Annotated in this window: 49 protein-coding genes (1 of these 49 running past the window's edge); 18 read left to right on the forward strand and 31 right to left on the reverse strand. The window is 72.8% G+C overall.

Annotated features, from left to right (window positions below; genetic code table 11):
- Positions 1-450 precede the first annotated feature (450 nt).
- Entirely contained in the window at positions 451-1,344 is an 894-nt protein-coding gene (locus ACFWZH_RS14225) for a LysR substrate-binding domain-containing protein (protein ID WP_384429352.1), read from the forward strand.
- A 238-nt stretch (positions 1,345-1,582) separates the two neighbouring features.
- Here the strand turns inward: ACFWZH_RS14225 and ACFWZH_RS14230 are convergent, their stop codons facing one another.
- Genes ACFWZH_RS14230 through ACFWZH_RS14250 form a run of 5 tightly spaced genes read right to left on the reverse strand, consistent with a single transcriptional unit; the run spans position 1,583 to position 7,689 of the window.
- Complete coding sequence (locus ACFWZH_RS14230) at positions 1,583-2,626, reverse strand: 2-hydroxyacid dehydrogenase (RefSeq protein ID WP_384429354.1); 1,044 nt, start codon at positions 2,624-2,626, stop codon at positions 1,583-1,585.
- A gap of 52 nt (positions 2,627-2,678) precedes the next feature.
- A complete protein-coding gene (locus tag ACFWZH_RS14235) occupies positions 2,679-3,305 on the reverse strand; it encodes a histidine phosphatase family protein (RefSeq protein WP_384429356.1) in 627 nt (208 codons plus the stop codon).
- Positions 3,302-4,813 carry an FGGY-family carbohydrate kinase gene (locus tag ACFWZH_RS14240; protein WP_384429359.1) on the reverse strand — a complete coding sequence of 504 codons (1,512 nt, stop codon included), beginning with the start codon at positions 4,811-4,813 and terminating at the stop codon, positions 3,302-3,304. Before ACFWZH_RS14240 ends, ACFWZH_RS14235 begins: the two co-directional genes overlap by 4 nt.
- The gene (locus ACFWZH_RS14245; RefSeq protein WP_384429362.1) at positions 4,806-6,377 is read right to left on the reverse strand and encodes an FGGY family carbohydrate kinase; all 1,572 of its coding nucleotides are present in this window, start codon (positions 6,375-6,377) and stop codon (positions 4,806-4,808) included. Before ACFWZH_RS14245 ends, ACFWZH_RS14240 begins: the two co-directional genes overlap by 8 nt.
- Before the next feature lie 13 nt (positions 6,378-6,390).
- Positions 6,391-7,689 (reverse strand): MFS transporter, encoded by a 1,299-nt coding sequence (locus ACFWZH_RS14250; protein ID WP_384429365.1) that lies wholly within the window; start codon positions 7,687-7,689, stop codon positions 6,391-6,393.
- A 236-nt stretch (positions 7,690-7,925) separates the two neighbouring features.
- Here ACFWZH_RS14250 and ACFWZH_RS14255 point away from each other — a divergent pair, with 236 nt between their 5' ends.
- Complete coding sequence (locus ACFWZH_RS14255; RefSeq protein ID WP_384429368.1) at positions 7,926-8,708, forward strand: DeoR/GlpR family DNA-binding transcription regulator; 783 nt, start codon at positions 7,926-7,928, stop codon at positions 8,706-8,708.
- A 114-nt stretch (positions 8,709-8,822) separates the two neighbouring features.
- Here the strand turns inward: ACFWZH_RS14255 and ACFWZH_RS14260 are convergent, their stop codons facing one another.
- From ACFWZH_RS14260 to ACFWZH_RS14325, 14 genes are all read right to left on the reverse strand, one after another.
- Positions 8,823-9,359 (reverse strand): phospholipase, encoded by a 537-nt coding sequence (locus tag ACFWZH_RS14260; protein ID WP_384429371.1) that lies wholly within the window; start codon positions 9,357-9,359, stop codon positions 8,823-8,825.
- A gap of 329 nt (positions 9,360-9,688) precedes the next feature.
- Entirely contained in the window at positions 9,689-10,870 is a 1,182-nt protein-coding gene (locus ACFWZH_RS14265) for an acyl-CoA dehydrogenase family protein (RefSeq protein ID WP_384429374.1), read from the reverse strand.
- Positions 10,867-11,829: a 3-hydroxyacyl-CoA dehydrogenase NAD-binding domain-containing protein gene (locus ACFWZH_RS14270; protein ID WP_384429377.1), complete on the reverse strand. Its 963-nt coding sequence runs from the start codon at positions 11,827-11,829 to the stop codon at positions 10,867-10,869. The genes ACFWZH_RS14265 and ACFWZH_RS14270 overlap by 4 nt, the downstream gene beginning before the upstream one ends.
- A gap of 120 nt (positions 11,830-11,949) precedes the next feature.
- Complete coding sequence (locus tag ACFWZH_RS14275) at positions 11,950-12,687, reverse strand: acetoacetate decarboxylase (protein WP_384429380.1); 738 nt, start codon at positions 12,685-12,687, stop codon at positions 11,950-11,952.
- 40 nt (positions 12,688-12,727) lie between these two features.
- Positions 12,728-13,525 (reverse strand): crotonase/enoyl-CoA hydratase family protein, encoded by a 798-nt coding sequence (locus tag ACFWZH_RS14280; protein ID WP_384429383.1) that lies wholly within the window; start codon positions 13,523-13,525, stop codon positions 12,728-12,730.
- Between the two features lie 92 nt (positions 13,526-13,617).
- Entirely contained in the window at positions 13,618-14,793 is a 1,176-nt protein-coding gene (locus ACFWZH_RS14285; RefSeq protein ID WP_384429386.1) for a CaiB/BaiF CoA transferase family protein, read from the reverse strand.
- Positions 14,794-15,020: 227 nt separating this feature from the next.
- On the reverse strand, positions 15,021-15,926 hold the full coding sequence (locus tag ACFWZH_RS14290; RefSeq protein WP_384429686.1) for a LysR family transcriptional regulator: 906 nt from the start codon (positions 15,924-15,926) through the stop codon (positions 15,021-15,023).
- 22 nt (positions 15,927-15,948) lie between these two features.
- On the reverse strand, positions 15,949-16,404 hold the full coding sequence (locus ACFWZH_RS14295) for an acyl-CoA thioesterase (RefSeq protein ID WP_384429689.1): 456 nt from the start codon (positions 16,402-16,404) through the stop codon (positions 15,949-15,951).
- Between the two features lie 110 nt (positions 16,405-16,514).
- On the reverse strand, positions 16,515-17,192 hold the full coding sequence (locus ACFWZH_RS14300; RefSeq protein WP_384429389.1) for an ABC transporter ATP-binding protein: 678 nt from the start codon (positions 17,190-17,192) through the stop codon (positions 16,515-16,517).
- Positions 17,176-18,096: an ABC transporter ATP-binding protein gene (locus tag ACFWZH_RS14305; RefSeq protein WP_384429692.1), complete on the reverse strand. Its 921-nt coding sequence runs from the start codon at positions 18,094-18,096 to the stop codon at positions 17,176-17,178. Before ACFWZH_RS14305 ends, ACFWZH_RS14300 begins: the two co-directional genes overlap by 17 nt.
- Positions 18,097-18,158: 62 nt before the next feature.
- Positions 18,159-19,061, reverse strand: coding sequence for an ABC transporter permease (locus ACFWZH_RS14310; RefSeq protein WP_384429392.1), 903 nt, complete (start codon positions 19,059-19,061; stop codon positions 18,159-18,161).
- Entirely contained in the window at positions 19,054-20,010 is a 957-nt protein-coding gene (locus tag ACFWZH_RS14315) for an ABC transporter permease (RefSeq protein ID WP_384429395.1), read from the reverse strand. Before ACFWZH_RS14315 ends, ACFWZH_RS14310 begins: the two co-directional genes overlap by 8 nt.
- Before the next feature lie 47 nt (positions 20,011-20,057).
- Positions 20,058-21,659: an ABC transporter substrate-binding protein gene (locus ACFWZH_RS14320; RefSeq protein WP_384429398.1), complete on the reverse strand. Its 1,602-nt coding sequence runs from the start codon at positions 21,657-21,659 to the stop codon at positions 20,058-20,060.
- A 126-nt stretch (positions 21,660-21,785) separates the two neighbouring features.
- Positions 21,786-23,003 carry a S1 family peptidase gene (locus ACFWZH_RS14325; RefSeq protein WP_384429401.1) on the reverse strand — a complete coding sequence of 406 codons (1,218 nt, stop codon included), beginning with the start codon at positions 23,001-23,003 and terminating at the stop codon, positions 21,786-21,788.
- Between the two features lie 103 nt (positions 23,004-23,106).
- Here ACFWZH_RS14325 and ACFWZH_RS14330 point away from each other — a divergent pair, with 103 nt between their 5' ends.
- Complete coding sequence (locus ACFWZH_RS14330; RefSeq protein ID WP_384429404.1) at positions 23,107-23,649, forward strand: cell wall hydrolase; 543 nt, start codon at positions 23,107-23,109, stop codon at positions 23,647-23,649.
- A 73-nt stretch (positions 23,650-23,722) separates the two neighbouring features.
- Here the strand turns inward: ACFWZH_RS14330 and ACFWZH_RS14335 are convergent, their stop codons facing one another.
- Positions 23,723-25,072, reverse strand: coding sequence for a hypothetical protein (locus ACFWZH_RS14335; RefSeq protein ID WP_384429407.1), 1,350 nt, complete (start codon positions 25,070-25,072; stop codon positions 23,723-23,725).
- Positions 25,073-25,274: 202 nt separating this feature from the next.
- Here ACFWZH_RS14335 and ACFWZH_RS14340 point away from each other — a divergent pair, with 202 nt between their 5' ends.
- On the forward strand, positions 25,275-25,811 hold the full coding sequence (locus tag ACFWZH_RS14340; RefSeq protein WP_384429410.1) for a Ser-Thr-rich GPI-anchored membrane family protein: 537 nt from the start codon (positions 25,275-25,277) through the stop codon (positions 25,809-25,811).
- A 12-nt stretch (positions 25,812-25,823) separates the two neighbouring features.
- Here the strand turns inward: ACFWZH_RS14340 and ACFWZH_RS14345 are convergent, their stop codons facing one another.
- Genes ACFWZH_RS14345 through ACFWZH_RS14355 form a run of 3 tightly spaced genes read right to left on the reverse strand, consistent with a single transcriptional unit; the run spans position 25,824 to position 29,157 of the window.
- Positions 25,824-26,981: an acyl-CoA dehydrogenase family protein gene (locus ACFWZH_RS14345; protein ID WP_384429413.1), complete on the reverse strand. Its 1,158-nt coding sequence runs from the start codon at positions 26,979-26,981 to the stop codon at positions 25,824-25,826.
- Positions 26,978-28,162 (reverse strand): acyl-CoA dehydrogenase family protein, encoded by a 1,185-nt coding sequence (locus ACFWZH_RS14350; RefSeq protein WP_384429415.1) that lies wholly within the window; start codon positions 28,160-28,162, stop codon positions 26,978-26,980. The genes ACFWZH_RS14345 and ACFWZH_RS14350 overlap by 4 nt, the downstream gene beginning before the upstream one ends.
- Positions 28,159-29,157: an NADPH:quinone oxidoreductase family protein gene (locus ACFWZH_RS14355; protein WP_384429418.1), complete on the reverse strand. Its 999-nt coding sequence runs from the start codon at positions 29,155-29,157 to the stop codon at positions 28,159-28,161. The genes ACFWZH_RS14350 and ACFWZH_RS14355 overlap by 4 nt, the downstream gene beginning before the upstream one ends.
- 219 nt (positions 29,158-29,376) lie before the next feature.
- On the opposite strand from ACFWZH_RS14355, the gene ACFWZH_RS14360 reads away from it, so the two are divergent.
- Positions 29,377-30,273, forward strand: a complete 897-nt coding sequence (locus ACFWZH_RS14360) for a helix-turn-helix transcriptional regulator (RefSeq protein WP_384429421.1) — start codon at positions 29,377-29,379, stop codon at positions 30,271-30,273.
- On the opposite strand, the gene ACFWZH_RS14365 is transcribed toward ACFWZH_RS14360, so the two are convergent.
- Together ACFWZH_RS14365 and ACFWZH_RS14370 are read right to left on the reverse strand one after the other, a co-directional pair.
- Positions 30,217-31,296 carry a glycosyl hydrolase family 18 protein gene (locus ACFWZH_RS14365; protein ID WP_384429424.1) on the reverse strand — a complete coding sequence of 360 codons (1,080 nt, stop codon included), beginning with the start codon at positions 31,294-31,296 and terminating at the stop codon, positions 30,217-30,219. The two genes, ACFWZH_RS14360 and ACFWZH_RS14365, sit on opposite strands and share 57 nt — an antisense overlap.
- A 111-nt stretch (positions 31,297-31,407) precedes the next feature.
- Positions 31,408-32,031, reverse strand: coding sequence for a winged helix-turn-helix transcriptional regulator (locus ACFWZH_RS14370; RefSeq protein ID WP_384429427.1), 624 nt, complete (start codon positions 32,029-32,031; stop codon positions 31,408-31,410).
- A gap of 113 nt (positions 32,032-32,144) precedes the next feature.
- Here ACFWZH_RS14370 and ACFWZH_RS14375 point away from each other — a divergent pair, with 113 nt between their 5' ends.
- From ACFWZH_RS14375 to ACFWZH_RS14405, 7 genes are all read left to right on the forward strand, one after another.
- On the forward strand, positions 32,145-33,356 hold the full coding sequence (locus tag ACFWZH_RS14375; RefSeq protein WP_384429430.1) for a pyridoxal phosphate-dependent aminotransferase: 1,212 nt from the start codon (positions 32,145-32,147) through the stop codon (positions 33,354-33,356).
- A gap of 345 nt (positions 33,357-33,701) precedes the next feature.
- Entirely contained in the window at positions 33,702-34,979 is a 1,278-nt protein-coding gene (egtA, locus tag ACFWZH_RS14380; protein WP_384429433.1) for an ergothioneine biosynthesis glutamate--cysteine ligase EgtA, read from the forward strand.
- The gene (egtB, locus tag ACFWZH_RS14385; protein WP_384429436.1) at positions 34,976-36,298 is read left to right on the forward strand and encodes an ergothioneine biosynthesis protein EgtB; all 1,323 of its coding nucleotides are present in this window, start codon (positions 34,976-34,978) and stop codon (positions 36,296-36,298) included. Before egtA ends, egtB begins: the two co-directional genes overlap by 4 nt.
- A gap of 28 nt (positions 36,299-36,326) precedes the next feature.
- Positions 36,327-37,082, forward strand: a complete 756-nt coding sequence (gene egtC, locus ACFWZH_RS14390; protein ID WP_384429439.1) for an ergothioneine biosynthesis protein EgtC — start codon at positions 36,327-36,329, stop codon at positions 37,080-37,082.
- Positions 37,079-38,041: an L-histidine N(alpha)-methyltransferase gene (egtD, locus tag ACFWZH_RS14395; RefSeq protein ID WP_384429442.1), complete on the forward strand. Its 963-nt coding sequence runs from the start codon at positions 37,079-37,081 to the stop codon at positions 38,039-38,041. The genes egtC and egtD overlap by 4 nt, the downstream gene beginning before the upstream one ends.
- 141 nt (positions 38,042-38,182) lie before the next feature.
- The gene (locus tag ACFWZH_RS14400; RefSeq protein ID WP_384429445.1) at positions 38,183-39,121 is read left to right on the forward strand and encodes a phosphatidylinositol-specific phospholipase C domain-containing protein; all 939 of its coding nucleotides are present in this window, start codon (positions 38,183-38,185) and stop codon (positions 39,119-39,121) included.
- Positions 39,122-39,423: 302 nt separating this feature from the next.
- Positions 39,424-40,497: a trypsin-like serine peptidase gene (locus ACFWZH_RS14405; RefSeq protein WP_384429448.1), complete on the forward strand. Its 1,074-nt coding sequence runs from the start codon at positions 39,424-39,426 to the stop codon at positions 40,495-40,497.
- On the opposite strand, the gene ACFWZH_RS14410 is transcribed toward ACFWZH_RS14405, so the two are convergent.
- Entirely contained in the window at positions 40,469-41,506 is a 1,038-nt protein-coding gene (locus ACFWZH_RS14410; RefSeq protein WP_384429451.1) for a phosphatidylinositol-specific phospholipase C domain-containing protein, read from the reverse strand. The genes ACFWZH_RS14405 and ACFWZH_RS14410 overlap by 29 nt on opposite strands.
- 143 nt (positions 41,507-41,649) lie before the next feature.
- Here ACFWZH_RS14410 and ACFWZH_RS14415 point away from each other — a divergent pair, with 143 nt between their 5' ends.
- On the forward strand, positions 41,650-42,309 hold the full coding sequence (locus ACFWZH_RS14415; protein ID WP_384429454.1) for a DUF2165 domain-containing protein: 660 nt from the start codon (positions 41,650-41,652) through the stop codon (positions 42,307-42,309).
- Positions 42,310-42,330: 21 nt separating this feature from the next.
- Here the strand turns inward: ACFWZH_RS14415 and ACFWZH_RS14420 are convergent, their stop codons facing one another.
- A complete protein-coding gene (locus tag ACFWZH_RS14420) occupies positions 42,331-43,506 on the reverse strand; it encodes an FAD-dependent monooxygenase (protein ID WP_384429457.1) in 1,176 nt (391 codons plus the stop codon).
- A 157-nt stretch (positions 43,507-43,663) separates the two neighbouring features.
- Positions 43,664-46,861, reverse strand: coding sequence for a cytochrome P450 (locus ACFWZH_RS14425; RefSeq protein WP_384429460.1), 3,198 nt, complete (start codon positions 46,859-46,861; stop codon positions 43,664-43,666).
- A gap of 105 nt (positions 46,862-46,966) precedes the next feature.
- Here ACFWZH_RS14425 and ACFWZH_RS14430 point away from each other — a divergent pair, with 105 nt between their 5' ends.
- The 4 genes from ACFWZH_RS14430 (at position 46,967) to ACFWZH_RS14445 (ending at position 50,255) form a co-directional block, all read left to right on the forward strand.
- Entirely contained in the window at positions 46,967-47,680 is a 714-nt protein-coding gene (locus ACFWZH_RS14430; protein WP_384429463.1) for a PAS domain-containing protein, read from the forward strand.
- Between the two features lie 111 nt (positions 47,681-47,791).
- Positions 47,792-48,253 carry a universal stress protein gene (locus tag ACFWZH_RS14435; RefSeq protein ID WP_384429466.1) on the forward strand — a complete coding sequence of 154 codons (462 nt, stop codon included), beginning with the start codon at positions 47,792-47,794 and terminating at the stop codon, positions 48,251-48,253.
- 97 nt (positions 48,254-48,350) lie between these two features.
- Entirely contained in the window at positions 48,351-48,566 is a 216-nt protein-coding gene (locus ACFWZH_RS14440; RefSeq protein ID WP_384429469.1) for a dodecin, read from the forward strand.
- Between the two features lie 237 nt (positions 48,567-48,803).
- Positions 48,804-50,255 carry an amino acid permease gene (locus ACFWZH_RS14445; RefSeq protein ID WP_384429472.1) on the forward strand — a complete coding sequence of 484 codons (1,452 nt, stop codon included), beginning with the start codon at positions 48,804-48,806 and terminating at the stop codon, positions 50,253-50,255.
- A gap of 117 nt (positions 50,256-50,372) precedes the next feature.
- Here ACFWZH_RS14445 and ACFWZH_RS14450 read toward each other — a convergent pair whose 3' ends face one another.
- Positions 50,373-50,849: a hypothetical protein gene (locus ACFWZH_RS14450; protein WP_384429475.1), complete on the reverse strand. Its 477-nt coding sequence runs from the start codon at positions 50,847-50,849 to the stop codon at positions 50,373-50,375.
- Positions 50,850-51,201: 352 nt separating this feature from the next.
- Here ACFWZH_RS14450 and ACFWZH_RS14455 point away from each other — a divergent pair, with 352 nt between their 5' ends.
- A complete protein-coding gene (locus tag ACFWZH_RS14455; protein WP_384429478.1) occupies positions 51,202-53,580 on the forward strand; it encodes a GH92 family glycosyl hydrolase in 2,379 nt (792 codons plus the stop codon).
- A gap of 82 nt (positions 53,581-53,662) precedes the next feature.
- On the opposite strand, the gene ACFWZH_RS14460 is transcribed toward ACFWZH_RS14455, so the two are convergent.
- Together ACFWZH_RS14460 and uvrA are read right to left on the reverse strand one after the other, a co-directional pair.
- Complete coding sequence (locus tag ACFWZH_RS14460; protein WP_384429482.1) at positions 53,663-53,875, reverse strand: EF-hand domain-containing protein; 213 nt, start codon at positions 53,873-53,875, stop codon at positions 53,663-53,665.
- Positions 53,876-53,957: 82 nt separating this feature from the next.
- A protein-coding gene (gene uvrA / locus ACFWZH_RS14465; RefSeq protein ID WP_384429484.1) for an excinuclease ABC subunit UvrA crosses the window boundary here: on the reverse strand, positions 53,958-55,751 show its 3' portion. The gene runs 669 nt beyond the window's last position; 1,794 of the gene's 2,463 nt are visible here — the last part of the coding sequence; its start codon lies beyond the right edge, outside the window — the gene reads right to left on this strand; its stop codon occupies positions 53,958-53,960.

A 55,751-nucleotide genomic window follows, 5' to 3' on the forward strand; every position in this document is an offset into this window, starting at 1 on the left:
CCCCCCCCCCCCCCCCCCGCGCCCCGCCCCCCCAGTGAGGGGGGCGGGAGACCACGGGCGCTCCTTGTGCTGCGTGGGGGACGGACACGCTGACCACTGCCACCTGCGGTAACCAGCGGTATCCCGCTGATGCCGATGCATCGTGGGGCCACCCCCTTGCACTGTCAACGACCTTGCGTCAGGCGGTGGTTGATTCCGCCAAGGTCACCACCGCGCCGGCCGCGCGCACCGCTCCGCCCCGATTGACCGGCGCCGACCTGCGCCTTTGCACCGTGCGCCGTCCCGTATCCGCACGCCGGCGCACCGGTCCGCGCCGCCCCGTCCCATGCCCGCCCGGCATGGTTCGGTGCCGAGCGGGTCTTGCCCCGTCCCCCGGCGGACATCGCCGCGCCATCGCTCCGTCGCCCGCTTCGTCTTACGGGTTCACCCCGACCCGGCTACGGTCCGCGCATGGCCCTCACCCTCCAGCAACTGCGTTATCTGGTCGCGGTCGCGGACTGCCGGTCCATCACCGCCGCGGCCGCCGCCGTCTATGTGGCCCAGCCCGCGCTCTCCCGCGCCGTCCAGGCCCTGGAACGCGATCTGGACGTGGCGTTGGTGACCCGTAAGGGCCGTGGCGTGGAGTTGACGTGCGAGGGGGCCCGGGTGGTGCGCCTGGCCCGTACGGTGCTGGACGCGGTGGACGCGATCGAGGACATCGGCGCGGCGCACGGCGGGGGCGCCCGGGAGAAGCTGTGCGTCGTCGCCACCCCGACCCTGGCGATCGATCTCGCGGCCGAGCTGCTGCCGGCCTTCACCGCGCGCCACCCGGCGGTGGACGTCCAGCTGGTCCAGCGCAGCAGCCGCGAGGCGCTGGTGGAGTGCGTGACCGGTGGCGCGGCGGAACTGGGGCTGGTGGACCTTCCGGTGGACCAGCAGCTGTCCTCGCACCATCTCCAGGAGCGCGAGGTGGTGCTGGTCTCGCCGTCCGGCTCCGGGCTGCCGGACCCGCTTCCGCTGCGGCGGCTGGACGGGCTGCCGATGGTGCTGCCGACCCGGGGCACCGGCAGGCGGACCGAGTTGGAGTCGATGTTCAGCCGGCTGGGTGTGCGTCCGGTGGCGGCGCTGGAGGTGGACGAGCGGCTGGCGTGGGTGGCGAGTGTGCTCGGCGGGCACGGCTCGCTGGTCTGGTACCGCGATATGGCGTCACGCACCTTCGGCTCGCGGGCCGAGGTGCGTTCGTTCCGCCCGGCGCTGCTGCGTCCGGTCGGCATCGTGCACGCCCGCAGCCCGTTGAGCCGGCCGGCCCGCTCCTTCCTCGCGCAGGCCCGGCGCACCGCCCCGGTCCGCGAACCGTCGCGCTGACGGACCGGCCGCCGCAGGCCATACCGGCCCGTTATCGCTCCCCTGCCCAACGGGTGGCGGGGCGGCCTTGGCGTCATGACCGGCCACCGCCACCTTGGACGCATGTCCCCCTCACCCCGCTGCGCGACGGCCCGGCCTGGGCGACCGACGGCGCGTACGCGCCGAGCGGCCGGTCGTATGTGGTGCGCAGCGGCGGTCCGTTCGGTCCGAACACCGGCTATTCGGTGCTGAAGGGCCGTCAGTTGCCTTTCAGCACCTCGGGGTTGGCGCAGTGCAGCAGCGGCTCGCCGCGCAGATGGCGGCCCACCTCCTCGGCGACGATCCGTGCGGCCTTGTGGGCGACCTGCTGGCTGCCGCCGGCGATGTGCGGGGTCAGCACCGCGCCGGGGGCGGTCAGCAGGCGGGAGCCGGCGGGCAGCGGTTCCTCGGGGAAGACGTCGAAGCCGGCGCCGGCCAGCTGTCCGGAGTCCAGGGCGTCGCAGACCGCGTCGTAGTCGAGCAGCGCGCCGCGGGCGCAGTTGACCAGGATCGCACCGCGGGGCATCGCGGCGATCTGCGCGCGGCCGATCATGCCCTTGGTCTCCTCGGTGACCCGGGCGTGCAGCGAGACGATGCGGGAGCGGCCGAGCAGTTCGTCGAGCGGGACCTGCTCGGCGATACCGGCCAGGGCTTCGGGGCGCACGTACGGGTCGTGGACGAGGACGCGGGCGCCCATGGCGGCGAGCACCTTGGCGACCCGGCTGCCGATGGCGCCGAAGCCGATCAGGCCGACGGTGGCGCCGTCGATCTCGATGCCGCAGTTGTCGTAGTCGTAGTAGTCGCCGCGCCACACGCTGCGGCGCAGGTCGGTGTGGGTGTCGCCGACGCCGCGGGCGGCGGCCAGCATCAGGGTCAGGGTGTGCTCGGCGGTGGCGGTGGCGTTCCGGCCGGGGGCGTAGCAGACGGCGACGCCGTGGCGGGTGGCGGCTTCGAGGTTGGCGTTGACCGGGCCGCCGCGGCTGGTGCAGAACAGCTTCAGGTCGGGGCAGTCGGCGAGGATCCGCTCGGTGAGCGGACCGTGCTCGGTGACACAGATCTCGGCTCCCTGGAGGGCCTCGATCATCTCGTCCTCGCTTCCGGAGGCCTCGATGACCTCGGCGACCGGGCCGAAGGGGGTGTGCGGCCAGTCGAACCGGATCTCGCGGACGTCCAGCGGTGTGTCCCCGGCGGCCGCGCGCACGGCCTCGGTGAACAGGCTCGGGCGGATGAAGTGGTTGCCGGCGACGAGGACGGTGGTGCTCATGGGTCTGTTCTCCTGAAGGGCGGTACCGGGCCGGGTGGGCGCGTACGGGCGGTCAGTGGAGCGCGGGGGCCTGGGTGAGGGCCGGCGCGTTGAAGGTCAGCAGCGCGGTCCGCCCCTGGTCGACGCGGATCTCGGTGAGGGCGCCGTTGTCCAGCCGGGGGAAGACCCGGCGGTAGTCGGCGAGCGGGATGCCCAGCAGATGGCAGAGCAGGACCCGTACGAGGGTGGAGTGCGCGACCACCAGGACCCGGCCGTCGGGTTGTTCGCGGGCGAGGTCGGCGAGGCAGTCGGCAGCGCGCTCGGCGGCGTGGCGGGGGTGCTCGCCGTCGGGCAGGTGGTGCTCGACGGGGTCGGTGAGGAAGGCCGCCAGCCGCTCCGGGAAGCGCCGGCTCATCTCGTCCCTGGTCAGGCCCTCGCCCCGGCCGAAGTCGACCTCGTAGAGCCGCTCGTCGACGCGTGGGGTCAGCCCGCAGGCCTCGGCGGCGGGTGCGGCGGTGAGCCGGGCCCGGGAGAGCGGGGAGCTCCAGACGGCGGTGAGCTGTGCGGTGGCGGCCCAGGTGGCGAGGGCGGCGGCCTGTGCGCGGCCGTGGTCGGTCAGGGGCACGTCGGTGCGGCCGGCGTAGCGGTTCTCCGCATGCCAGACGGTCTCGCCGTGGCGTACGAGGATGAAGTCGGTCACTGTGCTGCCCTCCTGCGGGCGTGGTCGGCCACGTCCTGGCCGAGCCAGCCGCGGCGGGTGAGTTCGTCCACGAAGCGGAGGTGGACGGGGGTGTAGCGGGCGGTGCGGGCGGGTCTCGGCGCGATCTCCCGGTCGATGCGGACCATGGCGGCGGCCGCCTGTTCGAGGCCCGCTCCCGAGGAGGTGGCGGCGAGGACGGCCATGCCGAGGGCGCCCTCGGCCTGCTGCGGCAGGCGTACGGGGCGGCCGAGGACATCGGCGCGCAGCTGGCACCAGTAGGCGTTGCGGGCGCCGCCGCCGGTGAGGGTGAGCGGCCCGTCGATGGGCGCGCCGAGGTGGTCGAGGTAGTCGAAGCAGAGCCGTTCGAGGCAGGCGACGCCGAGGAGCCAGGCATGGAACTCGGCGGCCCGGGTGGGCACTTCCCCCAGGACGAAGGGCACGGCGTCGGGGGCGCGGAAGGGGAAGCGTTCGCCGCCGGTGGAGACCAGCGGGTAGCCGACCGCGTCCGGGTCCAGTGCCGCGGCCCGCGCGGTGAGCGCGTCCAGGTCCGCGCCGTGGAAGTACCGGGAGAGGACGCCGGCGCCGCTGCTGGAGGCGCCGCCGGGGAGCCAGGTCCCGCCGGGTCCGCGGTGGCAGTAGACGACGCCCGCCGGATCGCGGACCAGGTGCGGGCTGGTGCCCTTGAGGACCAGGGTGGTGCCGAGCACCGAGTTCCAGGCGCCCGGGGCGAGGGCTCCGGCGCCGATCTGCGCGGCGCAGCCGTCGGTCATCCCGGCGACGACGGTGGTCCCCTCGGGGATGCCGGTGGCCGCGGCGGCCGCGGCGCATACGGTGCCGAGCACGCTTCCGGGGCGCACCACGTCGGGCAGCATCCCTTCGGGGACGCCGAGTTCGGCCATCACCTCGTGCGGCCAGCGCTCCTCGACGAGGTGGTAGCCGGTCTTGAGGGCGTGGCTGGCGTCGCTCGGCACCTGGCGGCCCGTCAGCCGCCAGGTGACCAGGTCGACCTGGTGCAGCAGCCGGGTCCCGGTCCGCAGCCCGGGGGCGCCCCGCAGCAGTGCGACGAGCTTGGGCAGCGCCCAGGACGGCTGCATGCTGCGGTAGCCCAGCTCCTGCCAGACCGCCGCGCCGGCCGCGTTGACGGCCGGGGCCTGCTCGGCGGCGCGCCCGTCGTCGTACATCAGGCCCGGGGTGAGCGGGGTGCCCTGGGCGTCGGCGAGCAGGATCGTCCCGGAGGTGCCGTCGAGGGCCAGCCCGCGGATCCGGTGGGTGTCGAGGCCCGCCAGGGCCTCCCGGCAGGCGGCGGCCAGTGCGCGCCACCACTCCTCGGGGTCCTGCTCGTGGCGGTTGCCCTGGCGCCGGCTGGTCAGCGGGCGGGCGGCGGTGGCCAGGACCTGCCCGGTGCCGTCGACGGCGACGCAGCGTGCGCTCTGGGTGCCCAGGTCGAGGCCGAGCCAGATGCCGTCGAGAGGCTCGGGCGGGCCGCCGGGGTGGTGCGGGTCAGACAAGGGTGCCTCCAGGGGCGGTGCCGGTGGGGTCGACGGGGTGGCCGGTGGCTTCGGCCGGGCGGCCGGGCGCCGCCGGGCCGCCGCGCCAGGTCGCCCGGCCGCGCCAGCCGGCTTCCCGGGCGAGCGCGCGCCAGCCGAGGAAGTCCTCGTACAGCGCGGCGTAGAACTCCGCGCGCTGTGGCTCCGGCTCCCAACTCCGCTGCATCCGGACGTATTTGGCGGCGGCGCTGTGCATGCTGGTCTCGGCGCCGGTGCGGACCAGGCCGGTGAGGAAGGCGCCTTTGGCGCCGAGTTCGGTGTCTGAGGAGCGCGCGGTGGGCACGCCCGTCGCATCGGCGATCAGCGCGCACCAGGCGTCGCTGTTGGCGCCGCCGCCGCACAGCCGCAGCTCGCCGACGTCCGTGCGGGCGGCGGCCAGTGAGTCGCGCAGCACCAGCGAGAGCCCGTCGAAGACGGCGCGGGCCAGGTCGGCGGGCCGGTGCTCCAGGGACAGGCCCCAGAAGGAGCCGCGGGCCCCGGGGTCGAGGAACGGGGCGCGCTCGCCGGCCGGGGAGAGGTAGGGCAGGAACATCAGTCCCCGGGCGCCGGGCTCGGACTCGAAGGCCAGCTGCGCCAGCTCCGGCGGGCCCGGCAGATGCAGCAGCCGCGCCGCCCAGCCGAGCACCTCGGCGCCGTTGAGCGTGGGGAAGGCGCGCAGCACCCGTTCGCGGCCGCGGTAGGCGATGTGGATGCCGGACGGCTCGCCGCTGGTGTCGATCTCCGTGCGGACGATCTCGGTGCACAGAGTGGTGCCGAGGATGCTGCAGGCCTGGCCGGGGTTGACGACGCCGACGCCGCGGGCGGTGGAGGCGATGTCGTAGGGCGCCATCACCACCGGGAGCCCGGCGGGGAGCCCCAGTTCGGCCGCGGCGGTGGTGGTGATCTCGGCGATCCGCTGCGACTCCCCCAGGACGGTGGGCAGCAGCCGTTCGTACGCGCCGAGGCCGAACAGGTCGAGGATGTAGGGGTCGTAGGCGCCGGTGGCGTGGTCGAGGAACGGGGCCGAGGCGTCGGATTCGTCGGTGGCGCGGACGCCGGTGAAGCGCAGGAAGAGCCAGCCGGCGGCGGTCAGCGAGGTGGCGGAGCGGGCCAGCCGGTCCGGGTCGTGGGCGGCGAGCCAGCTGAAGAGGGCGTTGGGCATCCCGGCGCAGGTCAGCGAGCCGTTGCGGCGGAAGGCCGCCTCCAGGACGCCGTCCTGCTGCCAGGCGCTCAGCTGCTCCCCGGCGCGGCCGTCGGACCACAGGATGGCGGGTCCGGTGGGGCGGCCGCGGTCGTCGACGAGCCAGGCGCCGTCGCCCTGGGCGGTGAAGGACACCAGCCAGACCGGGTCGGTCAGGCCGTCCAGCACCGTGCGGACGGTATGGACGACGGCGTCCCAGACGGCGTCCATGTCCTGTTCCGCCCAGCCGGGGTGCGGGCGCAGGACCTCGGTGGCCCGGCGGGCGACGGCGATCTCGGTGCCCTGGTCGTCGAAGACGACGGACTTGATCACCGTGGTGCCCACGTCGATGGTGAGTACGGACATCAGTGGGGTCCTTTCACGCCGGCGCCGAGGCGGCGGTGGGCGCGGTGTCCGCGGCGCCGGCCGTGTCCTTGGCGGCCGGCTCCGGCAGCGTCAGGAAGTGGGCGAGTACGGTGCTCACCGCGTACATCCCGGCGAAGATCCAGACCACTCCTTCGACGCCGAGCGTCCCGACGAACGCCGCGACGACGGCGGGGCCGACGAAGGTGCTGGCTCCCGCGCCCAGGTTGAGCGCGGCCAGTGCCTGCCCCTGGTGCTTGGGCTCCAAAGTGGGCACCAGCGCCGATAGCGGTACATAACCTGCCAGAGTAGCGCCGTAGAACGCGGCGACCAGGAGGGCGAGCGGGAAGTTCGCACCGGCCGCGTGCGGGACGTAGAAGAGCAGCAGGGTGCTGACCGTGCAGCCGGCGCCGCCGAACCAGGCGATGGTGCGGCGCCAGCCGAAGCGGTCGCCGAGCACGCCGAACAGCAGGTTGGCGAAGATGTTGGTGGCGAACATCGCGCTGAGCAGATGCAGCCACTCGGTGAGGGTGAAGCCGACCGTCTTGGTGAAGTGGATCGGCATGATCACGAAGAAGCCGAACTGCGAGGCGGTGTTGATGACCCGGACGAGCGAGCCGACCCCGACCCTGGGGTTGCGCCACAGGACCGTGACGCTGCCGACCAGCGTGGCCACCGGCCCCTCGGCCGCACCGCGCGGGCGCTTGCCGCCGTGATCATCGCGGACCAGCAGCAGGGCGATCAGTCCGCCCGCGGCCACCAGCACCAGCGCGGCCCACAGCGTGGCGTAGGCGCCGATCTGCGGGATCAGCCCGCTGGCGACCAGCGAGCCCAGGGTGGGCAGCCCGCCGGTGAAGGCGAACCAGAACCAGCCCATGGCGGTACCGAGCCGGGCCCGCGGCGCCACCCCGGCGATCCAGACCAGGAAGCCGTAGGCGAACAGCGGATAGCCCAGCCCCCGCAGTCCGTAGCTGACCATCATCAGCGGATAGCTGGTCAGGGGTATCGCGGCGGTCAGGAACAGGACCTGGAAGACGCCCCAGATGCCCAGTCCGGCCCACATCACACGGCGCGGACCCCACAGGTCGGACAGCACTCCGGACAGCCAGGCGGCGATGCCGGCGGCGATCCCGTAGACGGTGAAGAGCAGCGCGACCCGGGATTCGGAGAGGTGCTGGTCGATGAGGTACGGCGAGAGGTAGCCGGACTCGACCCCGTCTCCGATCATGAACAGCAGGAGCCCGAGGTATCCCCAGGCGAGGGTCGGCGGAATGCCCAGGCGGGTGATCAGCGAACGCGGCGGAGAGTTCGTCATCGAATCTCCCTTTCTGCGGCGGCGTGGCAGGGGGCAAGGGGGGTGGACGGAGCGATGGAACAGCCGCGCAGAATCGGGCGTCAATGGCCCGTGGAATCTTCGCATCGGGGCCGCGACCAGCCGTGTTGCGTCGTACCGGAACCGCATGTGGACACCGCTGCCGCCGCGGGTGCAGTGTTAAATCCGTGCGAACATAACGCGGCGCATTCACGCGGAGCCGAGGGGAGAAAAGCGCGATGGACCGGGTCGAGGCCCAGGAGGAGCGGCGCCGTCGTATGCGCGAGACCGTCATCTCCCGCGGGTTCGTGCGCACCGCGGACCTCGCCGAGGAGTTCGACATCAGCCTGATGACCGCGCACCGCGATCTGGACGCCCTTCAGGCGCAGGGCTGGCTGCGCAAGGTGCGCGGCGGGGCGACCGGGCTGCCCTCGGCGCAGTTCCACGGCAGCGTCGCGGAGCGGATGGCCACCATGGCGCAGACCAAGCAGCAGCTGGCGCGGGCCGCCGCGACGCTGCTGGTCTCCGGGCAGACCGTGCTGCTCGACGACAGCACGACCTGTCTGCTGCTGGCCCACCAGGTCGCCGAGCACACCCCGCTGACCGTGATCACCAACTCCCTGCCGGCCATCACCACGCTCGCCAAGGAGCCGGGCATCTCGCTGATCACGCTGGGCGGGGCGTACTTCCCGGCGTACGACGCGTTCATGGGCCCGCACACCGCGGACGCCGTACGGGCGTTTCGCGCCGATGTGCTGTTCATGTCCACCACGGCCGTCACCAACGGCCGCTGCTACCACACCTCTCCGGAGACCGTGCAGGTCAAGCGGGCCATGATGGAGAGCGCGGGGCGCCGCATCCTGGTCGCGGACCACACCAAGTTCACCAAGGGCGGCCTGTACGCGCTCGCCCCGCTGACCGACTTCGAGTTGCTGATCGTCGACGACGGCCTGCCGGCCGAGCAGATCCGCGCCGTACGGGCGGCCGGCACCGAGGTGATGGTGGTGCCGGCCAAGTCGTAGGCCGGGCACGGGTGGACGGCGCATTCCTCGCGGATCGCGGAACCCCCTGTGACGCGCCCCGGCCCGGTGCGCCTTCGCGGGCACACCGGGCCGGGTCACTGCGGGTGACTCCGCTTACAGGCGGCCGAAGTCCCGGACCGCCTGGTAGTACTTCTTGGCGATCTTTCGGCACGCCTTGCGCTCACGCTCGGGCTTGCCCCACTGCTCGTTGCATGTCGCGGTCAATTCCCACAGGAATGCCTTGTCGACGTGCAGCCTGTTCGCCTCGCTGAACGCATGCAGCTTCTTGAAGTTGCGGTAACCGAAGTCATGCCGCATGCACCCCGCCTTGAAATTGAATCCGAGCGGGTAGTCCGCGGCACCGGAGCAGCCGTCGGACTTCCAGTCGAAGCCGTACGGGTTCTTCCCGTTCCGCCAGGCCGCGTAGCCGTTCATATACGCCTGCGCGGAACCATCGCTGCCCTTGGTCAGGGCCCAGACCCGCTTTATCTTCTGGTCCCTGGAGTATCCCCGGGTCTCCAGCTGGCCCGCCTTCGCCCCGGCCGAGACGGCGGGGCCCTGCGTGCGTAACGCCTGCGCGCTGTCGGCCAGTGCCGGAGTGGCGAGCGAGAGTGCCGCGACGCCGCTGAGCGCGGCACCGGCAAGGGACATGCCCAACTTCTTCACGAAAGAATTTCCCCTCTTGGCTACCGGGTGAGAAATCCCGGTGGTCGGTCACGCCTCGGCCGAGGGGACAGGTATCCCCGTGAAGGAACCCCCGTGCTCGTCACCCCCGAATCGAGCGCATGTTCGAAACGCTATCGCAACGCATTGCCCCAGCCAACCCGCTTCGGCACTTCCCCGAAAATTCCGTTAAACGGAACCCATTGATCCGTGGCCATTGCCGGAATGGCGACCATGGGACTCGTCTGTCGAGGTGTCGCGCATTCCTCCGAGCGAACCCGCACAGGGGCCGGGCCACCGGTCGTCGCCTCGGGCCGTCAGACGAAGGCGCTCTGCCCCGTGATCGCCTTGCCCACGATGAGGGTGTTCATCTCGCGGGTGCCCTCGAAGGAGTAGATGGCCTCGGCGTCGGCGAAGAAGCGGGCGACGTCGTAGTCGAGCACGATGCCGTTGCCGCCGAATATCTCCCGGCTCCAGGCCACCACCTCGCGCATCCTGCTGGTGACGAACGCCTTGGCCAGCGAGGAGTGTTCGTCGCGGAAGACGCCGGCGTCCTGGAGGCGGGCCAGCTGGACGAGCATGCCCCAGGAGGCGGTGATGTTTCCCAGGCTCTTGACGAGAAGGTCCTGCACCATCTGGAAGCGGGCGATCGGCCGGCCGAACTGCCGGCGCTCGCGGGCGTAGTCGAGGGCGAGTTCATAGGCGCCGATCATCACGCCGAGGGCCTGCCAGGCGACGCCGCTGCGGGTGGCCCGCAGGATCTCCGCGACGTCGCGGAAGGAGTCGACCCGCTGGAGCCGGTCGGCCTCCGGGACGCGGACGTCGGTGAGGGTGATGTCGGCGTTCTCGACGATGCGGAAGGCGGTCTTGTGCTCGATCTTCGTGGCCGAGAAGCCGGGTGTGCCCTTCTCCACCACGAAGCCCTTGACGTGGTCGTCGGCCTCGTCGCGGGCCCAGACGACGACCAGGTCGGCGAAGGTGCCGTTGCCGATCCACCGCTTGGCGCCGTTGAGGATCCAGTGGTCGCCCTCGCGCCGCGCGGTGGTGCGCATCCCGCCCGCCACGTCGGACCCGCCGAGCGGCTCGGTCATGGCGAAGGCGCCGATCTTGTCCAGGGCGGCCATCGCGGGCAGCCAGCGGCGGCGCTGCTCCTCGTCGCCGCCGCGGTAGACGCTGTACATGGCCAGTCCGTTGTGGACGCCGAAGAAGGTCGCGGACGAGGCGTCGGTGCGGGTGTACTCCATCGTGAGCATCCCGACCAGCAGATGGCTCGCGGCGGGCAGCGGATCACCGTACCCCTCGTACGCGACGCCGGCGAGCCCGAGTCCACGGAACCTGTCGATCAGCTCACGGGGGAACTCGCCCTTCGCCCAGGCGTCGTTGACCAGTGGCTTGACCTCGTTGCGCATGAAGTCGCGGGCCCGGAGCAGCAGTTCGCGCTCGTTGTCGGGCAGCAGGTCCTGGTAGCCGTAGAAGTCGGCGGTGAGCTGGTCGGTCATGACCGGGCCTCCTCGTTCGGTGCGGTGGGGGTGTCGGTGTTCAGGGCGGCGAGGACGGCGAGCTGCCTGTCGTCGCGCTCCTGGGCGAGTTCGCCGTACGGGCGCGAGCCGTAGGCGTCCTCGACGGCCGCGATGAGCCGTTCGGTCTGGGCGGGGCTCTGCTCGGGGCGGCCCAGGGAGTCCCACATCCGCCGCATCGAGGGGCCGATGTGCTCGGCCATGTGCCGGTAGCCGCCGGGGCCGCCGCCCAGGTGGGCGCCGAGGAAGGGGCCCACCGTCGACCAGCGCAGACCGAGCGAGTTCACCATGATCGTGTCGAGCTCGGACGGGGTGACCACGCCCTGCTCCACCAGGTGGATCGCCTCGCGGCTGAGCGCGTTCTGCAGTCGGTTGCCGACGAAGCCGGGGAGTTCCTTGCGCTCCACGACCGGGACCCGGCCGACCGAGCGGTAGAAGGCGACCGCTCGGTTCACGGCGTCCTCGGAGGTGCGCGCGCCGGGCACCACCTCCACCAGCGGCACGAGGTGCGGCGGGTTGAACGGATGGCCGATCAGGATCCGCCCGGCGTCGTCGAGCCCGCCGGTGAAGTCGCTCGACGGGATGGCGGACGAGGAGCTGAGGAGAAGGGCGTGCGAGGGGGCTTCGCGGACCAGGGTGGCGAACAGCTCACGCTTGAAGGCGGCGTCCTCCGGGCCGTTCTCCTGGACGACATCGGCGTGGCGTACCGCGTCGGTGACGCCGTCGGCGAGCCGGACCCGGTCGGCGAGCCCCCGGACGTCGAGGCCCTGCCGGGCCAGCTGCGGGGCGGCCTGTGCCAGCGCGGTGTCCACGGCCTCGGCCAGGTCGGGGCGCGGGTCGCTGACCCGTACCGACAGGCCGTGGGCGGCGAACAGGGCGGTCCAGGAGAGCCCGATGGTCCCGGCTCCGATCACCGCCGCGGTGGGAGGTGTCTTGCTCATGACGGATGCTTCTTTCGGTGCGGTCGTGGTGAGGTGGGCGCGGCCGCCGGAACGTCGATGCGGTCGCGGCGACTTCGCGTGATGCGCTGTCGTTTCGGCGCTTTTCTCGCCCGTACGGAATCAGCGCGCGAGGTAGTCGTGTACGGGCCGGACCGGCGCCAGGGTGAGGTCGGTCAGGATGTGGGCGGCCGAGACGATCTCGCGCACCGGCAGATCGGCCAGCGGAGCGAGGACGTGCTCGAACAGCTGCAGTCGGGCGGGCCCGCTCCAGGCGCCCTTCACCACCACGTCGCTGATCTCGGTGCGGACCAACTGGGCCACCTGCGCGGTGCCGTCGAACCCCGGCACCAGCTTGAGCATGAAGGTCGGCACGGTGATCTGCGCGGCGGCCTCTTCGGGGTCCAGTTCGTGGTGCTTGTAGCCCATCGTCGCGGTCGCCACCCGGACGGTGCCGTAGTCCAGGACGCCGACGAGCGCGCCGTGGTCCACATACAGGGCGGGCGATCCGGTGACCTTCGGGTAGGCGCTGGCCTCCCGTCCGGACGCGGTGGCCGGGAAGTTGTCCAGGTACATGGCGTGCAGATACTCGCCGCGCTCGCCTTCGTAGCGGACCGGGATCGCCTGGCCGGCCTCGGTGTACGGCCCGTACCCGGTGACGTCGCCCATCCGCATCACCTCGAAGCGGACCAGCGGCTCGTCGATCTCCAGCGGCTCGGGCACCACCGCGCGCAGTGCGTCGCGATCGGTGCGGTAGACGATGTTGAGGTACTCGCGATCGGTGAAGCGGGGGACGACGGGCGGATACGCCGGGTTCATCAGGGGCGTGGCGAGGTGGTGGGCGATGTCGTGCTGCTGCATGGCGGAGGGCCTCTTCTCCTGCTTGTCCGTATGTGCGTGCCTACTTGCCCTGCCACACGGGGGCGCGGCGTTCGGCGAAGGCGGCCATGCCTTCCCGGACGTCGGCCGACGCGGCGAGCGCGGCCATCTCCCGGCGCTGGGCGGCGAAGGCGGCCGGTTCGGGGGTGCCGTCGGCGGTGCGGACGATCCGCTTCACGGCGGCGAGCGCGAGCGGGGCGTTGTCCGCGAGCCGTGCGGCCAGTTCCAGTGCCACCGCCGCGGCCTGCCCGGCCGGTACGACCCGGTTGGCGATGCCGAGCCGGCCGGCCCGCTCACCGGAGATCGGCTCACCGGTCAGCAGCAGCTCCATGGCCAGGTGGTACGGAATACGCCGGGGCAGCCGGACGGCTCCGCCGCCGGCCGCGAGGAGCCCCCGCTTGACCTCCGGCAGGCCGAACCGGGCGTCGTCCGCGGCCACGATCAGGTCGCAGGCCAGGGCCAGTTCGAAGCCGCCGCCCATGGCCCAGCCCTCGACGGCGGCGATCAGCGGCTTCCTCGTCGCGGCCTCGGTCAGCCCGCCGAAGCCGCGGCCCGGGATCTCGGGCGACTCGCCCGCCAGCGCGGCCTTGAGGTCCATACCGGCGCTGAAGGTGCCCTGCGCGCCGGTGAGCACCCCGGTCCGCAGAGTCGGGTCACCCTCCAACCCGTCGATGGCATCGGCGAGTTGGGCGGCGACCGCGGCGTTCACCGCGTTCCGGGCACGCGGCCGGTCGAGCGTGATGAGCAGAGCGGTGCCGATCCGCTCGGTGCGTACGACGGGGGTGGCGCCGGCTGAGGTGGCGTCGGGAGTGCTGGGCATGGCCCGGGTCCTTTGCGATCGGGGGCGCGGTACGGCACGGGTGGGTGAAGGCCGAAATCCGCGCGGAGTGAGGGGTGTGGGGGCGGGGACCGTCAGTGGCGCCGGGGCGCGGTCGCCAGCTCGTCGAGGACCTCGTCGGTGTGCTGGCCGGGCAGCGGGGCGAGCCGTCGGACCGAGCCCGGGGTGGCGGAGAAGCGCACGGGGATGCCGACGGACCGGATGGGGCCCTCGCTGGGGTGCTCGACCAGGTCGAGGAGGTGGCCGTCCCGTACGTACGGGTCGTCGGCGGCGCGGTCCAGTTCGAGCACCGGCGCCATGGGGATGCTGTGCTTGGCGCAGACCTCCTCCCACTCCTGGGTGGTCAGGGTCGGCGCGCACTGGGCCACCAGCTCCATGAGCGGGTCGACGTCGGCGTCGTCGATGGCGGGGCCGGCCACCCGCGGGTCCTCGGCGAGATCGCCGCGGCCGGCGGCCGCGAAGAAGTCGCGGAAGTTCTGGGCGTGGTAGGGCACGATGCAGGCCAGCCCGTCGGCGGTGGGCACGGCCCGGTGGCCGCGCTTCATCGACAGCGGGAACCCGGTGGAGCCGACCGGCGGCTCGTAGACGTGGCCCGCCAGGTGCTCGACGAGGTTGAAGGCGATCAGCGTGTCCGTCATGGGGACCTCGATGTGCTGGCCCCGGCCCGTACGGTCGCGGTGCACCAGCGCGGCGAGCACCGAGTAGACGATGGTCAGCGCGGCGACCTTGTCACCGATGATCGTCGGCAGGTAGACCGGCCGGCCGAGCGCCCGCTGGGCCACGTCCACCAGCCCGGAGGAGGCCTGCACGGTTTCGTCGTACGCGGCGTGGCCCGCACGGTCGGAGTCGCTGCGGAAGCCCTGGGCGTGGGCGTAGACCAGGCCGGGGCTGCGCTCGGCGAGGTCCGCGTAGGTCAGGCCGAGCCGGGCCAGGGCGCCGGGCCGCATATTGGTGATCAGTACGTCGGCGGTGCCGATGAGCGCGAGGGCGCGCTCGCGGTCGGCGTCGTCCTTGAGGTTCAGCGAGACGCTGCGCTTGTTGCGGTTGACGTTGAGGTTGAGGGGCGTCATCCCGGGGGTGGTGCGGTACCGGCCCGCCCTTACGGTGTCGGACGGCGACTCGATCTTGATGACGTCGGCGCCGAGATCCCCCATGATCTGGGCGGCGTAGGGCCCCATCACCACCGTGGACAGATCGATCACCCGTACGCCGTCCAGCGGGCCGGCGGCACTCTCGTTCGTGGCGTCCATGGTCACTCCTACGGAAGGCGACTGAAGTAGATGTACTGCGAATGTTTCCGCCTTCGACATTAGGCGCGGAGTCGCCGAATGAGAACGATCAAGAAGCGAAGAAGGGTATGACCACAGCGGTCACACCACAGCGGTCATGCCCCGCCGAAAGGAGCGCGAGAAAGGCGCGAGAAATACGAAAGGAATTCTGCGGAATTCAGAAAAATGCAGCGGACAGCGGTGGGATATCAGGCGGAAAGCCGTTCGGCGAAGATGCCACGCGCCTCGGTGACCAGCTCTTCCAGGTCACCGCCGGGCTCCGCCCGGTCCTTGCGGAAGAGCAGCCCGGTGGTCAGTTCGGCCGGGAAGTCCACCACCGGCAGCACGGTGACATTGTCCAGCCGGTAGAGGTGCATCGGGCTTTCCGCGGAGAGCATCGTCAGGGAGAAGGCGATACCGCCGGAGACCAGTTCCGAGGTGCCCGAATAATCCGAGCTGTTGATGCGGATCCGCTTCCGCACGCCCGCGGAATTCAGCCGGGCGTCGATCTCGTCGAAGTACGCGGGCATCGCCTCGGGCGCGGTCGCCACATACGGCAGCTCCCGCAGATCGTCCAGGGTGACCGACTCCCGGCCCGCGAACCGGTCGGCGGGGACCGCCGCGCCCAGCCGTTCCCGCATGACCTCGATGATGCCGAGCGCGGGATCGGAGACCGGCAGCCGGACCAGTGCCAGCGCCAGCCGGCCGTCATGGACCGCTTCGGCGAGCCCGTTGGACCGGCCGGGCCAGCGCTTGAGCTCGTACGTCGTACGGCATGCCGCCTCCAGCTCCCGCACCCGGGCCCGCAGCGCGGGGTGGATTCCCGAAGGCATCCCGATGAGCAGGGTGGCCCGCTGCGGACGGACGGCCTCCCGCAACCGCCACGGAATGGAGTTGACGCGTTCCAGCACATCGCGGGCCAGCGGCAGCAGCGCGGCACCGGCCGGCGTCAACGCGACGTGGTGGGTGCTGCGCTCGAAGAGCGGCTGTCCCAGCTCGCGCTCCAGGTCCTTGACGCGCTGGCTGAGCGGAGAGGCCGCCATGTGCAACTTGCGTGCCGCCTGGGAGAAATTCAGCTCTTCGGCAACCGCCACGAAGTAGCGCAGGTGCAGCATGTCCACACGGCCACACTACCCGTCAGTCCCGGGCGAGGCCGAGCGGTGCCAGGTCCTGCGCCAGCTCGCGGAAGACCGCCCGCGGGTCCTGGAGCAGCGTGCGCTCGGTGAGGTCCAGCAGTCCGCCCACGGCGCTCAGCTCGGCGGCCACCGTCCCGTCCGTCTTGCGGACGGTCTGCTCCACCCGGAACGTCCGGCCCTCACCCCAGACGAACGCGCAGCTCACCTCGACCTCGTCGCCGGCACGCAGCTCCCGCCGATAGCGGATGGTGGTCTCGATGGTCACCGGGCCGACGCGCCGGTCCACCAGGTCGCTCTGCCGGATGCCGCTCGCCTGCAGCAGCGACCAGCGGGCGTGCTCGGCGTACTGCAGATAGACGCTCTGGTTGAGATGGCCCTGAGAGTCCGTCTCATAGCCACGGACGGTGACGGGGACGACGAAGGCCGCGAACGGCTCCGCCGGGTCCGCCCCGGCCATGCGCTGCTCCGCTCCGGCGACCGTGTCCCCGCCGGTTGTGCTCTGTGCCGCCTCTACCGCTTCCGCCACGATCTCTCCCCGTTCCCCGTGAGGCCCATGGGCCACTTGCCTCACATCGTAGGCGCCGTCGGTGCGCGGCTCAGCTCCGCCCAGCCGATGGTGCGGTCGCACCAGCGCTCCAGGAGCGTACGGTCATGGCCGACCGCGAGCAGACCGGCGCCGCTCTCCCTGCGGTAGGCCTCGACGACGGCCACCAGGGCGGCAGTTGTCGAGGCGTCCAGCATCGCGGTCATCTCGTCGCAGATCAGCCAGCGGGGCCGCAGCACCAGCGCACGGGCCAGGCAGGCGCGCTGCAGCTGCCCGTCGCTGACCTGGTGCGGACGGCGCGCGAGCAGCTCCTGGCTCAGGCCCACGGTGGGTGCCAGCTCGGCGATCCGGTCCGGGACGCGGGCGCGCCGCCCGGTGGCCCGCAGCGGTTCGGCGATCAGGTCGGCCAGGGTCAGGCGCGGGTCGGCGGAGAGCCGGGGCTGTTGGAAGAGCACGCCGTAGGCGGTGCGCTGGGCGCGGGGTGCGCGATGGCGCCAGCCCGCGGCGGGCACGCCGTCCAGGACGACGGTGCCGGAGTCGGGCCGGTGCAGCAGTGCGGCGACCCGTGCGAGCGTGGACTTGCCGCAGCCGCTGGGGCCGAGGAGTCCCACCGCCTCACCGGGGGCGACGGCCAGCGAGACGCCGCGTACGACGGGTGCCCGGCGGTCGTATCCGGCGGTGATGTCACGCAGTTCGAGCATCGCCCGCCTCCCTCTGTGCGGCCACCGGGTGGTGGCAGGCGACGCCGTCGCGCGGTGCGGGCACCGTCTCGCAGGCCGCGGTGGCCCGCCCGCAGCGCGCGGCGAAGGCACAGCCCGGCGGGAGATCGCCCAGCTCCGGCGGCATGCCGGGGAGGGGCTGGAAGGCCCGGCCGGGGAGCGCGTCGAGCAGTCCACGGGCGTAGGGGTGCCGGGGGCCCGGCCGGCCGAAGAACCCCTGTGCGTCGGCGAGTTCGACGATCCGGCCGGCGTACATCACGGCGACCCGGTCGGCGATCCGCTCGGCCGCCGCCAGATCGTGAGTGATCATCAGCAGCGCGCGGCCCGCGCGGGCCTGTGTGCGCAGCTCGTCGACGGTGCGGTCCACCAGGTCCCGGTCCAGCCCGGTCGTCGGCTCGTCGGCGAGCAGCAGCGGTGCGTCGCCGACCAGCGCGAGCGCGGTGGCCGCGCGCTGCGCCAGTCCGCCGGAGAGCTGGTGCGGGAAGCGGTCGAGGTGGTCGAGGGGGAAGGCGGCGCGCGTGGCGGCCCGCTCCGCCGCCGCCCTCAGGTCGCCCCTGGTCGTTCCGGTCAACTCCCGTACGGTCTCCTCCAGTTGGGAGCGCACACTCCGTACGGGCGTCAGATGCGCGGCCGGGCTCTGCGGTACGAGCCCGATCCGCCGCCCGCGGATCGCACCGGCGAGTTCCCGCTCGGAAGCGGTCAGCAGCTCGGTGCCGTCCAGCCGCGCCGAACCGGCCGTCCGCGCGTTGCCGGGCAGCAGCCCGAGCAGCGCCGAGGCCAGCACGGACTTGCCGCAGCCGCTCTCGCCGACCAGTGCCAGGCACTCCCCCGCGGCGAGGTCGAAGGCGGCATCGGTGACGGCGTCGACGTGGCGGCCGCCGGGCATCCGGAAGCGTACGGACAGTCCCCGTACGGACAGCACGGGGCGTTCGGCTCGCGAGGGCGCGCTCACAGCATCAGCTCCGATCGGCGCCGGGGGTTGATCCGCTCCCGCCAGACGCCGGCCAGACCGGCGATGGCGAGGGTGGGGACGATGATGAACAGGCCGGGGAAGAGGGTCGGCCACCAGTCCCCGGCCAGCAGGGAGCCGCGGGCGGTGTCGACCATGCTGCCCAGGCTCGCTTCGTGGGCGGGCAGCCCCAGGCCCAGGAACGACAGCGCGGACTCGTGCCAGATGGCGTGCGGGATCATCAGCACGGCGGCGAGCCCGGCCTGCGGCAGCACGCCGGGCAGCAGATGACGCACCGCCACCCGGGCGCGCGAGGCACCGCCGACGAGGGCGGCGTCGACGTACGGGCGGGAGCGCAGCGAGAGCACCTCGGCGCGCACGATCCGCGCGGTCGACAGCCAGTGCGTCAGGGCGACGGAGACGACCACCGGCCATATGCCCGGCCGGAACATCGCCACGATGAAGACGCCGAGCAGCAGGTGCGGCACGGAGGAGAACAGGTCCACCACACGCATCACGGCGCGGTCGGTCCAGTCGCCGAGCGCCCCGGCCAGCGCGCCGACCGCGGTGCCGACGACGGTGGCGGCCACCGCCGCGACCACGCCGACCAGCAGCGAGACGCGCAGGCCGTACACACAGCGCAGCAGCAGGTCGCGGCCAACCTCGTCGGTGCCGAAGAGGTGTGCCCAGGACGGCGCCCGCAGTTTGGCGGACAGCTCGACGGCCTGCTCGTCCAGGGGGACGAGCAGCGGCACGAGCAGCACCGCCAGGACGATCAGCGCGGCCAGGGCGGCACAGGCCCACACCCGCAGGGTGCGCGCGGCGCGGGCGCCGGAGCGCCGGGTGCGCGCGGTGTGCCAGGCGGTGCCGTCCGCGGCGGGCGCCTTGGTGGTCTCAGCCATCGAAGCCCACCCTCGGGTCGGCGAGCCCGTACAGCAGGTCGGACAGCAGGTTGCCGAGGAGCACCGCGACGGTGGCCAGCACCGTGAGGGCCGCCAGCAGCGGGAAGTCGACGCCGGTGGCGGCGTCCACGGTGGCGGAGGCGATGCCCGGCCAGCTGAAGACGGACTCCACCAGCAGGGCGCCGGTGATCAGTTCGGGCACCCGGGAGCCGATCAGGGTCAGCACCGGGAGCAGCCCGGAGCGCAGGGCGTGGTGCAGCAGTACGGTGCGCTCGCTCAGCCCGCGCGCCCGCGCACCGCGCACCGGGTCCTCCTCCAGGGCGTCGCCGACCCCTTGGCGTACGTAGAGCACGAACCAGGGGAGCTGGGAGACGGCGAGGACGAGGGCGGGCAGCACGACATGGCTCGCGATCTGTCCGGCGGTGGCGACCCGGCTGCCGGTGTCGGTCAGGCCGCCGGCGGGCAGCACGCCGAGCTTGAGCGCGAAGAGCCAGACGGCCAGCAGGCCGAGCCAGAACGGCGGGGCCGCCTCCAGCGCGTAGGCGACCGAGGTGACGGCCCGGTCCAGCAGCGAGCCGCGGCGCCGGGCCGCGAGCACGCCCAGCACCGTGCCCAGCACGACGGCGAGGGCGAAGGCCAGTGCGCACAGCAGCACCGACCAGCCGATGCGCTCGCCGATGACCTGGGAGACCGGGGCGCGCAGCGTCGCGGAGTCGCCGAGGTCGCCGGTGAGCGCGCCGGTCAGCCAGTGCCACCAGCGGGCGGGCAGCGGCTGGTCGACGCCGAGGTTGTGCCGGATCTGGTCGAGGTTCTCCTGCGAGGCGGTCAGTCCTGCCGTGCCCGCGTAGGCCTTGACGGGGTCGAACGGCGAGGCCGCCGCGATGGCGAACACGCCGAAGGTGACGGCGAGGAGGACGGGGACGGCGAACAGTGCGCGCCGTCCCGTCATCCGCGCCATCGGCCCCCAGGGAAGGGACTTCGCCCTGGCTGCCGTGCTCACTTCTTGGGCTGCCAGTCCTCTACGTTCCACCACGGGCCGGAGGCCAGACCGTGGTCGTGCGGCTCGACCTGGGTGGTCGGGCCGGAACCGCCGGTCCGCCACTTGTCGTTGATCACGTACATGTGGTCGACGTGGGTGAGGAAGGTGTACGCCGGGTCGTCCACCAGCTCGCGCTGGACGGTGTCGTAGGCGGCCCTGCGCTTCTCGGTGTCGTCCGTGCGGCGGGCGTCCACCAGCGCCCGGTCGACCGTGTCGCTGGCGTAGCGCGACATGTTGTTGAAGCCGTCGCCCGCCAGCGAGGAGTGCAGCAGCAGGTACTGGTCGAAGTCGGGGTCGGCCGGGCTGCCGCCGCCCGCGAGCACCGCGTCGTGCTTCATGTTCGGCTCGATGGCCTCCCAGGTGCCGGACTCGACCTTGGCCTCGATGCCCGCCTTCTTGACGTCGGAGGCGAAGGCCAGGGCGTGCTTCTGGCGCAGGGTGTCACCGGTGAGGTACCAGAGCTTGAAGGAGGCGCGTTCGCCGTCCTTGGTGCGGATGCCGTCCTCGCCCTTGGTCCAGCCGGCCTCGTCGAGGATCCGCTCGGCCTTCTTCAGGTCGTGGGCGCGCTCGGTGCCCTTGGTGAACCAGGGGCTGTCGGTGGGCACCGGGCCGTAGGCGGGCTTGCCCGCGCCGTCCAGGATGCCGTCGACCATCGCCTTGCGGTCCACGGCCAGGTCCAGGGCCCGGCGTACGGCCTTGTCGCCGGTGACCTCGTTCGCGCTGGGCAGCGTGACGTTGCGGTAGTCGAAGGTCTTGGCGGCGAGGGTCTTCTTGCCCTTGGAGGACGCGAAGGTGGCGGCGAGGTTGGGCGGCAGGATGGCGCCGTCCAGGTCACCGGCCCGGAGCCGGGTGGCTCGTACGTCGTCGTCCTTGATGATCGCCATGGTGAAGTTCTTCACCTTCGGTGCGCCGCCCCAGTAGTGGGGGTTGGCCTTGAAGGTGAGCTTCTCGCCCTTGGACCAGTCGGCCAGGACGTACGGTCCGGTGCCGACGGGCTTGGTGGTGAAGGGGCCGCTGTTGATGTCCTGCTTGCCGGCGAGGTGCTTCGGGGCGATGGCCAGGACGGTGCGCTCGGCGAACGGCGCGTAGGGGTACTTCAGACGGAAGACGACGGTCTTGTCGTCCTTCTTCTCGACCTTGTCCAGGGCGTCCAGTTCGGCCTTGGAGGCGTTGTTGGTCTTCTCGTCCAGGATCGTGTCGTAGGTGAAGACCACGTCGTCGGCGGTGAAGGGCGTGCCGTCGGAGAACCGCACGCCCTGGCGCAGCGTGAAGGTGTAGGTCCTGCCGTCGTCGGAGACCTGCGGGAGCCTCGCGGCCAGGGCCGGCTTGAGCTTCATGGCCGCGTCGTGGGTGAGCAACCCATCGAAGATCTTGGAGTTGCCGTCCTTGCCGTAGCCGAGGAGCGGGCTGAGGGTCTCCGGCTCGTTGGCGATGCCGACCACGACGGAGTCCTCGGCGCCGCCCGTGCCGTCGGTGGGCGTCGAGCAGGCCACCGCCCCGAAGGCCACCGTGCCGGCCATCACCGTGGCGGCCCTTACCCGTATCGACCGGGCCGTCATGCCCACACCCCTAATGAAGATCGACTGTTATTGCGGTTCAGCGCTATTGCGAAGAACTCGCAATTAAGCGATCCCATTAAACAGTACGTAAAGGGACGGCCATGAACCGGCCTCCGGCCGCGGGCGTCAGGAGGTACCGGTCTTCAGCGTCAGGTGCCACTTCGCCAGCAGCTCGGCGATCGGCTGGAAGATGGTGACGGTACTGCCGCCGTCGCCGTCGCAGCCGGAGGCGCCGCCGCCGGAGTGCACCCCGACGGCCATCGGGTTGTTGAGCTGGGTGACGTACGAGCCGCCCGAATCGCCGGCCGCGGAGCAGGCGTTGGTGTACGAGAGCCCCTCGATCTCCACATTGCCGTAGTCCACCGTCTGGTCCACCCGGGTGATCTCGCCGCAGTGCCAGCCGCTGGACTGGCCGGAGCGACAGATCGACATGCCGACGAGGCCCTCCTGCGAGCCGGCGACGGTCACCGGCCGGCCGGCCTCGCCCGCCACGGTCGGACTGAGCGTCCAGTCCGGCTGGTCGACCTCGACCAGCCCGAAGTCGCCCTCGCGCCCGTTGACGCTGTGCCTGCCGCCGAAGTTGGACGTGCCCAACCGGCTGCCGTCCTTGCCGTACGCGGCCTGCTTCGGGGTCAGGGTGCAGTGACCGGCCGTCACGAAACCCTGGAAGTCCTCCGGGCCGGTCACCGAGAAGCCGATGGAGCAGATCCCCTCGTTGCCGGGCATCCAGCGCTCACCGCCGATCACCCGGCCGCCCTGCTGACGCGGCGACTGGTCGGTCTGCTCGACGGTGACCGGGATCTTCGCGCGGGTCCCGAAGCCCCGGACGGCCTTTTCGAACTCGTTGGTCCGCGCGGTGCGCTTGGTGCGGTCGACCCGGATCACCACGCCGTTGGACCGCTCGTCCACCCCCCAGCCGGTGACGCCCGGTACGCCCTTGCCGGCCCGGCCGTTGATCTGCCGCACCAGTGCGACGAGCGCGGCGTGGCTGTGCGGCACCGTTCTGGGCACCGCGCCCACCGCCCGCACGCGCTGGGCGTCGGCGGCGCCGGTGACCGCGACGATGAGCTTGCCGGTCGCCTTGTCGAACCACATCCCGGCGGGCGGGGTGCTCAGTGCCCGGCGCACGGCGGCCGCGGCACGGTGGGCGTCGGTCTCCTGCGCGAGCCGGACGCGCACCTGGTCCCTGGTCAGTCCGAGGTCCCGGCTCATCGCGTCGAACATGCCGCGCGGCTGGGGCGTCGGGTCGGTCCGCGGTACGGCGTGCGCCGGGCCGAGCGAGCCGACGGCCGCCATGGCCGCGACGGTCGCGCCCCACAGGGCGGCCTTGCGAAAGCGTTGCATCGGGGATCTCCTCGCGGTGTCGAGTGCACGTCGGATCCGACGTGTCGAGCGTGCGTGACACCGCGACACGCGGCATGAGGGAGATCCTTTGCATGATGGCCGGATGACCCGCGAGACCCACTGCCAAATCCCCGCCCCCGGCGGCCCGATAGCGTTCGGGCAACTGCCCGCGGAGCTGCGCAAGGTGACCTACTCGGGCGCCCGCCATCCGGGAGCGGGGACACCTGAATGCCCGTCATCCGGGCCGGACGGGCCGACCGTCACGGCCGGGCCCGCCGCGCCCGGCGAGCTCGCGGCCCTGTCGGGCGGTGCCAACTGCCAGCGCTACGCCTATGCCGTACTGGGCCACTTCGGTCTGCCCATCCCGCCGTTGCGTTCGGCGGAGCTGTGGGCGGACCGGCGGGCGACCCGGCGGGCCGACCGGCCGCGGCCGCTGGACCTGGTGCTGTTCGACGGCGGGCCGGTCGCGGGCCGCCCCGAGGGCTACGGCGCCCACGTGGGCGTCCATCTGGGGCCCGACCAGGTGCTGCATCTGTGCCGGGAGGTCGGCCGGCCCGCCGTGTGGCGCTATGCCGACTTCGCGGCGCGGGCACGCTATGCGCGCCTGCTGGGCTTCAAACGGGCGGTGGGCCCGCAGGGCCGGTGAACCCTCGACGGCCTTCCGGGCCCGCCGCCCGTCCGGGAACGCTCAGCGGCGCCGGCCGGCCGGCCGGGAGCGCTCAGAAGCCGCCGTCGCCGCCGAAGCCGCCACCACCGTCGAAGCCTCCGCCGTCGCCGAAGCCACCGCCGAAGTCGTCGGAGCTGAAGTCGGAGCCGGAGTAGTCTCCGCCCTCGGCGCCGGCGGGCCCGCCGAAGTCCGCGCCGTAGGCGGGCGACGACATCATCACGTTGCCCAGCAGCGTGCCGACCAGGAGGCCGGGCAGCAGGCCGCCGCCGAAGTAGCCGCCGGCCCAGGGGCCGTAGGCCGGGCCGGCCTCCCAGTAGGGGCGGTCTCCGCGCTCGGTGCGGACCGTACGGGCCAGCGGCTCGCGGCCGTCGTCCAGCCGGCTCTTGTCCGCGGCGCAGACCGGTACGGTGCGCTCCGCGCCGCCGGCCGGCGCCCAGGCGACGTCGACGACGGACGGGCCGTGCCGCGGGTCGAAGAAGCAGGGCGGCCGGCGCTCGGGCAGCGGCTTGCCCGCGCGGCGCGCGGCGAGCGTGGCCAGCGAGAACCGGCCGTCCTCCAGCGCCTGGGTCACGCCCCGCACATCGCCGGGGTGCTCGGCCGCCGCCATCGCCGACTTGGCCGTCTCGTACGCGTCCAGCGCATGGCTGTAGTCCGCGCGCATCGCGTCGTCGGCGCCGGGCTCACCGGGGTGGAAGTCCAGCCGGTCCAGCTCCTCGCCGAAGGCGGTGATGTCCTCGTCGACGACGACCCGCAGGTCCTCCAGCGCGGCCCGCTCCTCCTCGGCCCGCCGCCTGCGGTTGCGGCGGGCGATGACGTACGCGCCACCGCCGCCTACGGCCACCAGGACACCCAGGCCGATCGCCGTGCCGGTGTCGAACCCGCCGGCCCCTCCGGTGTCGCCCCACGAGCTGGGGGCGTGGCCCCGCGCCGACTGCTCCGCGGTGTCGACGAAGCTGTTCAGCCGCTCGGCGACGGTGTAGTCGGAGCGCTTGACCGAGCCGACGAGGTTCTTGACGGAGTCGCGCGACATCACGCGCGGATCGGCGCCGGCGTTGAAGCCGTCGCCCAGTTCGACGGCGTAGACACCGCTGATGCCGACCTTGGTCCGCAGGTCCGCCAGCAGCGTGCCGGGCTGGTACTCGGCGGCTCTCGGCAGTACCGCGACGAAGATCGGCTTGTCCGCGTCCTTGATCTTCTTGGCCAGCGCATCCGCCTGACCTGCGGAAAGCTGGTCCGAGGCGCGCGGATCGACATAGACCGGGCCCTTCTTCAGGGCCGCCGCGGCCTGGTCGAGCCCGCCCGCGGCATGGGCGCCGGGCGCCAACAGTGCGGCCACCGCCACCAGCGCGGCCACCAGGAGGAGAACCGGTCCGATCAGCGCACGTCGAGTTGCGGTGTCCATGGGTTCGACGCTACCCGAACAGCACTTTCCAGACATCACCGGACGGGTGATCGATCCGGTCCGGCCGCGGGATTGTCTCTTGCCCCGGGGGGTCTGTCGCGCCGGGAATGGCCATCCAGGTGGTCGCTCAGCGCGTCGTTTTTGGCCATCGACGTGCCGGGGATGCTCCGGCTCGTCCCTCCCCCGAGGAAACGAGAAGACGATGTCCAGGGCCGCTTGGGTAGCCACGAATCTGGCCGTCGCCGTCGCCGCCACCGCCGTCGGCTGCATGCTGGTGATCACGCTGGCACCGGAGCGCGCCGGGCCGGACCGGCCGTCACCCGCCGGTGCCCTGGCCGCCGTGACCGGGCACGGCGGCTCGGCCGCGCGTGCCGCCACCTCCGCGCTCGGCGCCGATGCCGTGCCGTCCGACGCCGGCCTTCCGACCGCTCCCGTGACGGGGCGGATCGAGGTGACCGCGCCGCAGGGCGGTGTCGACTTCAGGGCGAACGGCAGCTTCGCCGTGGCGTGGAAGAACACCACGGGCGAGCAGGTGGACGTCTGGCTGCGCACGGACACCGGCCACGGCCGCTCGCAGCGGCTGGGGCTGGTCGCCACCCATGCGGGCGCCGGGCGGGCCGGCGAGGTGATCGTGACGCTGCCGCGGGTGCCGCCGGGCCCCCGCTACTTCCTGGAGGTGGCCACCACCGGTGACGGCGAGGTCCGCGGCCTGAGCAGGACCTTCGCCGTCACCGGCTGAGCGGCCGGGCCCTCAGGGGGCGTCGAGACCGACCAGCCCGGCCAGGGCCTGCCGGTGCCGTCCCGGCGAACCCAGGGCGAGCTCGTCGCTCTTGGCCCGCTTGAGGAACAGATGAGCCGGGTGCTCCCAGGTCATCCCGATGCCGCCGTGCAGCTGGACGCACTCCTCGGCGGCACGTACCGCCACCGGCGCGCAGTACGCCTGGGCGACCGCCACGGCCACGGCGGCGTCGGGGCTGTCGGTGGCCAGCGCGTCGGCGGCGTTGCGGGCGGCGGCGCGGGCCGAGGCGACCTCCAGCCACAGCGCGGCCATCCGGTGCTTGAGCGCCTGGAACGAGCCGACGGGGCGGGCGAACTGGGTGCGCTCGGCGGTGTAGCGCACCGTTTCGGTCAGGCACCATTCGGCGACGCCGAGCTGTTCGGAGGCGAGCAGCCCGGCCCCGGTGAGCAGGGCACGCTCGACGGCGGCGCGGGCGCGGTCGCCGGTGGCCAGCAGGGTGCCGCGGGCGCCGTCGAGGGCGAGGTGCCCCAGGCGGCGGGTGAGGTCGAGCGAGGTGACGGCGTCGGTGCGCACGCCCTCGGCCGTGGCCTCGACCGCGTAGAGCGCCGGGCCGTCCGTCCCCTGGGCCCAGACGAGCAGCAGGTCGGCGGCCGCGGCGTCGGCGACCGAGGTCGCCCGGCCGGTGAGGGCACCGCCGGCATCGGCCCGTACGGCCGGTTCCGGCAGCCCTCCGGGGGCGGTGGGCAGCGGGAGGGCGAGCACGCCGACGGTGCGCCCCTCGGCGAGCGCGGCGAGCGGTGCGGCGACCTCCGGCCGGTCGCACGGGCAGCCGAGCAGGGCCGTCACCGCGACGACCGCGCTGGTCAGATACGGCACGGCGGCGACGGAGCGGCCCAGTTCCTCCAGCACGACGGCGGCCTCGCGGGCGCTCGCGCCGGCCCCGCCGAGCTTCTCGGGGACCAGCAGCCCCGCGGTGCCGATCTCCGTGGCGAGCGCGCGCCACAGTGCGGAGTCGTAGGGGCGGTCCGCCTCCAGGCCGGCGAGCACGGTGGCCGGATCGCTGCGGTCGGCGAGCAGCGACCGTACGGCGGCGCGCAGCGCGTCCTCGTCCTGCGAGTACAGCAGATCGGGGTCCGGTCCCCCTGGCGCGGTGGTCTGCGGATCGGTCATCGGGGGAGGTCCTTCCACGCGACGTCCTTGTCGGTGCGCGGCTCGGGCGGCAGCCCCAGTACGCGTTCGGCGACGATGTTGAGCAGCACTTCGGAGGTGCCTCCTTCGATGGAGTTCCCCTTGGCGCGCAGATAGCGGTAGCCGGCCTCGCGTCCGATGAAGTCGACGCCGTCGGGGCGGCGCATCGTCCAGTCGTCGTAGGTCAGTCCGTCCTCGGCGAGGAACTCCACCTCCCAGCCGCTGATCTCCTGGGCGAGGCGGGCGAAGGCCAGCTTCATGCCGCTGCCCTCCGGTCCGGGCTGCCCTTTGGTCAGCTGCTGGCGCAGCCGCTCGCCGGTCAGCCGGGCGACCTCGGCCTCCACCCACAGCTTCAGCAGCCGCTGGTGCAGATCGTGGGTGCGCAGTTCGGGCCGGGCGCGCCAGTCGGCGGCGGCGACGCCGATCATGCCGCCCTCGCGGGGTGTGCGGACCCCGCCGATGGCGACCCGCTCGTTCATCAGGGTGGTCTGGGCGACCTGCCAGCCCTCGCCGACCGCGCCGAGGCGGTGGGCGTCGGGGATCTCGACGCCGGTGAGGAAGACCTCGTTGAACTCGGCCTCGCCGGTGATCTGCCGCAGCGGGCGCACCTCGACACCGGGGTGGGTCATATCGCAGACGAAGTAGCTGATGCCCCGGTGCTTGGGCACGTCGGGGTCGGTGCGGGCGATCAGGATCGCCCAGCGGGCCAGGTGCGCGCTGGACGTCCAGACCTTCTGCCCGTCGACGATCCAGTCTCCGCCGTCGTCCCGGACCGCGCGGGTCGCCAGCGCCGCCAGGTCGGAGCCGGCACCGGGCTCGCTGAACAGCTGGCACCACACCTCCTCGCCGGTCCACAGGGGCCGCAGGAAGCGCTGCTTCTGCTCGTCGGTGCCGAACCGCAGGATGGTGGGCGCGGCCATGCCCAGGCCGATGCCGATCCGGCCCGGGTCGTTGCCGGGGGCGCCGGCCGCCTCCAGCTCGGCGTCGACGACCGCCTGGAGGGATCGCGGCGCGTCGAGTCCGCCGAGTCCCTCGGGGAAGTGGACCCAGGCCAGTCCCGCGTCGAAGCGGGCGCGCAGGAACTCCAGGCGGTCGGTCGTGGCGGGAGGGTGGGCGGCGAGCAGCTCGGCGGTGCGCCGGCGCAGGTCGGTGGCGTCGGTCATCGGGCCTCCCCCGCTCCGGGGACCACCACGAGCCGGCCGACGGAGGTGCCGTCGGCGACCTGCTGTACGGCGTCGGCCGCCGACTCCAGCGGTACCCGCCCGCCGATCAGCGGCTTGACCACGCCCTGCGCGGCGAGCTTGGTCAGCTCCTCGTGGCAGGCGTCGACGGCTGCCGGGTCCTTGGTGTTGTACAGGCCCCAATGCAGGCCCAGGATCGCGTAGTTCTTCACCAGCGCGTGGTTGAGGGCGGGGGTGGGGATGGCGCCGCCCGCGAAGCCGACGACGATGATGCGGCCCTCGAAGGCGATGCACTTGACGGACTTGGCGTACGCGTCGCCGCCCACCGGGTCGTAGACGACGTCGGCGCCCCGGCCGTCGGTGGCCTCCTTGACCGCGGCGACGATGTCGTCCGTGCGCCGGTCCAGGACGAGGTCGCAGCCCAGTTCGCGGGCGATGCGGGCCTTGTCCGCGCCGCCGGCCACCCCGATCACCCGTGCGCCCGCGGCCTTGCCGAGCTGGACGGCGGCGCTGCCGACGCCGCCGGCCGCGGCGTGCACCAGCAGCGTCTCGCCGGCCTGCAGCCGGGCCCGGCGGTGCAGTCCGAACCAGCCGGTCTGGTAGCCGACGTGCAGTGCGGCGGCCTCCGCGTCGTCCAGGGCCTCGGGAGCGGGGCGGGCGGTCGCCGCGTCGACGACCGCGAGCTCGGCGAAGCCTCCGTCGGGCAGCGGCGGCTGGGCCAGCACCCGCCTCCCGACCTCGCCGGCCGCGCCCTCGCCCACGGCGAGCACCTCGCCGCAGATCTCCACGCCCGGCGTGAAGGGCAGCGGCGGCCGCACCTGGTACTGGCCCCGGCACAGCAGCGCGTCGGGGAAGTTGACGTTGGCGGCCCGCACCCGCAGCAGCAGCTGCCCCGGGCCCGGCTCCGGGTCCGGCACCTCCTCCAGCCGCATCACTTCACGCGGCTCGCCGTTCGCGTGTACGCGCCATGCCTTCACCTGGTGCCTCCACAGACCTTGGATACGCGGGTGGGGCAAAGGGCGCAGCGGCCCCTCGCCAGCGACATACTAAGCGGTCGGTATCGGCTAGGGAACCGTCGTCGGCGACTCCGCGCCACATCCCGGCGCCCGCCCCGCCGCCCGACCCGGGCCGCCCCCCGGGAACCTGGTACTGACAGGGTCAGGCACCACCCGGCCCGATGGCCGAGACTGGCCGGTATGGACTCACCCGCCACGGACACCCCCGCCGAATTGGGGAACTTCCTGCGCTCCCGCCGCGCCCGGCTCCAGCCGGAGGACGTCGGACTGGTCTCCTACGGGGCGCGCCGCCGGGTCCCGGGCCTGCGCCGCGAGGAGCTGGCGCAGCTGGCCGGCGTCAGCATCGCGTACTACACCCGCCTCGAACAGGGCCAGAGCCGCAACGCGTCCGAAGGGGTGCTGGACGCGCTGGCCCGCGCGCTGCGGCTGACCGCCGACGAGCGGGCCCATCTGTACGTGCTGGCCCGCCCCACCCGGGCGCGCCGCCGCCCCGCGGTCCGCCACGACCGGGTCCGCCCCGGCGTGCGGCAGCTGCTCGGCGCCATGGCGGACGTACCGGCCCTCGCACTGGGACCGCGGTTCGAGATCCTGGCGTGGAACCGCCTCGGGCACGCCCTGGTCGCCGGGCACCTCGACTTCGACAGCCCCGACCGCCCGTTGGACCGGCCCAACGCCCAGCGGCTGCTCTTCCTCGACCCGCACACCAGGGAGCTCTACCGGGACCGTGACGAGGAGGTCCGGCGGGCCGTCTCGGCGCTGCGGGTGGCCGCGGGCGAGTACCCCGACGACCCCCGGCTCACCGAGCTGATCGGCGAGTTGTCGATGAAGTCCACCGAGTTCAGCGGCCTGTGGTCCCGGCACGCCGTCAGCAACTGCACCTTCGGCACCAAGCGGTTCCACCATCCGCTGGTGGGCGACATGGAGCTGGACTTCGAGATGATGCGGACGCCGGACGGTTCCGGGCAGGGCGTGCTGATGTACACCGCGGCGGAGGGCTCGCCGTCCGAGGCGGCGCTGCGGCTACTCGCGGCGGAGCGCGCTCCAGAACTCCGGGTCCTCGAACCCGAGCGCCCATAGGCCGGTGCCCCGCACCCCGTACTTCCTCAACAGGGGCAGCTGGGCCCGGACGCCGCGCGCGTCCTGGTACCACACCTCGTGCTCCTCGTCGTCCTTGTAGTAGCGGAAGTACGGGGTGCCGGACTGCTCGTCGAAGCGGTACTCCGCGTCCGTCCGCTCACGCAGCGCCTCGGCCTGCTTCCAGGTCAGATGGCCCGCATGGCCCTTGACGCCGGTGACCCAGTCCCAGCCGTAGCCCGGGAAGGCCACCTCGATCTTGTGGCGCGGGATGGTGCCGGTGGCGTAGCGCAGAAACTCCTCGTACCAGTCCCGGGAGGACAGCGGACCCGCCTCGCCGCCCGACCAGTGCAGGTCGTACCCCATGATCCGGACCCGGTCGGCGTACCTGCCGAGCCACTCGTAGTCGAACGCCGTGCCGCTGCCGCGGACCCGGGCCAGCACCGTGACCACACACTGCTTGCCGAGGTCGTGCAGCCGCGCGCACAGCTGCCGGACGAGCGCGTTGTATCCGGTCCGCACCCGCTCGCGGGCCTCCTTGTCGCCGGTGACCGCCATCGACTCGTAGTCCAGGTCGAGCCCGTCGTACGCACGGCTCTCCACCACGTCCAGCAGCCGGTCGACATGCGCCCGGCGCCGATCGGGGTCGTGCATCAGATCGCCCATCTCCTTGGCGCCGAGGGTCTCGGTGACCGTGGGCACGACGGCGATCCCGGCGTCGTGCAGCCCGTCGATGATGCCGCGCCGCCCGGCGCCGTGGTGTCCGGTGATGGTGGTGTCGGAAGAGGCCTGGTACCAAAAGGGGCTGACGGTGTGCAGCTGGGAGGCGTGTTGCAGGGCGTCGCGGTAGGCGGCGTCGATGTTGCCCCAATAGGGCAGCCAGGCCGAGGCGGTGCGCCCGCGGTCCCGCTGCCCCTCCGGGGTCTTCGCCGCCTCGGCGGCCGGGGCGAGCGGTCCGGCGAGCACCGCCACGGCCAGCAGAACGGACAGTCCGGTGCGCGACCGGGATCCTGAGGGTTGGTCCATGCCCAAAGCGTCACCCGGCAGCGTTCATGACGCATCGTCAGTTCCACCGAACGGGGCGGCGGGTGGTCCGCGGCCGGACCGCCGGCCCCGGCGCACCGGGCGGGGCACCGGTCAGCCGCCGGACACCCCCTGGGACAGGGTGACCGCGATCCGGCCGGAGGCGATCGCCGCCGCGAGGGAGAGGCGGTCGTGGGCGATGTCGGCGCAGGTCGCGGTGTCCATCCGCAGTCGGACGTCGGGGCGCTCGGCGGGTCCGTCGGCGTAGCTGGGGCCGCCGTCGGCCGCGAGCAGGACATGGAACTCCCCCTCGTCGAGGGCGATGTCGACGACCCGGACGCCGTCGGTGAAGTGGTCGGCGAGCCGCGCGATGAGCGGCACCGCGAACCAGTGGGCCCGTACCGCGTCCGTGGGGCGCCGCCCGTCGAGGGCGGGGGCGCCCCAGTCGGCGAGCGCGCTGAGCGCGGGCAGCAGCGCGCGGCCGCGGGCGGTGAGCTCGTAGACGTAGGCGGCTCCGGGCGGGGCGAGCCGGCGGCGGGTGACCAGGCCGTCCCGCTCCATGTCCTTGAGCCGGGAGGCGAGCATGTCCGTGCTGACGCCGGGCAGGTCGGCGTGCAGATCGGTGTAGCGCCGGGAGCCGCCCAGGAGTTCCCGGACGATCAGGAGCGTCCAGCGGTCGCCGACGGCGTCCAGGGCTCGGGCGACGGCGCAGTACTGGTCATAGCTTCGGCGCGGCATGACACCAGCATAGACAGAAGTTGGACTTTCCAAGTCCCTACTTGGTAAAACCAAGTACGGTGTGACGAATGCTGCCGCGCCGCGCGGTGAGCGAGGGACCGGGAGGCCACCCCATGCAGTTCAAGCAGTCCAGCAAGATGGCCGACGTCTGCTACGAGATCCGCGGACCGGTGATCGAGCACGCCGACGCGCTGGAGGAGGCCGGCCACAGCGTGCTGCGGCTGAACACCGGCAATCCGGCGCTGTTCGGCTTCGAGTGCCCCGAGGAGATCCTGCAGGACATGATGCGCAATCTGTCCCGTGCGCACGGCTACACCGACTCCCGCGGCATCCTCTCGGCCCGCCGCGCGGTGGCCCAGCGCTACCAGCAGGCCGGGCTGCCGGACGTCGGCGTCGACGACGTCTACCTCGGCAACGGCGTCTCCGAGCTCGTCTCGCTGGCCGTACAGGCGCTGCTCGACGACGGCGACGAGGTCCTCATCCCGGCCCCCGACTACCCCCTGTGGACGGCGGTCACCACGCTCGCCGGCGGCAAGGCCGTGCACTACCTCTGCGACGAGTCCGCCGACTGGCTGCCGGACCTCGACGACCTCGCCTCGAAGATCACCGACCGGACCCGGGCGCTGGTCATCATCAACCCCAACAACCCGACCGGCGCGGTCTATCCGCGCGAGCTGCTGGAGGGCATGCTCGACCTCGCCCGGCGCCACCAGCTGATGGTCTTCGCCGACGAGGTCTACGACCGGATCGTCTACGACGACGCGGTGCACCACCACGCCGCGGTGCTCGCCCCCGACCTGGTGTGCCTGACCTTCTGCGGGCTGTCCAAGTCCTACCGCGTGGCCGGCTTCCGCTCCGGCTGGCTGGTCGTCACCGGCCCCAAGGAGCACGCCGCCGACTATCTGGAGGGCCTGGGCACCCTCGCCTCGATGCGGCTGTGCCCGAACGCGCCCGCGCAGTACGCCGTTCAGGCGGCCCTCGGCGGCCGGCAGAGCATCCAGGACCTGGTCCTGCCGGGCGGGCGGCTGCACGAGCAGCGCGATGTGGCCTTCGAGCGGCTCAACGAGATCCCGGGCGTCTCCTGCGTCAAGCCCAAGGGCGCGCTCTACGCCTTCCCCCGCCTCGACCCCGCCGTACACAAGATCCACGACGACGAGAAGTTCGTCCTGGACCTGCTGCTGCGGGAGAAGATCCAGGTCGTCCAGGGCACCGGCTTCAACTGGCCGCGCCCGGACCACTTCCGCATCCTCACCCTCCCGCACGCCGACGACCTCGACGCGGCGATCAGCCGGATCGGCCGCTTCCTGGCGGGCTACCGCCAGTGACGCCGGGGCGCCCCCAGCGCCCGCGCCCCACCCCGCCTTCCCGGCGTTTCCCGGCTCCCTCCCGCTCTCCCCTCCCACCTCACCCGAACGGCCGCACCCCCGCCGCTCGCCCGTCCGCCGCTCCCCGGTGCGCACCGGGGACCCGTCCACAGGCGGGAAGGCCTTCCGGGCGGCGTGGGGGCGCCGCGACACCGTGGGGAAGCCCCCCACCCCAAAGGACGCGATCTCCCGGCGGCGGGCCGTCCGGGCCGCCCGCCGCACGAACGCGCCCTTGAGCGGATCGCCCGCAGCAGATTAGGTGGAGGGCGGCATTCCTGCCGCGACCCCACAAGGGAGGGGGACTCCATGCCGGTACGGCCTGCAGAATCGGAAGCGGAACTCGAGGCTCACCTGCACGGCATATGCTTCAAGACCGGTCCGCCGCGCCGTATCGGCGTCGAGATCGAGTGGCTGGTCCACGACGCGCGCAACCCCCGATGTCCGGTCGAACCGGACCGGCTGCGCCACGCGGCCGGCGCACTGCGCGCCCTGCCCCTCAGCTCGCTCCTGACCTTCGAACCCGGCGGCCAGCTGGAGCTCAGCTCGCTGCCCGCCACCTCACTGACCGAGTGCATCGAGGCCGTCGCGGCCGATCTCGCGCTGGTCCGCCCCGCCATGCTGGCGATGGGCCTGGGAATGGCCGGCCACGGCCACAATCCATGGCACCCCCCGCGCCGGGTACTGACCGAACCGCGGTACAACGCCATGGAGGCGTACTTCGACCGCTGGGGCTCCGCCGGGCGGGCCATGATGTGCGCCACCGCGTCCGTGCAGGTCTGCGTGGACGCGGGCCACGAGGAGCCGGGGCCGTTCGGACTCGGCCGGCGGTGGCGGCTGGCCCATCTGCTGGGCGCGGTACTGACCGCGGCGTTCGCCAACTCGCCGACCAGTGAGGGCTGCCCCACGGGCTACCGCAGCACCCGCCAGGTCGTCTGGTCCCAGCTCGACCCGGGCCGTACGCTCGCCCCGCACCAGGAGCCGGATCCCCGCACCGCCTGGGCGCGCTACGTCCTGGACGCGCCGGTGATGTGCGTCCGCAACGAGGACGGCCCCTGGGACGCGCCGGAGGGGCTCACCTTCCGCGAGTGGGTCCGTACGGGCGTCCCCAGACCACCGACCCGGGAGGATCTGGACTACCACGTCACCACGCTCTTCCCGCCCGTGCGGCCGCGCGGCCATCTGGAGCTGCGCATGATCGACGCGCAGTCGGGCGACGGCGGATGGATCGTGCCGCTGGCCGTGACCGCCGCCCTGTTCGACGATGCGGAGGCCACGGAGCGCGCCTACCGCGTCGTCAAACCCCTCGCCGACACGGCCGGTTCCCGGCCCGCGCCGCGCAATCCGCTGTGGCGGCGCGCGGCCCGCGGAGCGCTGACCGACCCGGAGCTGCACTCCGCAGCGGTGGCCTGCTTCGCCGCCGCGCAGGAAGCCCTGCCACGGCTCGGCGCCTCCCTGGAGGTGCGCACCGCGGTCGCGGAGTTCACCGACCGCTATGTGGCGCGCGGACGCTGTCCCGCGGACGACCATCTCGACGCCCTGTACGCCGCGGAGGGCGCTCTCCTCCTTGGGAAGGACGGCCAGTGACCCACGACCCCGAGCTCCTTCGCGAACGGGCGGCCTCGGCGCTGCGCACCGCCCGCGACCGCACCCGCCTGCTGACCACCTGCGTCGAGCACCCCGACCTCGTCGCACAGCACTCCCCGCTGATGTCCCCGCTGGTGTGGGACCTGGCGCACATAGGCAACCAGGAGGAGCAGTGGCTGCTGCGCACCGTCGGTGGTCGCGACGCCCTGCGGCCGGACATCGACTCCGTCTACGACGCCTTCGAGCATCCCCGCGCCGAGCGCCCCTCGCTGCCGCTGCTGGCACCGGACGAGGCGCACGGCTACGTCGCCGAGGTCCGCGGCCGGGTGCTGGACATCCTGGAGACCGCCCCGCTGCACGGCGGTCCGCTGCTGGACGCGGGCTTCGCCTTCGGCATGATCGCCCAGCATGAGCAGCAGCACGACGAGACCATGCTCATCACGCATCAGCTCCGCTCGGGTCCACCAGTGCTGAGCGAGGCGGAGCCGTTGACCGTCGCTCTCGACGAAACGCTGGTCGACGAAGTCCTGGTGCCCGGCGGGCCGTTCGCCATGGGGACCTCCACCGAGCCCTGGGCGCTGGACAACGAGCGGCCCGCGCACCACCGGCTGGTACCGCCCTTCCTGATCGACACCACACCGGTCAGCAACGGTGCCTACCAGCGGTTCATCGAGGACGGGGGCTACCGCGAGCCGCGCTGGTGGACCGCGGCGGGCTGGGCGCAGGTGCAGGAGAACAAGCTGCGCGCACCACTGTTCTGGAAGCGTGACGGCGGCCAGTGGCTGCGGCGGAGATTCGGGGTCACCGAGCCCGTGCCACCGGACGAGCCGGTGCTGCACGTCAGCTGGTACGAGGCGGACGCCTATGCGCGCTGGGCCGGCCGGCGGCTGCCGACCGAGGCCGAATGGGAGAAGGCCGCCCGGTACGACCCGGAGGCCGGCCGGTCGATGCGCTACCCCTGGGGGGACGAGGACCCCACGCCGGCGCACGCCAACCTCGGCCAGCGGCATCTGCGGCCCGCCCCCGTCGGCAGCTACCCGGACGGCCAGTCGCCCCTGGGCGTACGGCAGCTGATCGGCGATGTGTGGGAGTGGACGGCGAGCGACTTCCTGCCGTATCCGGGCTTCGCCGCCTTCCCCTACCGCGAGTACTCCGAGGTGTTCTTCGGCGATCAGTACAAGGTGCTGCGCGGCGGGTCGTTCGCCGTCGACCCGGTCGCCTGCCGGGGCACCTTCCGCAACTGGGACCTGCCGGTCCGGCGGCAGATCTTCGCCGGGTTCCGGACCGCCAAGGACGTCGCCCCGGCGGCGGACGCATGAGCCCGGCGACACGGGAGGGCCTGCGCTGATGTGCCGTCATATCGCCTATGTGGGGCCGTCGATCCCCTTCGGGCAGATCGTGCTGGACCCGCCGCACGGCCTGTACCGGCAGTCGTGGGCGCCGCGCCGCCAGCGGTACGGCACGGTCAACGCGGACGGGTTCGGCGTCGGCTGGTACGCGCCCGGCGACCCGGTGCCCGCCCGCTACCGCCGGGCCGGGCCGATCTGGGCCGACGAGCAGCTGCCCGACCTGGCGCGGGTGGTGCGCACCGGCGCACTGCTGGCCGCCGTACGGGACGCCACCACCGCCGGTGCGGACGCCGAGGCGGCGGCCGCGCCGTTCGCCGGCGACCGCCACCTCTTCAGCCACAACGGCGCGGTGACCGGCTGGCCGGACTCCCTCGCCCCGCTGGCGGCCGAGCTGCCGCCGAGCGAGCTGCTGCGGTTGCAGGCCCGCTGCGACGCGGCGTTCGTGTGGGCGCTGGTGCAGCACCGGCTGGGCCGCGGTGACGAGCTGGGCGAGGCGCTGGCCGACACCGTCACGGCCGTCGCCGCTGCCGCGCCCGCCTCCCGGCTCAATCTGCTGCTGACCGACGGCACCTCCATCGCCGCCACGACCTGGGGCGACACCCTGTTTCACCTGGCGATTCCCGGCGGCGGCCGGGTCGTCGCCGCCGAACCGTACGACGATTCCCCCCACTGGACCGAGGTCCCCGACCGCACCCTGCTGCGCGCCACCCGCACCGGAGTCCACCTCACCCCGCTCAAGGAGCCCACCACGTGAGCCCGCTCAGCATCACCCGCACCCTCCCTGCCGACGCCACCGCGGCCGCGCTGCGCGCCGACGTCGCCCAGGGACTGTCCGACACCCCCAAGCAGCTGCCGCCCAAGTGGTTCTACGACGCCCGCGGCAGTGAGTTGTTCGAAGAGATCACCAGGCTGCCCGACTACTACCCGACCCGCGCCGAGCGGGAGATCCTGCTCACCCGCGCCGACCACATCGCCGCGGCCACCAACGCCCGCACCCTGGTCGAGCTGGGTTCCGGCTCCTCCGACAAGACCCGCCATCTGATCGGCGCGCTGACCGGGCTGCACACTTACGTCCCCATCGACGTCAGCGAGTCCGCGCTGGCCGCGGCGGGCGAGGCGCTGCTGGCCGAGCACCCCGGCCTGACCGTGCACGCCCTGGTCGCCGACTTCCAGCAGGGCGTCGAACTCCCCGACACGCCCGCTCCGCGACTGCTCGCCTTCCTCGGCGGCACCATCGGCAACCTGCTCCCCGAGGAGCGGGCCGCGTTCCTGCGCTCCGTCCACGCCATGCTGTCCCCGGGCGACGCCCTGCTGCTCGGTACCGACCTGGTCAAGGACGAGGCCACGCTGGTGGCCGCGTACGACGATCCGCAGGGCGTGACGGCCGACTTCAACAAGAACGTCCTCCAGGTCGTCAACCGCGAACTGGACGGCGATTTCGATCCGGCGGACTTCGACCATGTCGCGCTGTGGAACGCCGAGCAGGAGTGGATCGAGATGCGGCTGCGGGCCCGCAAGGAGCTGACCGTGAAGATCCCCGGAGTGGATCTCGCGGTGACCTTCGCGGCCGGAGAGGACATCCGCACCGAGATCTCGGCGAAGTTCCGCCAGGACGGCGTACGGGCCGAACTTGCCGTGGCCGGGCTGGAGTTGACCAACTGGTGGACCGACAGCGCGGACCGCTTCGCGCTGTCACTGTCCTTCCGCGCCTGACCGACCGTCGATTCCCGGCCGGTGTGTCCTCGGGCGCGCCGGCCGGGTCCCCTGTCCGGCGCCGGTGTGGTTCGATGCCCCGATCACACGTTCGCACCGGGCGGGCGCACCGCGCGCGGAGTCGAGGGGCAGGGACGCGACATGGGGCAGGGGCTGGATCGGCGGAGTTTCCTCAGGGGCGCGGCCGGTCTGTCGGCCGCCGGCGTACTGGCGGGAGCGGGCAGCGGATGGTTCACGGCCGGGGCGGCGGGCCGCCGGCCGGCCGCGCCCGCCGCGCTCTCCGTCCAGGACTGGATGTCGGCGCTCGCCGACGACACCCCCCTGTCGCGCCTGACGATCCCCGGCACCCACGACTCCGGTGCGCGCATCGGCGGCCCCTGGGTCGCCTGCCAGAACACCTCCGTCGAGGAGCAGCTCGGCAGCGGAATCCGCTTCCTCGACGTCCGCTGCCGGGCCGTCGACAACGTCTTCGCCATCCATCACGGCGCCTTCTACCAGGAGCTGATGTTCGGCGACGTACTCAACGCCTGCCGGGCGTATCTGCGGGCGCACCCGTCCGAAACGGTGCTGATGCGTCTCAAGCAGGAGTACTCGGAGGTCGGCGCCGAGGAGTTCCGCCGGATCTTCGACATCTACCTGGACGACAAGGGCTACCGCTCGCTCTTCCGCCTGGAGGGCGACCTGCCGACGCTGGGCGGGGCACGGGGCAGGGTCGTCCTGCTGGCGGACTCCGACGGCCTCGGCGGCGTCCGCTACGCCGATCCCTCGCTGTTCGACATCCAGGACGACTACATGGCCGAGCCGTTCGGGAAGTACCCGAAGATCGAGGCCCAGTTCCGCAAGGCGGTCGCCGAGCCCGGCAAGCTCTTCGTCAACTACGTCAGCACCGCCGCCCTGCTCCCGCCACGCTCCAACGCGGACCGCCTCAACCCGCAGGTCAAGGCCCTCCTGGAGGGCTCGGAAGGCAGTTCCTGGACGGGCCTTGGCATCGTCCCGATGGACTTCCCGAACGCATTCGGCCTGGCGGAGACCCTGATCCGGCACAACGCGACGGTACGGGACGCACGGCTGACGCGGTGAGCGCCGGGCCCGCGGCGCGGGGTGTCACCCGGTTGGGCGAGTCGGCCGCGTTCCGGCGTTCGGGGGCGGTGCGGCGGCGCCGGCGGCCGCGCCATGGCCGCCGGGCCGGGGGCCATGGGCCTCGCCGGGGTCGCCCTGCGGGCCGCGCCCGGCCGATTCTCGTCCACCGCGCGCGGTGATCCGCCCTCGGTGATCAACCAACCCGGTCCCGCCTGCATCAGACTGAGTGAAATGTCTGGTTCCGGTGGCGATCCGGCGTCCTGCGGACGCCCGCCCCGGCTGATGCGGCGAGGCGGCTGTTGGTGGAGACGAGCGAACGCGGGACCGCGCCGGCGGCGTACGGCGTGGCCGCGGCGGCCGAGGCCTGCCCGGGGCCCGGCGGGCCGACCTGCAGGGGTCGGGGCCGGGCCGGCGTTCCGCTGCGCGCGACGATGGCGCTCGGGGTCCTCACCGTCGTGCTGGGCAGCACGGCGCTGGCGCTGAGCACGCCCCCGCGCGATCCGTTCCTGGCCGCCGGGGACAGCACCACCGGCTCGTACCTCGCGACCCGCGCCGACGGCGACCAGGCCGCCGCTTCCGTGCTCGCCGGACCGTACGCGGAACGGCCCGGCCCGCCCGTGACGCTCCGGCGCGGCGGCGGGACGACGGCTCCGCTGCCGGTGTCCCGGCCGCTGGAGGCGGCCCCGGCGGCGCCCTCGCCGGCGATCGGTGCGCTCTTCTCCCCCGGCGACGACGGTGACCCGGCGCACCACTGCACGGCGAGCGTGGTGCACGCCCCCGCCGGCGACCTGGTCGTCACCGCCGCGCACTGTGTGCACGACGGCGGCTTCCGCACCCGGCTCGTCTTCGCGCCCGGTCTCCACGACGGGATCGCGCCGTACGGCCTGTGGGTGCCCACCCGGATCCATGTCGATCCGCGCTGGATCAGCGACCGGGACCCCGACCACGACGTGGCGTTCCTGCGGGTGCGCAGACCAGGGCGGGCCGGCGGCCGCATAGAGGACCTGACGGGCGCCGAGCGGATCCGGTTCGACGCGCCGCCCGGGCGCCCGGCGCTGCTGATCGGCTACCCCTCCGACCGGGACACCCCGATCGGCTGCCGGCACACGGCGGACGCCCAGGGCCCGTCCCAACTGCGCTTCCGCTGCCCGGGGTTCCCCAACGGGACGAGCGGCGGACCGATGCTCACCGACCTGGACCCGGCCACCGGCACCGGCTCGCTCATCGGGGTGGTCGGCGGTCTCGACGAGGGCGGCGACGACCTCGTGTCGTACAGCAGCCGGCTCGGCGCGGACGCCGCCGCCCTCTACCGCCGCGCGAGCGCCGAGCCGGCCCCGGCCCCGCCCGTCAGGCCCCGCGCGGCACCACGGTCTTGAGGACCGACGGCAGCGGGTACCAGTCGGCGGTGGCGAAACTGGCGTGCGCGGCGGCGAGCTGGTTCACCCGGGCCAGCGCCTCCGTCTCGGTCGGGCGGGTGCCGTCGATCGCCGGGGGGACGTTGTGCGCGTCGGTCATGATCAGGAGGTAGTGGCGGGTGTCGTACCAGGCGGTGTCGATGGAGCCGTTGAGGTACGTGGCGGCGTCGCCGTCGAAGACCACGAACCAGGGGCGCAGCGCCGGGTCCTGGTAGCGCTCACGGGGGTCGCCGGGAGCCGCCCCGTGCACCGCGGGGAAGGCCGTGGACCGCGCCAGCCTCCCCTGCCCCGCGAGGTCCTTCAGATGCCGGGCGTACTCGACATCGGTCCACAGCCTGTCGAGCGGGTTGTTCTCCTCCAGCGTGCCGGGTATCAGCTCGAACAGGAACTTTCCGGCCAGGTCGGCGCGCGAGGGCCAGCCGCCGGCCCGCACCGCCTCGTCGGGCGTGGCGTGCCCGGCGGTCAGATCGCCCGGCCCGTACACCGCGTCGCCCAGCTTCTGCCGTATCAGCGCATCGAACTCGGCCGGTCCACGCCCGCCCTTGGCGTTGAATCCGTCCTTCATCTCGACCTTGACCAGGATGGGACGGTGGCCGGGGTGCGCGTCGTGCCAGGCCTTCATGTCGGCGAGGCAGCCGCCGAAGTCCTGGTTGCGGTCCTTGCTGCGCAGCTCCGACGCGTGCGCGGCGCCCTCGCAGTTGTTGTTGTTCCCGAGCGGGTTGCTGTGCGAGACCCGCCAGGACCGGCCCAGTCCGTTGGACCAGAGGTCGAGTTCGAGCAGCGCGGCGCCGGAGTCCAGCGCGTCCGCGAAGTAGGGATACTTCTCCTTGTCGTAGGCATTGTGGACGCCCACGGACGTGCTGGTGCCGTACGTCATGGCAGCGGCCGGCTCGGCACCCGCCGGTCCGGTCACCGCCATCAGAGCCGCCGCCGCGGCGGCAACCGTCCCCACACACCGCTTCCCGTTCATGAGCCCCGCTTCCCCTAGGTCCTCGGCCGGTCGGTCGCCCGGTCGATCGGGCGTCAGCGTACGGGAGTTGGCGGCGGTGGGGATCACAGGGTGGGCGCAGCAGACGCACACGGCGCACGACACCGGCCAACACAGGAGGACGCATGACCGACGCGAACACCAACGCGCACCCGCACACCGAGGCCGACCCCGACACCGGCACCGGCACCGGCACCGATGCGGCGAACACGTCGACGGGAGCGGGAACGGAAACGGAAACAGACGGAAGCACGACGACGACCAGGAAGGCCTCGCGCACCGGCCTGCCGCTCGCGGCGGCCGTCCTCACCGGAACGGTCGCGCTCTACATCGCGCTCGTCGCCTTCGGCAACATCACCGACTTCGGCACCAACCAGCAGTTCGTCCGCCATGTCCTGGCCATGGACACCACGTTCAAGGACCCGGACCTGATGTGGCGGGCCATCACCTCGCACCCCCTTCAGGACGCCGCGTACGTGGCGATCATCGTCTGGGAGACGCTCGCCGCGCTGGTGCTGATCGCCGCCACCGCCCTGTGGACCGTCGCCCTGCGGCGCGGCGGCGACCTCGCCCGCGCCCAACGGACCAGCACGCTGGGCCTGCTGATGATCCTGGTGCTGTTCGGCGCGGGCTTCATGGCGGTCGGCGGCGAGTGGTTCGCCATGTGGCAGTCGGAGACCTGGAACGGCCTGGAGGCGGCCGCCCGCAACGTCACCGTCGCCGGGATCACGCTGGTGGTCGTGCACCTTCCGGCCCGGAGCGGACGCCGCGGAGGCGGTCAGTAGCCTCCACGGCCGCCGCCGGCCTCACCACACGATCCGGTACCCCGTCAGCCAGTCGTCGGCGCCCGCGCTGCCGCGCTCGGGGGCGCCGGCCGGGCGCGTGGGGCGGCCGGTGGCGCCCGACGCGGTGAGTTTGGCCATCCCGGCACTGGCGGCGACGACCTTCTCCACCCGCTCCCGGCGCAGCTCCTCGTACGCGGCGAAGGCGCTTGGCGGATCGGGCCGGTCGCGCAGGCACTTGGCGAGGACCACGCTGTCCTCGATGGCCATGGACGCGCCCTGGGCGGCGTTGGGAGCGGCGGCGTGTGCGGCGTCGCCGAGGACGACCATGGTGTCGGTGTACCAGGTCGGGGTGGTGGCGATGTCGTAGGCGTTGGAGGCGATGACGCGGTCGCCGCTGGCGCGGACGATGTCCGCGGCCGGAGTGTCGTCGTCGGAGAAGAGCCCGGCGACCCTGGCGCGCCAGGTGTCGGGGGTGGTCATCGGCGCTCGGGTGCGGTCCAGTTCGGGGCCCGGGACGTTGGCGAACCACCAGACCTCGCCGTCCGGGGCGCGGGTGCAGCCGAAGAAGGCCCGCTTGCCGAAGATCATGGTGTAGGTGTCCGGTGCGAGCGGGGCCCGGGCGTCGCGGGTGTAGCCGCAGACCGTGTTCTGACCGGTGTAGCGCGGCCGCGGCGCGGCCGGGTCGATGAGGGTGCGGGTGACGGAGTGCAGTCCGTCCGCGCCGATCAGCAGATCGCCCTCGGCGCGGCTGCCGTCGGCGAAGGCCGCGACCACCCGCCGGCCGTCCGCGCCGTGCACGGTCTCGGCCCCGACCAGCCGCTTGCCGTGCCGTACGGGGATCCCGCGGCGCGCCGCCTCGACGTGCAGCACCTGGTAGAGGGTGGCCCGCCGCAGGGTGCGCGGGCCGAGGTCGGTGCCCTGTTCGGTGCCCGCCATGGGGCGCTCCCCCAGTCGTGCACCGTCGTTGCCGAGGAACTCCACCCGCTGCGCGGGGAAGGAGTGCTCGACGACCGGACCGTGGGCGTCGATCACCCGCAGCGCCTCGAGGCCGTTGGCGAAGACCACGAGAAAGGCGCCGACATCGTCGGCGCCGGTCGGGTACGCCTCGAATATCTCCGCGTCGATGCCCGCCTTCCGCAGGGCCATCGCGGTCACCGCCCCCGCGATGCCGCCTCCGATGATCAGGGCTTTGGTCATGCCGGTGTCCCCCCAGTCGGGTCGCCGGCCGGGTCATGGCCGACGGACGGTGCGGCCCGTGTGGGCCGCACCGTCCACCTTGTCCCCAGCGGGCCGGAAGATCCAGTCCGCCTGCGCGCCCGGGGCGGGGCGAGCGCTTGCGAAGCGGGGGACCGCCTCAGCCGGCCGCGTACACGTCCTCGATGTAGCGGCCGGAGGCGGTCAGTTCGCGCAGCCAGGCCTCGGACTCCTGCGGGGAGGCGCCGGTGTGGGCGCCGTGCAGTGCGCGGAAGGCGGCTCGTACGCCGGGCGCCATCCGGCTGCCGTCGCCGCAGACGTACACCCGCGCACCGGCCTGCAGCAGCTCCCACACCTCGGTGCCCTCGGCGGCGATGCGGTGCTGTACGAAGCGGTGGCCGTTCTCGGGGCGGGCGCTGAAGACCGGGCGTACGGAGATCGCCCCGGCGGCCTCGGCGGCGGCGAACTCCGCGGCGTGCAGGAAGTCCGCGGTGGGGTCGTCGCAGCCGAAGTAGAGCCGGGCGGGCCCCTGCCGGCCCGCGGCGACGCGGTCGGCGACGGCGCCGCGGAAGGGCGCCAGGCCCGTACCGGCGGCGACGAGGATGACGGGGGTGTCGTCGGCCGGGTCGAGGCGGAAGGCCTCCCGACAGGGCTGGATGCGGGCCAGGACGGTGTCGCCGGGCCGCAGGGTGTGCAGATGGGACGAGCCGGTGCCGCCGGGCAGCAGCGAGACCATCAGATCGGCGTGCCGGGGGTCGGTGGCGGGCGAGGACGACACCGAGTAGTGCCGGACGCGCAGCGGCGGCAGCAGCTCCAGGAGTGTCGGCCAGGGCAGTGCGCCGCGCAGCGCCGGGTGCGCCTCGACCAGCTCGATCAGGGTACGCGGATCGTCCTCGGCGAGGGCTTCGAGCGCGTGCCGCTCGGGCGGGCAGGGGTTGTGCGCGGCGAGCACCGCGACCTGCCCGGGTGTCGGCCGCATGCCCAGTTCGAGGTGGTGGGTGAGGAGTTGGCGTACGGACACCGGCCGGTCCAGGGGCAGGGTGTCGCGGCCGGGGCGGTTGCCGGCGTGCAGCGCGAGGACGGTGTCGAGGTCCACGCCGAGGGCCCGGGCCGCCCGCTCGACGGCCTCCGGGGCGTTGGCCGGCAGCACCGCGAGGTGGTCGGCGGTGCGGTACTCGACGCCGTCCGGCAGTGCGAGCCGCAGGAAGCGCTTGGGCCGCGGCCAGTCCTGCGCGGTCAGGTCGTGGGCCTCGGTCACGGTCATCGGGGTGAGGTCGTGCCGGGCGGCGAGCGCGTCGAGCGGGCCGCCGGTGACCTCGGTGACCGTGTAGCCGGTGTCCGCGGCGGCCGGGGTGCTCGCGCCGGCGCTGGCCGGGTCGCCGTACCGGGCCAGCAGCCGGGTCCGCAGTGCCGTGGTGAACTCCTGGACGGTGCCGTTGAGATCGCCGGAGGCGTCGGCCTCGGCGCGGGGCAGCAGCCGGTGGCCGCCGAGCGCGTCGAGCCGGTCGTCGATGAGGGTCGGTATGTGCTGGTAGGTGGCGGCCCAGTTGCGGTCGCCCACGCCGAGGACGGCGAACGGGACGTCCGCGGCCGCGCCGTCGGGCGCGGTGTTCAGCCAGCGGACGAAGGCGGCCGCGTCGTCGGTGGGCTGGCCGTTGTAGGAGGCGGCGACGATGACGACGGGCCGGTCGGCGGGCAGCGCGCCGGCGTGGGCGTCCAGCGGCGCCACCTCGGCGGTGAAGCCCAGGCCGGTGGCCTCGTCGCCGAGCCGTTCGGCGAACTCGCGGCAGGTTCCGTAGTTGCTGCCGTGCAACAGCAGCAGTCCGGTGCCCTGCGGGACCCGGGTCGGCAGCTGCTCGTCTGCCGCCGGGTCGCCCGCGCTGCCGGGGGCCCTGCCGGAGAGTCCGGGGAGCCCGTCCAGCGCGGCGCGCACCGCGGCGCGGTCGGCGGGGGTACGGGCGGCCAGGGTGAGCGTGAACCCTTCCGGCTTGAGCGTCAGCGTCTCCTTGACGCGCAGCCGGTAGCCGCGGTGGTCGATCAACCGGTAGCGGTGCGCGAGCAGGGCGAGCAGCATGGTCGCCTCGTGCAGCGCGAACTGCCGCCCGATGCAGGCGCGTTCACCGGTCCCGAACGGCTTGTAGGCGTGCGGGGAGCGGGCCGCCTCGGCCTCCGGGCTGAAGCGGAAGGGGTCGAACAGCTCGGGGTTGTCGCCCCAGGCCGGATCGCGGTGCAGCATCGGGGTGAGCACGGAGACCAGGTCGCCGGCCTTGAGCGGGTAGCGCCCGCCGAGCAGGGTGTCCTCGGCTGCCTGGCGGGTGAAGACGGCGGCGGTCGGCCACAGCCGCAGCGCCTCGTTGAGGACCTGCCGGGTGAACGGCAGCCGCCCGATGTCCTCGAAGGAGGGGTCGGGGTCGGCCTGGTCGCCGAAGAGCTCGTCGGCCTCGCGCTGGACCATGCGCAGCGCGAGCGGGTCCTTCAGCAGGTGGTAGAGGGCGAAGGAGAGCGCGCCCGAGGTGGTCTCGTGACCGGCGATCAGGAAGGTGATGACCTGGTTGCGGATGTTGGCGAGGTCGAGCCGGGGGCCGCTCGGCTCCGCCCCGCCGCCCTGGTCCCGGGAGCCCAGCATCAGGCCCAGCAGGTCCTCGTCGCCGCTCTCGCCGCTCGCCGTACGGGCGGCGATGACCTCGTCGACGACGGAGGCGAGGTAGTCCGCGTCGGCCCGGAACGCCGCGTCCTCGGCCGCGTGGTCGGCGTCCGGGTCACGGGCGAACTTCTTCCCGCTCCATTCCAGGCAGCGCACCATCGCCTCGACGAACGGATGGGCGCCCTCGCCGCGGGAGAACGACTCGAAGTCGAAGCCGAATCCGGCGAGCCCGATGGTGTCCAGCGTCATCCGGGTCATGTCCTCGGCGACCTCGACGGGCGTGCCGTCGGCCACCCGCCGGTCCCAGGCGGCCATGACCCGGCGGGCCACCTTGAGCATGGCCGGGTGGTAGGTGCGCATGGAGCCGAGCGCGAAGGCGGGCATCAGGACCTCGTGGGCCCTGGCCCAGTTCGGCTCGTCGTTGTAGGCGGTGAACAGACCGTCACCGGCGAACTCCCTGACGTTCTCCAGGATGAGCGACACCCCCTTGGCGAAGCGGGTCTCGTCGGCGACCTCGGTGACCAGGTCGAGCGAGGTCACAAAGAGCGTCTCGCGGTCGCCGAGCTTGCGCCGGAAGACGGGGCCGTGGATCCGGGCGAGGTCCATGACCTGCTGGACGGGCGTCTTGGTGATGCCGGCCGCCGTGATGTCGGCGATCGGAATGCCGTCGTCGGCGACGCGTTCGTCGCTGTGGAGCGCGATGGTGTCGGTCATGTCTCCAGCGTGAGGGGCCCGGCGTGCCGCTCGCGCCTCGGCAACTGCATGATTGTGCAGTGGTTTTTCGCTGCTCGCTCTTGCGCGCGGACCGGAGAAGGGGCAATGGACGACGGGACTGCCGACGACATGCCGGGGGCGGACCCGCCCGCCGGGCACAAACCGCCGTGTGCGCGCGGCCCTGTCGCCGACCGCTCCGAGCCGTACACGGGCGGCCCGTGGCGCAACTACTTCCTGATCCTGCTCGACCGCATCCCCACGCCGACCGCGGTGTGCCGGGCGGACGGCGAGGTGCTGATCGCGAATCCGGCGATGGCCGGCCAGTGGGGCGTGGCGCCCGGGCAGCTGCGGGGCCGCAACCTGCTGGATCTGTTCAAGCCCCGGGCGGCGGAACAGCTGCGGCGGATCGAGAAGGCCGTGCGGCTGGGCCACCGCTCGCGCTACCCGGTCGAGGTGCACTGGCAGGCCGGGTCCGACGGGGCCGAGCGGGAAGGGGAACTGACGGTGGATCCGGTCGGCGACCCCTCCGAGCAGCCGCCCGTGCTGCTGGCCCTGCTGCGGGTCCGCGAGACCGCCCCGCCGTCGGCGGCACCGCGCGGTACGGCGAGCCCGGTGGAGGCCCGGATCCTGGCGCTGGCCGCCGGCGGCGCGACCACGGCGTCGATCGGCACCGCGCTGGGACTGACGGTCGACGGGGTGAACTACCACCTCGCCCGGCTGTCCCGGCGCTGGCGCGTCCAGGGCCGTACCGCGCTGGTCGCCAGGGCGTATGTGCTGGGCGTGCTGTCGGCGGACAGCTGGCCGCCGGCGCCCGCCTGAGCCGTTGGGGCGTACGGGTCTACGGCCGCAGCGCGCGAGCCGGGAGCCCGCGGACCGCGTCCCCGGGGGCCAGCGGTCCGCCGGCACGCATGTGCGGTTAACCTCGCTGGTGTGCAGGAGAACGCAGCCGCGCGGTTCGAGCGCGGAACGGACGGCCCGAAGGTGATCGTCGTCGGCATCGACGGTTCCGACTCGTCGTGGCGCGCCGCCGCGTATGCGGCCGGACTGGCCCGGCGCCAGGGCTCCCAGCTCGTCCTGGTCTACGTCCAGCCGGTGCTGCCGGCCGGGGCGGCGATGGGCGCGCCGGTGGTGGACGCGACGAACGAGGTGGCCGAGGAGCTGATGGCGGAGATCCGCCAGGCGACCGAGCGACTGCAGGGGATATACGACGTGCGCTGGGAGTTCCACACCCTGCGGGGCGATCCGTACAACGGCATGGTGCAGATGGCCGACGACCTCAAGGCCGACGCGGTGGTGGTCGGCGCCTCGGAGTCGGCCGGGCACCGCATCATGGGCTCGGTCGCGGTCCGCCTGGTCAAGGCCGGACGCTGGCCGGTCACCGTCGTCCCGTAGGCGCCGCGGCCCGGCTGCTCCGCTGGTGGGGCGGGCCGCCCTGAGGCACGGTGGGAGGTGGACGGGCGGAGCGCCGCCCCGGCCGAGGGAGACCACCGTGACCGACCGCACGTACCGCGTGACCGAGATCGTGGGGACGTCCCAGCAGAGCGTGGACGCCGCGATCCGCAATGGCATCGAGCGCGCCTCGCAGACCTTGCGCAACCTCGACTGGTTCGAGATCACCCAAGTCCGCGGGCATCTCGTCGACGGCGAGATCGACCACTACCAGGTCGGTCTGAAGGTCGGATTCCGGCTGGAGGACGCGGAGTGAACCCCGGGTGACCGAACGGCCCCGGCCGTCCGGCTCGAACGCCGGGACACACCCGGCGGGCCCACCGGCGAGGCCCCGGCCCGCGCCCCGATGTGCGGCCCGATGGACACCCCTCACGTGTACGTATCCCGGCGAGTCCCCGGCAGTACTAGGGAGTCGCCTTCCGTAGGCGCCCGCGAGGGTCCATGATGATCCGCCGTCGGACCACGACGGAGCGATCCTACGGAGGGTTGACGCATGGGGCTGCGCGCGGGACAGGGCGTATGGCGCCGCAAACCGATCGAACACATCGAAGAGCCGGAAGGCACCGCCAGCCAGCAGCTGACCCGGGCGCTCGGCCTGTGGCAGCTCACCGCCATCGGCGTGGGCGGCATCATCGGCGCGGGGATCTTCACCCTGGCCGGCACCGTGGCGAACGGAAAGGCCGGGCCCGCGGTCCTGATCTCCTTTCTCATCGCGGGCATCGCGAGCGCCGCCGCCGCCTTCTCCTACGCCGAGTTCGCTGGGCTGATCCCGAAGGCGGGCTCGGCCTACACCTATGGCTACGCGGTCCTCGGGGAGCTGGCCGGCTGGTTCATCGGCTGGGACCTCCTGCTCGAATACACCGCGATCGTCGCGGTGGTGGCCATCGGCATCTCGGGCTACTTCGGCTTTCTGCTCGGGGAACTGGGCCTGGACCTGCCCGCCTGGATGCTGGGCGCGCCCGGGACCGGGCCGGGCCACCGCGTCGACCTGTTCGCGGCGGTGCTCTGCCTTCTGATCGCCTATCTGCTGACCCTGGGCATCAAGAACGCCGCGCGCTTCGAGACGATCGTGGTGGGCCTGAAGGTCCTGGTGGTCGTGGTGGTCATCGCCGTCGGCTTCTTCCACATCGACACCGCGAACTACCACCCCTTCTTCCCCTTCGGCGTGAGCGGCGCGTTCACCGGAGCGGCCACCGTCTTCTTCGCGGTGTTCGGCTACGACGCCATGAGCACCGCGGCAGAGGAGTCCAAGGACGCCCAGCGGCATATGCCCAAGGCCATCATGTACTCGCTGGCGATCTCGATGGTGCTGTACGTACTGGCCTGCCTGGTGCTGACGGGTATGCAGGACTACAAGTCCATCGACCCGGAGAGCGGCTTCTCGTCGGCGTTCAAGGCGGTGGGGCTGACCGGTCTCGCGGACGTCATCGCGGTCGGCGCGATCATCGGGATCCTGACCGTCATGTTCACCTTCATGCTCGGGGTGACCCGGGTCTGGTTCTCGATGAGCCGGGACGGCCTGCTGCCGAAGTGGTTCGCCAAGACCAGCCCCAAGCACCATGTGCCGACCCGGGTGACCTGGATCGTCGGCTTCGCCTCCGCCCTCATCGCGGGCTTCCTGCCGATCGGTGAGGCCGCCGAACTGACGAACATCGGCATCCTGCTCGCGTTCGTGGTGGTCTGCGTCGCGGTGATCGTGCTCCGCTACAAGCGCCCCGACCTGCCGCGCACCTTCCGTACGCCCGGGATGCCGGTGGTACCCGCGATCGGCGTGTGCTTCTCGATCTGGCTGATCACGTTCCTGGCGTGGCAGACCTGGGTGCGGTTCGCGATCTGGTTCCTGATCGGCCTCGTCGTCTACTTCGCGTACTCCTACCGGCGCTCGAATCTGGCCCGGGAGGGCAGCGGGAGCTCCGGCGGCGAGGGCGCCGGCGGGCCGGCCTGAGCCGGCGGTGACGGTGGACCGGATCCGGTGACCGCAGGACCGGCGGGGCGACAAGGCCCCGCCGGTCCCGTGCCGTCGGGCCGACGGGCCGTTCGGGATCGGACGGGCCGTTCGGGATCAGAAGACGAACGGTCCCGGGGACTGCGCCGAGGTGGCGTTGCAGGTGGCGGTGATCCCCAGCACCACGACCTTGAGGGACGTGCCCTCCAGGCTGTCGCCCGCGGCGACCGTGCCGGTGAGCGGTCCGGTGGAGACCTCGCCGCCGGCCGGGATGGCCGGGTTGGCGCCGCCGCTGAACTCGATCGTCTCCGAGCCGTTCTTGGTGAGCGTCAGCGTGGACCTGACCGAGTTCGCCCCGATGTCTATCGGCGATTTGATCGCCGAGGTGGACACGCTGATGGTGGCGGCCGTGCCGTCCTGAGTGGCGGTCAGCGTCGCCGTACCGGAGCCGTAGGAGCCGCAGTCGAACGAGAGGGTGGCGGTGTCGGGGGTCACCGCGGTCGCGGCCGGCGCCATCGCGAGCGTGCCCGCGACGGCGACGGCGACGCCGAGCGCCGTACCGATGCCGAGCTTGCCGGATCTGACGTGCCTCATGGGGTACCGCCTTCGTGTGGGGGGTGGTCCGTGACGCGGGCCGTCGAGGGGTGTGCGAGGGGATGGCGGGCGGTCACGCGGGGCCCGGGGTGGAGCCCGTGCCGACCGACCGCTCCCGGTGTGCCGGAGACAGATCTGATGGAGGGTCAGCGCACCTGAATCGCTGCCCATTGAGACACGCCCCCCTGAAGACAGCAAGACAGACACCTCATGATTTTTGACGTGTCAACACCAAAAAAGGCGGTCCCGAACCCCACCGCGCACACCGCGACACCCTTGACGCGTACCTGCCCACCCTCAAGAATGAGCGCACTCTGACAACGTTGTCGGCCCACTTCGGAGGTCCGGATCCATGCCATGGCTCAGAGGTTCCCGGCTGCGCACCGCGGGCGCGGTACTGGCGGCCACGCTTCTCGGGAGCACGCTCGCGGCCCCCGCCGCGCGGGCCGAACCGCCCGGCGGCGCGCTCACCGACCTGGTCAACCCGTTCATCGGCAGCCGGCACGACGGCAACACCTACCCGGGCGCCGCCGTCCCGTTCGGCATGGTGCAGCTCTCCCCCGACACCGGCCACACCACCGGCTACGGGTACGACGACGACCACATCCGCGGCTTCAGCGCGGTGCACGTCTCGGGCGTCGGCTGCGGGCTCGGCGGAGATCTGCCGGTGCTGCCCACCACGGGCGACATCACCGAGACCGACTATGCGAAGTACGCGGCCGCCTACCGCCATGACGGTGAGTCGGCCCGGCCCGGCTACTACCGCGTCGGGCTGACCTCGTACGGCGGCATCACCGCCGAGCTGACCGCCACCGCCCGCACCGGCAGGCAGCGCTACACCTTCCCGGCCACCGACAAGGCCAATGTGCTGCTCAACACGGGCCAGTCGCTGCACCGGACCGTCTCCACCCGGGTCGAGGTGCTGGACTCCCGCACCATCCGCACCGCCCTCACCGGCCGCGGCTTCTGCCAGGACACCCAGCCGTACACCCTCTACACGATCACCCGCTTCGACCGGCCGTTCACCGCGTACGGGACCTGGGACGGCGACGTGGTGACCCCCGGCGCCAAGCGCTCCACCGCGAGCGGGCGGCACGGCGCGTACGCCCGCTTCGACACCCGCAGGGACCGCACGGTCGAGGCGACCACCGCGATCAGCCATGTCGACGCCGCGGGCGCGGCGCGCAACCTGCGCGCCGAGGGCGGGCGCTCCTTCGACCGTACGAAGGCCGCGGCCGACGCCGCGTGGGAGCGGCGGCTGAGCCTGGTGCGGACCCGGGGCGGCGACCCGGCGCTGCGCCGGACGTTCTACTCCTCGCTCTACCGGTCCTTCCTCGCGCCCAATATCGGCAGCGATGTGGACGGGCGCTATAGGGGGTGGGACCAAAAGGTCCACCGGACCGCCGACTTCGGCGGGTCCGCGTACTACCAGAACTGGTCCCTGTGGGACACCTATCGCACCCAGGCGCAGCTGCTGGCCCTGCTGGCGCCGCGGGAGTCCCGCGACATGGCGCTGTCGGTGCTGCGGATCGACAAGGAGAGCGGCTGGCTGCCCAAGTGGGGATACGGGACGGTCGAGACGAACATCATGACCGGCGACCCGGTCACCCCGTTCCTCACCAACGCCTATCAGCAGGGGCTGCTGGCGGGCCATGAGCAGGAGGCGTACGCGGCGCTGAGGAAGAACGCCGACGGGGTCCCGCCGGCCGCTTCACCGGCCGTCGGACGGGAGGCCAACGGGCCGTACCTGAAGGACGGCTTCGCCCCGTTCATCAAGGGCCGGCCGCATCACAAGCCCGGTGACTCCGACTTCGACCACGGCGCCTCGGCGACCCTGGAATACGCGCTGTCGGACGCGATGCTGGCACAGATGGCACGCGATCTGGGGCATACGGCGGACGCCGACCGGTACGCGGCCCGTGCGCGGAACTACCGGAAGATCTTCGACGCCTCGACCGGCTTCTTCCGGGCCAGGGACGAGCGCGGCGCGTTCACCGGTCCGGCGGACCCGGCCAGGAGCGAGGGGTTCCACGAGGGCACGTCCTGGCAGTACCAGTGGCTGGTGCCGCAGGATCTGCCGGGGGTGCTGCGGCTGATCGGCGGCAGGGACCGGGCCGACGAGCGGTTGGACGCGTTCTTCGCCTATCGGCAGCTGTTGAAGGACCCGCGGAAGACGGCCCGTGAGGTGTGGGTCAACGGCCCGTACGACTACTACAACGCGGACAAGTACAACCCGCAGAACGAGCCCGATCTGATCGCGCCGTACACCTACCTGTCCACCGGCCGCCCCTGGAAGACGACGGATGTGGTGCATGCGGCGCTGACCCTGTTCACCGACTCCCCGTCCGGCATGACCGGCAACGACGACCTGGGAACGATGTCGGCGTGGATGGTGCTCTCCGCCATCGGGGTCTTCCCCGTACAACCGGGCACCGACAGTTGGGGGCTGAGCACACCGGTCTTCGACCGGGTGGAGCTGACCCTGGACCGGCGCTACTACCCGGCCGGGCGCTTCACGATCACCGCGCCCGGCACGTCGTCCACCGACCGCTATGTGCAGTCCGTGCGGCTGGACGGGGTGGACCGGGACCGTACGTACCTGACCACCGGCGAGCTGCGCTCGGGCCGTGAACTGGCCTTCACCGTGGGCGCGAGGCCGTCCGGCTGGGGCACCGGCGACGATGCCGCGCCGCCGCCGGTGGGCACCGCGGCCGGGTCCGGCAGGCCGTAGCGTTCGGCGTCGGCGGGCGGCGGCACGCGGCCGGCCCGCCGGCGCACGGGGCGGCGACGGGGGTGCGCAGCAGCGGGGCGGGTCAGCCCTGCAGGGCCTGCCAGAACTCCTCGAAGGACATCTTGCCGTCGTGGTCGGCGTCCTTGGCCTTGATGACCGCCTCGGCGACCGGGCCGGTGACGAACCCGTCGCCCATCTCGGCCATCGCGCGCTTGAACTCGTCCGGCGTGACCTGTCCGTCGCCGTCCGCGTCGAACCGGTCGAACGCCGCCCTGGCCTTCTCGACGTCTGCCATGAGAGATGCCCCCTTCGTGGTGCTGCGCAGTGCTGCGCGGTGGTGTTACCTGCTGATCTGACCTGCGTACATTAGCGGACCGTCAACAAGCGCCCGGTCGCGCCCTCCGCCGGGCCAGATACGGGCCGGTGCGGCTGCCGGGGGCCGCCGCGACCTCGGCGGGCGTTCCGGTGGCCACGATCCGGCCGCCGTCCGCGCCGCCACCGGGCCCGAGGTCGATGACGTGGTCGGCACCGGCGACCACCCCCATGTCGTGCTCGACGACCACGACGGTGTGCCCGGCGTCGACCAGGCCGTGCAGCTGGCGCAGCAGCACCTCGGTGTCGGCGGGGTGCAGCCCGGTGGTGGGCTCGTCGAGGAGGTAGAGGGTGTGGCCCCGGCGGGTGCGCTGGAGTTCGGTGGCGAGCTTGATGCGCTGGGCTTCGCCGCCGGACAGCTCGGTCGCGGGCTGGCCCAGCCGCAGATAGCCCAGACCGACGTCCTTGAGGGTGCGCAGGCTGCGGGCGGCGGCAGGGATGTCGGCGAGGAAGTCGGCGGCGGCGTCCACGGTCATGCCCAGGACCTCGGCGATGGTGCGGTCCCGGTAGGTGATCTCCAGCGTGTCGGGGTGGTAGCGCGCGCCGTGGCAGGTGGTGCAGGGCGCGTAGGTGCCGGGCAGGAAGAGCAGCTCCACGGCGACGAAGCCCTCGCCCTGGCAGGTCTCGCACCGGCCGGAGGCGACGTTGAAGGAGAACCGCCCGGCGGTGTAGCCCCGGGCGCGGGCCTCGTCGGTGGCGGCGAAGACCTTGCGTACCGCGTCGAACAGCCCGGTGTAGGTGGCGAGGTTGGAGCGCGGGGTGCGGCCGATGGGCTTCTGGTCGACGCGGACCAGCCGGTGGACGGCGTCCAGGCCGTCGGCGCCGGCGAGTTGGGCGCGGGCCGTCGGGCCGGTGTCGCCGCCGTCCGCCCCGCCGTCGCCCTGCTGCTCGTCGCCGGTGCCGAGGTGGTCGCGTACGGCGTCCGCGAGGACCCGGGTGACCAGCGTCGACTTGCCCGATCCGGAGACGCCGGTGACGGCGGTGAAGACGCCGAGCGGGAAGGCGGCGTCCACCGCGCGCAGGTTGTGCAGGGTGACGCCACGCAACGTCAGGGTGCCCGAGGGGCTGCGCGGGGTGCGCTCGGCGGGCGGTTCGGTGGCGAACAGGAAGCGGCGGGTGGCGGACCGCTCGGCGTCGGCGAGCGCGGCGACCGGGCCGCTGTGCAGGATCTGCCCGCCGTGCTCCCCGGCGCGCGGGCCGACGTCCACGATCCAGTCGGCGCGCCGTACCACGTCCATGTCGTGCTCGACGACGAAGAGCGAGTTGCCGGCCTCCTTGAGCCGGCCGAGCACGGTGAGCAGGGACTCCGTGTCGGCGGGGTGGAGCCCGGCGGACGGCTCGTCCAGGACGTAGACGACGCCGAAGAGGCCGGAGCGCAGCTGGGTGGCCAGCCGCAGCCGCTGCAGCTCGCCCGCGGACAGGGTGGGAGCGGGCCGGTCCATGCTCAGATAGCCCAGACCGAGTTCGGTGAGCACTTCGATACGCGCCACCAGGTCGCGGGCGAGCGCCGGCGCCACCTCGTCGTCCGCCCCTGCGGCGGTGGGGCGCAGCAGCTCGGCGAGGGCGCTCAGCGGCAGGCCCGCGAGGGCGGCGATGTCCTGCCCCTCGAAGGTGACGGCCAGCGCCTCGGCGCGCAGCCGCCGCCCCGCGCACACCGGGCAGGGCTCGGCGACCATGAAACCCTGGACGCGCTTGCGCAGCGTCTCGCTCTTGGAGTCGGCGAAGGTGTGCAGCACATAGCGTCGGGCGCTCATGTACTGGCCTTTGTAGGGACGCTGGATACGGCCTACCTCACGGAC

The organism is Streptomyces sp. NPDC059008 (assembly GCF_042749045.1).
Classification (GTDB): Bacteria; Actinomycetota; Actinomycetes; order Streptomycetales; family Streptomycetaceae; genus Streptomyces.

Excerpts from the sequence above, each read along its gene's own strand:
- ACFWZH_RS14225 (WP_384429352.1), top strand. The coding sequence starts at position 451 with ATGGCCCTCACCCTCCAGCAACTGCGTTATCTGGTCGCGGTCGCGGAC.
- ACFWZH_RS14230 (WP_384429354.1), bottom strand. The coding sequence starts at position 2,626 with ATGAGCACCACCGTCCTCGTCGCCGGCAACCACTTCATCCGCCCGAGC.
- ACFWZH_RS14245 (WP_384429362.1), bottom strand. The coding sequence starts at position 6,377 with ATGTCCGTACTCACCATCGACGTGGGCACCACGGTGATCAAGTCCGTC.
- ACFWZH_RS14250 (WP_384429365.1), bottom strand. The coding sequence starts at position 7,689 with ATGACGAACTCTCCGCCGCGTTCGCTGATCACCCGCCTGGGCATTCCG.
- ACFWZH_RS14255 (WP_384429368.1), top strand. The coding sequence starts at position 7,926 with ATGGACCGGGTCGAGGCCCAGGAGGAGCGGCGCCGTCGTATGCGCGAG.
- ACFWZH_RS14260 (WP_384429371.1), bottom strand. The coding sequence starts at position 9,359 with ATGTCCCTTGCCGGTGCCGCGCTCAGCGGCGTCGCGGCACTCTCGCTC.
- ACFWZH_RS14265 (WP_384429374.1), bottom strand. The coding sequence starts at position 10,870 with ATGACCGACCAGCTCACCGCCGACTTCTACGGCTACCAGGACCTGCTG.
- ACFWZH_RS14270 (WP_384429377.1), bottom strand. The coding sequence starts at position 11,829 with ATGAGCAAGACACCTCCCACCGCGGCGGTGATCGGAGCCGGGACCATC.
- ACFWZH_RS14275 (WP_384429380.1), bottom strand. The coding sequence starts at position 12,687 with ATGCAGCAGCACGACATCGCCCACCACCTCGCCACGCCCCTGATGAAC.
- ACFWZH_RS14280 (WP_384429383.1), bottom strand. The coding sequence starts at position 13,525 with ATGCCCAGCACTCCCGACGCCACCTCAGCCGGCGCCACCCCCGTCGTA.
- ACFWZH_RS14285 (WP_384429386.1), bottom strand. The coding sequence starts at position 14,793 with ATGGACGCCACGAACGAGAGTGCCGCCGGCCCGCTGGACGGCGTACGG.
- ACFWZH_RS14290 (WP_384429686.1), bottom strand. The coding sequence starts at position 15,926 with ATGCTGCACCTGCGCTACTTCGTGGCGGTTGCCGAAGAGCTGAATTTC.
- ACFWZH_RS14295 (WP_384429689.1), bottom strand. The coding sequence starts at position 16,404 with ATGGCCGGGGCGGACCCGGCGGAGCCGTTCGCGGCCTTCGTCGTCCCC.
- ACFWZH_RS14300 (WP_384429389.1), bottom strand. The coding sequence starts at position 17,192 with ATGCTCGAACTGCGTGACATCACCGCCGGATACGACCGCCGGGCACCC.
- ACFWZH_RS14305 (WP_384429692.1), bottom strand. The coding sequence starts at position 18,096 with ATGCCCGGCGGCCGCCACGTCGACGCCGTCACCGATGCCGCCTTCGAC.
- ACFWZH_RS14310 (WP_384429392.1), bottom strand. The coding sequence starts at position 19,061 with ATGGCTGAGACCACCAAGGCGCCCGCCGCGGACGGCACCGCCTGGCAC.
- ACFWZH_RS14315 (WP_384429395.1), bottom strand. The coding sequence starts at position 20,010 with ATGACGGGACGGCGCGCACTGTTCGCCGTCCCCGTCCTCCTCGCCGTC.
- ACFWZH_RS14320 (WP_384429398.1), bottom strand. The coding sequence starts at position 21,659 with ATGACGGCCCGGTCGATACGGGTAAGGGCCGCCACGGTGATGGCCGGC.
- ACFWZH_RS14325 (WP_384429401.1), bottom strand. The coding sequence starts at position 23,003 with ATGCAACGCTTTCGCAAGGCCGCCCTGTGGGGCGCGACCGTCGCGGCC.
- ACFWZH_RS14330 (WP_384429404.1), top strand. The coding sequence starts at position 23,107 with ATGACCCGCGAGACCCACTGCCAAATCCCCGCCCCCGGCGGCCCGATA.
- ACFWZH_RS14335 (WP_384429407.1), bottom strand. The coding sequence starts at position 25,072 with ATGGACACCGCAACTCGACGTGCGCTGATCGGACCGGTTCTCCTCCTG.
- ACFWZH_RS14340 (WP_384429410.1), top strand. The coding sequence starts at position 25,275 with ATGTCCAGGGCCGCTTGGGTAGCCACGAATCTGGCCGTCGCCGTCGCC.
- ACFWZH_RS14345 (WP_384429413.1), bottom strand. The coding sequence starts at position 26,981 with ATGACCGATCCGCAGACCACCGCGCCAGGGGGACCGGACCCCGATCTG.
- ACFWZH_RS14350 (WP_384429415.1), bottom strand. The coding sequence starts at position 28,162 with ATGACCGACGCCACCGACCTGCGCCGGCGCACCGCCGAGCTGCTCGCC.
- ACFWZH_RS14360 (WP_384429421.1), top strand. The coding sequence starts at position 29,377 with ATGGACTCACCCGCCACGGACACCCCCGCCGAATTGGGGAACTTCCTG.
- ACFWZH_RS14365 (WP_384429424.1), bottom strand. The coding sequence starts at position 31,296 with ATGGACCAACCCTCAGGATCCCGGTCGCGCACCGGACTGTCCGTTCTG.
- ACFWZH_RS14370 (WP_384429427.1), bottom strand. The coding sequence starts at position 32,031 with ATGCCGCGCCGAAGCTATGACCAGTACTGCGCCGTCGCCCGAGCCCTG.
- ACFWZH_RS14375 (WP_384429430.1), top strand. The coding sequence starts at position 32,145 with ATGCAGTTCAAGCAGTCCAGCAAGATGGCCGACGTCTGCTACGAGATC.
- egtA (WP_384429433.1), top strand. The coding sequence starts at position 33,702 with ATGCCGGTACGGCCTGCAGAATCGGAAGCGGAACTCGAGGCTCACCTG.
- egtC (WP_384429439.1), top strand. The coding sequence starts at position 36,327 with ATGTGCCGTCATATCGCCTATGTGGGGCCGTCGATCCCCTTCGGGCAG.
- ACFWZH_RS14400 (WP_384429445.1), top strand. The coding sequence starts at position 38,183 with ATGGGGCAGGGGCTGGATCGGCGGAGTTTCCTCAGGGGCGCGGCCGGT.
- ACFWZH_RS14410 (WP_384429451.1), bottom strand. The coding sequence starts at position 41,506 with ATGAACGGGAAGCGGTGTGTGGGGACGGTTGCCGCCGCGGCGGCGGCT.
- ACFWZH_RS14415 (WP_384429454.1), top strand. The coding sequence starts at position 41,650 with ATGACCGACGCGAACACCAACGCGCACCCGCACACCGAGGCCGACCCC.
- ACFWZH_RS14420 (WP_384429457.1), bottom strand. The coding sequence starts at position 43,506 with ATGACCAAAGCCCTGATCATCGGAGGCGGCATCGCGGGGGCGGTGACC.
- ACFWZH_RS14425 (WP_384429460.1), bottom strand. The coding sequence starts at position 46,861 with ATGACCGACACCATCGCGCTCCACAGCGACGAACGCGTCGCCGACGAC.
- ACFWZH_RS14430 (WP_384429463.1), top strand. The coding sequence starts at position 46,967 with ATGGACGACGGGACTGCCGACGACATGCCGGGGGCGGACCCGCCCGCC.
- ACFWZH_RS14445 (WP_384429472.1), top strand. The coding sequence starts at position 48,804 with ATGGGGCTGCGCGCGGGACAGGGCGTATGGCGCCGCAAACCGATCGAA.
- ACFWZH_RS14450 (WP_384429475.1), bottom strand. The coding sequence starts at position 50,849 with ATGAGGCACGTCAGATCCGGCAAGCTCGGCATCGGTACGGCGCTCGGC.
- ACFWZH_RS14455 (WP_384429478.1), top strand. The coding sequence starts at position 51,202 with ATGCCATGGCTCAGAGGTTCCCGGCTGCGCACCGCGGGCGCGGTACTG.
- ACFWZH_RS14460 (WP_384429482.1), bottom strand. The coding sequence starts at position 53,875 with ATGGCAGACGTCGAGAAGGCCAGGGCGGCGTTCGACCGGTTCGACGCG.